The following is a 57,671-nucleotide window of genomic DNA, read 5'->3' as shown; positions in this document are numbered from 1 at the left end:
CCCGTGGCGGTCCAATCCACCGCGGGGGCAGGGTCGTCCGCGTGCAGGGTCGGGGCGATGTGGCCGTTGGCGCCGCACAGCAGCACCTTGATCAAGCCGAGCATGCCCGCGGCGGCTTGGGCGTGGCCGAGGTTGGTCTTCACCGAGCCGAGCCGCGGCCCACGCTCCGGGTCGACGCCGTAGGTGTTGCGCAGCGCGGTCAGCTCGACCGGGTCGCCCACTGGCGTACCGGTGCCGTGCCCCTCCACAAGCCCGACCAAGCTCGGATCGATGCCCGCCGCGTCGATCGTCTTGCGCACCAACGCTTCCTGTGCCTGCGCGCTCGGGACCGCGATCGGCGCGCCCTTGCCGTTGTGGTTGGCCCTGGTGGCGAGCACTCTCGCGTAGACACGGTGACCGAGCTCGCGGGCCCTGGATTCGCGTTCCAGCACGACGACTCCCGCGCCCTCACCCCACAGGGTGCCGGTCGCGCCGGCGGAGTAGGCGCGCAGGTGGCCGTCGACGGCCAGCGCGTTGTTCTTGGCGAACTCGTAGAACGCGCCGGGCGAGCCCATCACGCACACGGCGCCCGCGACGGCCCAGTCGCACTCGCCGGACCGAATCGCGGCGGCCGCCTGGTGCACGGCAATCAGCGACGACGCGCACGCGGTGTCGACGACGATCGAAGGCCCGGCCAAGCCGAGGCTGTGCGAGATGCGTCCGGCAACCGCGCCGAGCGCGGTGCCGACGGCGCGGTACCCGCTGTACTCGTTGGCGTCGGCCACCCTCGGGCCGTATTCGGTGAACGAAGCGCCCATGAAACAGCCCACCTCGGCACCCGCGAGGGCGCCGGGGTTGATCCCTGCGTGCTCGAGCGCGCGCCAGGCCACCCGCAGCGCGACCCGCTGCTGCGGATCCATCGCGACCGCCTCGCGCGGCGTGATGCCGAAGAACTGCGGATCGAATTCCGTTGCGCCGGTCAGGAATCCGCCGGCATCGGGCACGGATCCCCAGCCTTCGGCGCGCTCGAGGGCGAACATTTCCCGCAGTGGCCATTCCCGGTCGCGCGGGAAAGGTCCTATCAATTCCCGTGATTCGGCGAGCGCCGACCAGAAATCCTCCAGATTGTCGATGCCCCCCGGCGCCTCCACCGCCATACCGGCGATGACAATGTGGTCCTCATCCCCCAAAAAAGAGCGTGCCATGCCAAACCTCACGTGCGAATCGCGATCTATCTCGCGGAAAGAACTTCGGACGTCAGCAATTCAGCGATGCCGTCCACGTGGTCGTTCAGGTAGAAATGTCCGCCGTCGAAAAGGCTGACGACGATGTCCTGCTCGCTGTGCGCCGCCCACTCCTGCAGGTGCCGCGCGGTAACGTGCTCGTCGTCGGAACCGCCCATGACGTGCAGCCTGGCGCGCAACTTGACCTCGGGGCCGCACACGTAGCGGTCGAAGGCGGCGTAGTCCGCCTTGAGCGCGGGCAGCGTCATACGCATGATCTCGCGGCTGGCGAGCACGTCCGCGCCGGTGCCGTTGAGCGCGGCGAGGTGATCGAGCAGCTGCTCGTCCTCGGTCGGATGCTGCGGCATATCAACGACGCGGAACGGCGCGACCGCGCCCGAGGCGCCGAACAGACCGACCTCGACGCCTGCCGCCTCGGCCTGGCGGACGAATTCGAAGCCGACCATCGAGCCCATGCTGTGTCCGAAGACCGTGACTGGGCCGCCGCGGTGGTATTCCGACTCCAGGAACGCAGCGAGCGCACCGGCCGCAACCTCGGGCAGGGTCTCCGGCATCGGCTCGGCGGCCCGGTCCTGACGGCCGGGGTACTGGAAGACGACGACGTCGAAATTCTCGCTGAGCGCCTTGGAGAAGGTGCGGTAGGCGGAGGCGCCGCTACCTGCGTGCGGGAACATCAGCAATGTCGGGCTCGGGTCAGAGCTCGGCTTGTGGAACTTGCGAATCCACCCAAGGGTTTTCGACATTACACGGCTCCTGCATCACGGTATCGCTGCGCCAGGCGCCCGGCGGCGCCGTCGATCTGGCGACGGCCGGGCAACACTGACTCAGCGACGTTAGCATAGGGTAACCTTACCGATGTAAGCCTAGGGTAACCTTACGGCGCACTGTTCCCTAGACCACCGAACGGAGCCGCACTCCGATGAACCAGACCGGGTCACCGTATGTCCTTGCGCGCGAGTTGACCGACGTCCCGGACGAGGTGCGAAGCGGTCCAGCGCCGGTGACGCCGAGCTTCGCGGCGCCGTTCAGCTTTCGCCCCGCCGACCCGGACAGCGACGATCCGGAAATGCTCGCCGAATGGATGAGCAGGCCGCATCTGCTCGAAACCTGGGAACAGGCGTGGCCCGCCGAGCGTCGCCGTGCCGATTGGCAAGCACAGCTGGCGGGAACGTACTCCAGGCCATACATTCTCGGCTTCGACTTCAGTGCCATCGAGCGTCCCGAACTCGGCCACCGCGACGTGGCGTACATCGAGCTGTACCGCCCGGCGAAGGACGAGATCGCGCGGTTCTACGAAGCCGAACCGCACGACATGGGCATTCATATCGCGACGGCAGACCTGAACGTGGTCGGCCGCGGCGTGATGTCCACCTGGCTCGGCCATCTCCCGACCGCGATCTTCGCGGCAGATCCACTGTGCCGCCGCATCATGGGCGATCCAGATCACCGCAACGTGTCGCTCCATCGAGCCATCCACAAGACCGGCTGGCAGGATCTTGGCGTCTTCGACGTACGGCCGGGTCGGCGCATCACCCTCGTCACCTGGGCTCGCACACCCGAAGACGTGCCCGCGATCCGGCAGTAGCCCGGCTTGCGCCCGGCGAGTCCGACTCGCCCGCCGGGCGACTTTGGTCAGCGGCGCGCCTGCGCGCGCGCCGAGGCCGTAGGCCGCTTTTCCTGGCGCGTCCTAGCCGAACCCAGCACGCGGTCCGAAAGTTCGCCCAGGCAACTGAGATTCGGGAACCCCGGCCCCTGCGCCAGCGCGGCGAGGTTGGGCAGGTACAGCTTCGCGTCGAGACCCGAGACCGCCAGGTCGTAGCCGATGGACGATTCGATCCTGGACTGGGTCAGCTGTCCGCCGACCGCGAGCTCGAGCAGGTCGGCGGCGTTGGCGTCGAACATCTCGAGAAACCACAGCGGCTGCCCGCCGGTCGCGTCGATCACCAGATCGAAGTTGTGCACCTGGTCGGGCCGCATCTCGTTGCGCAGGGTGAGCGCGACACCCTCGCCCTGATCGGCGACCCGCACGACGCGGCCCTGCATGTGGTGCACCCGATTGTCGGCGAGCAGGCTCTCCTGAACTCGCACCGAGAACACGCCGCGGTCGGTGCGGCGGATGACGTCCCTGCGCTCCTCGGTGCTCAGCGAGCCCCACTTGATCGGGTCACTGAAAAGCGAGTTCTCGAAATAACTTTCGCCGCGGGTGTAGATCGTGGCCATCGGCGAGATCACCGAGATGGACAGCATGCCGTGGCGCACCAGTTCGTCCAGCGCGGAGCCCGCGGTCTCGCCGCCGCCGATGACGGCGGCGCGGGAGGAGACCGGGAGCTTACGCTTGCCCGCGAGGTCCCAGAATTCCGAGACGCTGAGCACCTTCGGATGTTTGGCGAGCGCCTTCTCGCTGCGGCCAGGACCGGTGATCATCAGTGCGTCGGCGTCGATTTCGGTGGGCATGCCGTCGGCATCGACCGCGGTGATCAGCCACCCGTCGGCCGCCGCGGCGATGGACCGCACGGTGCCGAGGATGAGCTCGAAATCGGTTCGCGCCGCGACCCACTGCAGGTACTTGGCCCAGACATGGTGCTGGGGGCTCGGGCGGCCCCGGTCGATCCACTCGGCGTAAGTGCCCTGGTCGATCAGGAAGGAGGTCCAGCTGAACGCGGTCATGGCCTCGTTGATCGCGCGATTGTGGCCGCGCGCCCAGGTGGAGCGATAAGGGAAGCCCACGTCCTTCTCGGGACTGGTGCCGAGCCGGTGCTGGCCGTCGGTCCAGCCGCCGCTCGGCAGCCAATTGCCGCCCACCGTCTGCGCTTCCACCACGACGACCCGTGGCGCGGGCAGCCCCAGTGTCCGCAGCACGTGCGCCTTGGCGGCGACGGCCATCGCCTTCGGACCCGCGCCGATCACCACAAGTGTTTCCACCGGTTCTCCCACTCTCGCATCGCGCGCATCCGTGTTCGCGCCCACATCGACCGAACCCCCGACTTCATGTTTGCATAGCCTTACCTTACAGTGAACGGCAGTGTCGCTTCCCGCAACGGGGAACACACCGAGAACGATGGGAAGGACCTCATGATCAGCACCCGAAAGAAGCTGGGCGCCGTCGCCTTTGCGGCCGCCGCCCTGGTCGGCGCGTTCGGCACCGTCACCACCACCGCGATCGCCGAGGCCGCGCCGATCACCGTCCCGCTGCGCAAGAGCGTGCCGAGCACCGGCGAACTGCGCGCCAAGATGGCGGTGCTGTTCAACACGGGCGCCCCGCGCGCCGCGCGCGCCGCCGAACTGGAGAACGGCGAGGCGGGCCTGCCCGCCTTCGACACCGCCGCCGCGCTCATCGCCATCGCCCCGCCGAGCTGGCGCTGGGACATCGTTGGCCCGGTGTCGGTCAACGGCAACACCCTGTCCGCGGTGCTGTACACGGAGACCGACGGCTACGAGCCGTGGACCTTCGATATGACCTGGAAGCAGATCGACGGCACCTGGAAGCTGAGCTACGAATCCGTCTGCACCATGGGCAACTTCGTCGGCCAGGGCTGCTGACCGAGTTCACGCACGATTCGGCCCCCGCCGCGGCGGGGGCCGACGTCGTCTCGGCGTACACACCGTCACCGCGACGGAATACGTCACCGACAAATACATTCGGCTCGGCTTCGACGCAGGCGGCCTGCTCGCCGACCATCCGGTCCACCCCACCCAGTGGATCCGCCTCTGGATTCCCGACGCCGAGACCGGCAAGTTGCACCACCGCGGCTACACGCTGGTCGACCTCGATCCCCAAGGCGACAGGTTCGCCATCGAATTCGCCTTGCACGACGGGCCCGCCGCGCGCTGGGCCGCCAGCGCTGCGGTCGGCGACGGCCTGGACGCGACGGCGCTCGGCTCCAGTTTCGAACTCCCCGAAGCGGCTCCGGGCGAATACCTGGTGTTCGGCGACACCGCCTCGCTGCCCGCGATCAACTCGCTGCTCGACGCGATCGGCGATGTGCCCGCGCGAGTCTGGCTGGAATGGCAGTACGAATCCGACCAGAACCTGCCGGTCCGCAACAAGCCGCACCACCAGGTCACCTGGCTGCAACGCGTCGACGACGGCCGGTTGCTGCGCGAACAGGCCCAGTCGATCTCCTGCGCCGCCGACGCTTTCGCGTGGGTCGCCTGCGACGGCCACACCACCCGCTCGATCGTCAAGACGCTCAAGACCTCCCACAACCTGCCCAAGACCGCGATCAAGTCGCAGGCGTACTGGAAGTAGGCGTACCTCCGCCTTCGCTCCAGCCATGCGCGGGCTATCGACGGACTGCGTCCGGCAGCGTGAAATCGTGCGTACTCCGCCTTCGCTACCCCCTTCGGTCATCCTCGCGGACGATCCACTCGCGACCTGCTGCCGACGCGCGATGGTTCAGTCGCCCGGCAGGCTGGTGCTCGAATTCGTTGTCCGAGCGGAAGCGAGGCGGGTATGTCGCCGATCGATGCGGTGATCGCCGTGGCCGCGATCGTGTGCGCGGTAGCGGTGATGTGCACCGCGCGAATCGGGCGTACTCCTGCGCTCGGGCTTCTCGGCGCCGTGGCGCTCGTCGCGGTGGTCCAGTGGCTGCGCGAAGGGTTCTACTGGCAGTTCTTTCCGACGTATCTCCTGCTGATGGCCACCGCGTGGTTCGTGGCGGCCAGACCGAGCGGGCGGGTCGGCGGGATCGCCGCGCGCGTGGGAGTCGGAATGCTCGTCGTCGCAGCCGCTTTCGCGTGGATGCTGCCGCCGGTACCCACGCTGCCCGTGCCGACCGGGCCGTATCCGGTCGGGACCGAAACGTTCCGCTGGGTCGATCCGGACCGGCCGGAAACCGCGACGGACGACCCGGTCGACCATCGCAACGTCATCGCGCAGGCCTGGTATCCGGCGGCCGAACCAACCGGAAGCGGCTCACGCTACCTCGACGGACTCGGCCAACTGCCGGAGCGGGTCAGCCTGATCCCCAGCTTTCTCATGCGCGGCTACGACCGCATCGATACGCACGCCGACTACCGCGCGCCCCTGGCCCGAGACCGCGACCGCTGGCCGGTGGTGCTGTTCTCACCGGGATACGGTGCGCCGCGCGCCTTCTACACCGGGCTGATCACCGAGCTGGCCAGCCGGGGGTTCGTGGTCCTCGCCGTCGATCACCCCTACGAAGCGGCGGTGGTCGAGCTCGCCGACGGACGTCTCGTGACGCCGGAAGACTTCCCGTCCGACGAGGCCGCCGGAGAGCGGTACATGACCGAGCAGCAGGCGATTCGGGCAGGCGATCTGCGGTTCGTCCTCGATCAGCTGGAACGGCCGGGCGCACTCGGCCCTCGCCTCTCCGGCCATCTCGACACCGAGCACATCGCCGCCATCGGACATTCGTTCGGCGGTGCGAGCGCCGTGGCCGCGGCCGCCGACGACGACCGCATCCGCGCGTCCGCGAACATCGACGGAACCATGTACGGCGATCTTCCCAATCGCACGCTGCACCAACCCTTTCTTCTGCTGGAGAGCGAACACGACGAGACAGGACACTCCGTGCAGTTCCTGGAGCGCAACGCCGCGCTGCTGGGCAGGCTCGCCGCGGGCGGCTTCCGTTTCGAGATCATCGACGCCAACCACTACAGCTTCACCGACGCGCCACTGTTCCTGTCTGGGCCGGGCCGGTTCGTCGCGTCGCAGATGATCGGCGGATCACGCGGACCGGCGCCGACGCAGCGCGCGACCGCGGACATCGTGGCGGCGTTTCTGAGCGAACCGCTGGGCGGGGCGCACGCGGATGTGGTGGCGGCAGCCGGGGTGCACCGTGATATCCGGGGCGGAGCCGTCGGGCGCTGAGCCACGTATTCGCAGTCAGCGGCGGGCTATTCGTTCGGTGTGGCGATGCGCGAGCTACGGTCCAGCCGCGTGCGGCGACCATCGGGCGTACCCCACCGTCGCCGCGATAATGCGCAAGCCGAGCACGGGTACGCGCGCAAGCCTGGATAGGCTAACCTTAGCCGTATGGGACGAGGGGCTAACGGCGTCATGTTGAAGATGTGGCGCGCCGACGACTACCGACTGCGCGTGACGTCGACCGAGGCGATCACCGACAAATTCCAGCGGATCGGGTTCACCGCGGGCGGTTTGCTGACCGACCACCCGGTGCATCCGACGCAGTTCATCCGGCTGTGGATCCCGGACGCGGAGACCGACAAGCTGCACCACCGCGCTTACACGACCGTCGATCAGGATCCCGCGAACGATCACTTCCACATCGAGTTCGCGGTGCACAGCGGCCCGGCCAGCCAGTGGGCGCAGCGGGCGAAGGTCGGCGACGAGATCGAGGCGTCGGTGCTCGGGTCGAAGTTCGAGCTGCCCGCGACGACGCCGAGCGAATACCTGGTGTTCGGCGACACCGCCTCGCTGCCGGCGATCAACTCGCTGCTCGACGCGATCGGCGACGCGCCCGCCCGAGTCTGGCTGGAATGGCAATACGAATCCGACCAGACGCTGCCGGTCCGCAACAAGCCGCACCACCAGGTCACCTGGCTACAGCGCGTCGACGACGGCCGCCTACTGCGCGAACAGGCCCAATCGATCTCCTGCGCCGCCAACGCTTTCGCGTGGGTCGCCTGCGACGGCCACACCACCCGCTCGATCGTCAAGACGCTCAAGCAGACCCACGATCTGCCGAAGTCACAGCTGAAGTACCAGGCGTACTGGAAGTAAGCGTTCCTCGCATACGCCGCGGCTCCGACCGGGGCTAGGGCGGACGCAGCGCCACCTGCGCGTACCTCCGAATACGCCTGCCGTGCGCGAACCGAGGATGGAAGCCGAACGGGCCGCCGTGGATTACTCCGCGGCGGCCCGTTCTCGTTGTCGCCGAGTCAGACTGCGGCCGGTTCCAGCCGCCAGCCCGACGCGCGGCTGCGCTCGTTCCAGAAGTCGGCGTAGCGACCGCCCTGCGCCAGCAGCTCCGCGTGCGTGCCACGTTCCACGATGCGACCTCCGTCGACGAACAGGATCTGGTCCGCGTGCGCGATGGTGGCCAGGCGGTCGCCACCACGATGACGGTCTTGGCAGGCGAACGCGCAGGTTGCGGGCGGGAGGCCCGGCTTACCGTCGTCCGACGCCGCGTCGAAAGTTGCTTGGTTTCGCCCATTACCGATTGCCACGCCGATCCGGGGAACTCTCCGCGCCCCAGGCCCATCGCGCGATGCAGATCCATCTCTGCAATGCTCCGTCGAACTGTGCCGGGTGCGCCGCCGAGCGCGGCAGACGCTGGTCGGGGCGCGGCGCATGGTGCTCGACGAACGCGCCGAGCCCTGATCGCGCGGTATTCGGACACATCCGCGCCGACCGGAATCGGTGTCCGCTCGGCGGCGTTGACCAGAGCATGACTACAACGGCATCCGATCGCCCCGCCGCGCCCGTCGTCGACACCGGCACCGAATTCGGTGCCAAGGTCGCCGAACGTCTCGGCCGCGAGGGCGTCCTCTGGCTCACCACCGTCGGCCCCTCCGGGACGCCGCAGCCGAACCCCGTGTGGTTCCAGTGGCGCGACGGTGAGTTCCTGCTGTTCAGCCAGCCGAACAAGTCCAAGCTGCGCAATATCGCCCACAACCCGCGCGTTTCGCTGAACCTCAACAGCAACGAACACGGCGGTGACGTGGTGGTGTTGACGGGGACGGCTCGGATCGTCGAGGAAAGGCCGTCCGACGACGAAATCGCCTCGTACACGGCGAAATACACCAACGGTCTGGCGGACATCAACATGTCGGCGGACGAGTTCTACGCGGAATACTCTGTGCCCATTCGGATTACGCCGGACCGGTTGCGCGGCTTCTGATTCGGTCGGGAGCATCGAGCCGTTGCGGGCGGCAAGCAATCGGGGCCCATCTCACGGGTGCCAGGCGCTCGCAGAAGAGCCCGGCGCTCGCCGACAGGCGCGATACTCGCCCACCCGTTTCGGCGCCCACCCGTTTCGGCGCCCACCCGTTTCGGCGCCCACCCGTTTCGGCGCCCACCCGTTTCGGCGCCCACCCGTTTCGGCGCCCGACTGCCGCGATGCGGCGTCGCGAGAACTCCTGCCTCCCGAGTTCAGCCGGTTGACCTGGGGCGATTAGAGTCGTCAGCGATGAGAAGAAGGCAGCAGCCGCCGCTGCCCAAGCGGTACGGCTTGGATCCGGCCCGGCTGAGACTGCCGGAAGCGGGCGAGTGGGCGACGATTCGCGACCACCTGGTCGAGCGACTTCCCCGGGTCGCGCCGGCACGGATCGATGAACTTTTGCGTGCGGGCGGGATCGTCGATCTCGAAGGGCCCATCGCGCCGGACGCGCCGTACGTCCCCGGCGGGGCGGTGTGGTTCCACCGCGATCTGCCGGACGAGACCGACGTGCCGTTCGAAATGACCGTCGTCCACCGCGACGAGAACCTGCTGGTGGTGGACAAACCGCACTTCCTCGCCACCATTCCGCGCGGGCAGCACATCCGGCAGACCGCGCTGGTCCGGCTGCGTGAGGAATTGGATCTGCCCGAGCTGGTGCCCGCGCACCGACTCGATCGGGTGACCGCCGGACTGCTGCTGTTCATCGTCGATCCGGCCCGGCGCGGGGCGTATCAGACCATGTTCCACAAGCGCGCGGTGCGCAAAGAGTACGAGGCGATCGCCCCATATCGGGCCGACCTGGACCTGCCGCGGACGGTGCGCAGCCGCATAGTCAAGGAGAAGCAGGTGCTCGCCGCCCAGGAAGTCGAGGGCGAACCCAACGCGGAAACCGTCGTCGAGCTGCTCGAGCACCGCGACGGGCTCGGCCGCTATCGGCTGCGACCGCTGACCGGCCGGACTCACCAGCTGCGCCTGCACATGAACGGTCTCGGCGTGCCGATCCTCGGCGACGACTTCTATCCGATCCTCACCGACAAGCCGGTGCACGATTTCACCCGGCCGCTGCAACTGCTGGCCGCCTCGCTCGAGTTCACCGATCCGGTCACCGGCGAGCCGCGCCGATTCGAGACGACGAGGACCCTTCAGGCGTGGACCGACCACGCCGCCTGGGCGAGCTGAGGAAAGCGGGCCGACCGGCGGAACAGGGGGTGCCGGCCGGCCCGAGCGCCCGCGATGGTGGCTCCGCCCATCGCGGGCGCGGCTCTCAAGACCCCATCCAGGCCAAGGGTCCGGCGCCGCAGGTGGCGCTGCCGGTGAGGGTGGGCTCGGCCACGTTCACCTTGATCTCGTAGGCCAAGCCTTGCAGCGCGGCCAGGGTGTGGGTGCCCGACTTCTTCGGCTTCCACTGGACGGTCGCGACGCCGTTCACGGGCTTCACCGGGCTGCCCGGGATGACCAACGCGTTGTCGTAGAACCAGACCTCGAACCAGTGGTTCACCTTCGCGGTGAGCTGATAGGTGCAGCCCGCCTGGGGGCTGCCCGTCGAGACGCTGAGGTCGTCGACCGTCGCGGACGCGTAGGGCGCGGTCAGTACCACCGCGCAACCCGCCGCGGCCAGCGTCGTCATGGCGACGCCGAGCCGACGACCGATCCGCATCTGGGTTCTAGTCATTCGGAAACTCCTCTTCGAGACGCACACGGGTGCGAATGTGCGGACTGTATCGACCGTCCAGTTCCCTACGGGCGAGTTTGGCGAAAAAACTGAAACATGTTTCATTCAGATTGACCACAGGTTAGCCTCCCGCGAAGGCGCCGACTGCGAAACCGACACTGTGATCAGGCGCTCAGGGCGAACCACGCGGCCCGGACCCTAGACTGGGCCGGGTGCGTCAAACGGACCTCGAGGAAGCGGCCCCGGCCCGCGGCAAACTGCATGCCTATATCGATGTAGCGGTCGTGATCGTCGTCCTCGCGGGCACCAATCTGATCGCGCACTTCACCACCGCGTGGGCCAGCATCGTCACCGTCCCCATCGCCGCGATCGTCCTGCTCGTCATGGTTCGCAGGCGCGGACTCGGCTGGGCCGAACTCGGCCTCTCCCCGAGGCACTGGCGGCGCGGATCGCTCTACGCACTGGCCGCCGTCGGCATCGTGCTCACGGCCGTGGCCATCGGCGCATTGCTGCCGGCGACGCGCCCGTTCTTCCTCGCCGACCGATACGCCACCATCTCCGGCGCGCTCATCGCGTCGATGATCGTCATCCCATTGCAGACCGTCATCCCCGAGGAACTCGCTTTCCGCGGCGTGCTGCACGGAACCCTGGATCGCGTCTACGGCGCACGCGGCGTCTTCGCGACGGGGTCACTGCTCTTCGGCCTCTGGCACATCGCCTCGTCCTTCGGCCTGACGACCAGCAACCGCGGTCTCACCGGGTTCCTCGGTGGCGGCCTGGCGGGACAGATCGCCGGCATCCTGCTCGCGGTCGCCGCGACCGCCGCCGCGGGCGTCGTCTTCACCTGGCTGCGCCGCCGCAGCGGCAGCCTCCTCGCCCCCATCGCCCTGCACTGGTCGGTGAACGGCGCGGGCGCGCTCGCCGCCGCCCTCGTCTGGCACACGACGCTCGCCTAGCGATCGTCCGCGACGCTTGGCGCGTCAAGCATCCTTCCCAGTCCCCGGCCGCGGTTCTAAGTTCGAGTAGTGCCCCTCGGACATCTCGGCATCAACGTCACGGACCTCGCCTCGGCGCGCGCGTACTACGACGAACTGATGCCGCTCGTCGGCTACGAGCCATTCCTGCTGGACGACACCGAGTTCGCTTACCGGCCCGCCGGCGGCAAAGTCGGAACCTATCTGTTCTTCTATCCGGCCGAACAGCCGGGATATTCGCGTGCGAAACCGGGACTGCAACACCTCGCCTTCATAGCGCGCACGCGCGGCGACGTCGACGCGGTGCATTCGTGGGCAGCCACGCGCGGCGACGAGATAGTCCATCCGCCACGTGAATTCCCGGAGTATCCGCCGCCCTATTACGCGACCTTCTGGATTGGCTACGACGGCGTGCTGCTGGAAACCGTGTGTCATAAGGACGTTTGACCTTCGCCCGAACGGCCCGCACTACCTGGGCCGACGAGGGGCGCCATCGAGCACCGCCGCCGTTCGCATTGACCCTGGCGTGCCGTCGGTTTAGTCTCATCGCGTTCACACATATGTTCGAGCACACTTGTCGACGCCGAGCAATCGGCCCGATATCGGCTCCAGGGAAGGCTCGCGATGCCCGACGAACCCTCGACCGGCAATTCCGAGATAGCGGCACTGGCACAACGGGTCGCGACGGCGCGCGGGAAACTGCCGTTGCAGCACGACACCGCATTGGTCGAGGTGCTTTCCGAGGCAGAGATCGCCGCGGAACGCGAACTCGCGGAATGGATCCGGGCCCAGCGGCGCGGTCAGCGGCGGCGCGCCGTCGAGGACGAGCTGGCCGCCGAGAAGCTCGACCGGCGCACCACGGCCGCCCTCCGCCGCGCCGAGGAAGCCGACGCGCGCTGGCACCGCCGAGCGCTGGCGGCCCGGCGCCGCGTCGCCAACCAGGACGCGCGGCTGGCCCAGCTCTACCGTCGCGCCGAATGGTCCTCGCGGGCGCTGATCGGCGTCGTGATTCTCGGCATGGTGTGGGCCGGGGTGAACGTGCAGCACAACCTCGTCCCGAGCGGCGATATGTCGGATCCGCTGTACTGGCTCAGCTACGGCATCGAGGCGATGATCTCGATCCCGATCATCACCATCATGGTGGTCGCGACGACCGCGGCCCGCTGGGGCCGGGAACTCCCGCGCGGCAAGGTGATCCTCTTCGAGGCGGCCCTGCTCGGCACCACCATCGCGCTGAACACCGGACCGCACTTGACCGCGGGCGATCTCGGGCGAGCGGCCGAATACGCGATCGCGCCCGCGATGGTCGGCGTGGTGATCTGGTTGCACGCGTGGGTCGCGGCGCGGTACGCGCAGCTCATCGACAGTGTGCCGATCGTCGACGACACCGCGGTGCCGAAGTTGCGCGGGGCGTACACGGACACGAGGCAGTGGGACACCGCCGGACTGGTGGTGGATTCGGCCGATGGACCGAGCGCGATCGCGGCGTCGGACACCCAAGCCACTTCCGGATCCCGGACGAGCGACGCAGAATCGCGACCGATCGAGAAAACTCAGCCAACTTCTGTGGCGTCCTCCGGCGCGTACAAGCAGCCGCTCGGCGGTTCCGCCGCCGAAGCCACTTCCGCAGGAAGTTCCACTTCTGCGGACGCTTCCGCTTCCGAGGAAAGCACCTCCACCTCCGAGCACACCTCCGCTTCCGAAGACGCAAGCACTTCCACTTCCGAAGACACAGCCGCTTCCACCGACGACGAATCCGGACCGGACGCGGCTACGGCTCGAGGCTCGATGGCCGGACTGTCGTACTTGGTTCCGCTCTCGTTGCTCACCGGCGGGCTCGCCGAGGAGGACGACGCCCCGCGGACGCCGCGACGCAACGGATCGTCCAACGGCCGCTCGGCCCAAACGCCCAACGACACCGCCGCCCAGCCGGTTCACATCGCGCAGACCAGGCTCCGGCCGGTCAACGGCAACGGCCGCACGACGCCGTCCATGTGGGCGGGATCCCATGCTTTGCAGACGATTTCGTATCCGCAATCCGAGGAAGCCGAAGCGTCGGAACCCGTGAACACCACGGGTGCCGTCGATTTCGCCGAGTTTCAGGCGATCCGCGGCGGCAAGCCGACGGCTGCGCCCGACCAGCAAGCAGCGCAGGCAGAAGACGAGCCCGCCGTCGATGCCACCGGCTTCGAATCGGCGCGGAGCCGAACAGTCCAGCGGGACAACGGCTCCGATGCGAACGACGCACCGCGCGAGCGCACCGAGGCAACCGCCGAACAGCTCACCTTGGAGCCCGAACCGGAACCGCAGCGTCCGCGCAGCACCGAGATCGTCCTCGCCACCCAGCGCGCCATCGCCGAGGAGGATGCCGACGACGATCTCGGCCAGGAGCCGGACAGCGCCGAGGACGAGGTCCGTCTGGTCGCGCGGAACATCGCCGAACAGGGCCTGTCCAAGCTGCCGGTCGAGCAGATCGCCGACATCCTCACCCTCGCCGACCAGTCCTGGTCCAGCGCGGGCATCGCCAAGGAAGTGGGTGTTTCCGGCTCCGCCGTCGCCCGCGTCATCGACTCCGCGCACAAGGTCCGCCGCCCGTACGCGACCAGCAACTGAATCGTCAGAAGGTCGACTTCCGAATTCCGGTCGAACCGCGCGACCATCGCGAATGGCTCGATCAGCTCCGCTGCGGTTTCGAAGCCCTCGGCTGTGCCGCTTCCATCCGTAACTTGCGATCACCGTCCGACGCGCAACCGGATTTACCGAATGCCGAAAGGGCTGTTCGTCGAACAACTTTCGACGAACAGCCCTTCGAATCATGTTTCAGCTCTGCCGGTTCCCAGCGGTAAATCGATCAGGAACAGCTTCCACTTACGTGGCGTCGACGGACGTCATGTACTACGCGACAGGCACGTAATCCACTTCGCCGACACCACTTTCGGCTGACTTCGGAGCGCGATCACCGTGCCCCGGCCACCAAGCGCGATGGCCGAGGAGGGCGGTGATCGCCGGGGTGAAGAACATCGCCATGACGAAGGCGGCGATGCCGATTCCGACCGAGATCGCGAAGCCCATCTGGGAAAGCACGCTGTTGCCCGCCAGCATCATCGACGCGAAGGTGCCCGCGAGGATCACACCCGCAGCGGCGACCGTCGGCCCGGTGTGCCGGACGCTCAGCGCAGCCGCCTCGCGCGGGTCGCGACCTTCCCTGGTCTCCTCCCGCAACCGGGCGATCATCAGGATGTTGTAGTCGGTGCCGAGCGCGACGACGAACAGGTACATGATCACCGGCAGCGTGAAGATCAGGCCGGAATCGCCCTGGATGTGCTGGAAGACCAGCACCGTCGCACCGAGGGTCGCGGCGAAGCCTAGAAAGACCGAGGCCATCAGGTACCAGGGCGCGACCAGGCTGCGCAGCAGCAGGGCGAGCACGAGCATGATCAGGACGGCCGCCACCGGGAAGACGATCGAGTAGTCGCGGTTCATCGCGTCCTGGAAGTCCACGAACACCGCGGTGATGCCGCCGACCGCCGCCGTCGAGCCCGCGGGCGCCGCGTCGTGCGCCGCCGCGCGCAACGGTCCGCGGACCGTGTCGAGCGCCGCGTCGGATTCCGGCGCGTCGGCGAGGGTCACCTGGAAGTTCGCGATCGTCCCGTCGGCCGAAACCATCGGTTCGCCGACCGCCCCGACGCCGGGCACCCGGGCCAGCGCCCCGCGGTATCCCTGCAACTCATCGGGCGTCAACGGCCCATCCGGCGCGTGCAGCAGCACGTCCGACGGCTGGGTCGCGCCCGCGGGCATGCCCTTCAGCAATTCCTTGTTGTAGACAACGGATTCGGACGCGTCGGAGGTCGAGCCCGAGCCGAGGTCGAAGGTGGGGTTGAACCCGATGGCGAAAACGCTCAACGCCACCAGCACACCGCCGGAGACGACGGCGAACAGACCGGGCCGCCGCCCCATCGCCGCGCCGACCGCGGTGAACCGCGCGCCCTTCGGCTCCACCCGCCACGCCTTGGACGGCCAGAACACCTTGGTCCCGAGCAGCGAGACGATCGCGGGCACCAGGGTGAGACCGGCCACCAGCGCCACCGCGACCGCGATCGCCAGCGCGGGGCCGAGCGCGCGGAACATGCCGAGACTGGAGAGCGTCAGCGCCGTGAAGGCGATGATCACCGCACCCGCCGCCGAGGTGATGGCCTCGCCGACCCGGGTGACGGCGCTGACCATCGCGGTCTTGGCATCCTCACCCGCGCGCAGCCGTTCCCGGTAACGGAACATCAGGAACAGGATGTAGTCGGTGCCGACGCCGAACAGAACGACCACCAGGATGGAGTTGACCGAGGCGTCCATCTCCAGGTCGAAAGCCTTGGCCGCCACGGCGATCAGGCTGCCGACCATGCTGGAGACGCCGCCGATCACGAGCACGGGAAGCAGCGCGATCACCGGACTGCGGAAGATGATCAGGAGCAACGCCAGGATCAGCACGATGGTCGCCGCGCCGACGATGGCCAGGCCTCGCTCGCCGGACTCGGCCTGATCGAGCGTCTGTGCGGCGGCTCCGGTGATGCCCGCCTTCAGATCGGTGTCGCGCACCTGCTCTTTCAGGTTGTCGCGCAGGCTCTTCACCGCGTCGCCCTGAGTCTTGTCAGAGGCGCTGGTGACCTTGGTCATCTGCACCGCGATGACCTGGATCAGCCGATTCTCCGAGGGCGGCGTCGCCTGAATTCCGGAGACGCCCTTGATGTTCTTCCCACCGAGTGCCTTCGCCGCGGCGGCTACGGCGGCCGAGTCGTTCTCGGTGAGCGCGGCGCCGTCCTCGCGGGCGAAGACGATCAACGCTGCGGGCGGCGAATTCTGCGGAAAGGCCTTCTCCTGCAACTCCATCGCCTTGATCGACTCGTAATGCGAAGGCAGGAAGCGGGATTGGTCGGTGGTCGAGGTGAATTCCGGGGCGGAAGCCACCACCGCGATGGCGGCGAGCAGCCACACGCCGATCACCTTCCACGGATGGTGGACGACGAGACGCCCGAGTCGGCCGAACATGGAAATCCTTTCGCAGGCCGGATCGGCTCAGTTGTCGAGGTCTTGGGAAGGGCCGAGCTGCTGATCGTTGGTCACGAGGTCCCTCTTTTCATTCATGAATGCGCATAAAGACATGCGTCAGCTAGCGGCGGGCCCCTCATTCGGTCCGTCGTAGCCGGGCGTTGTGCGGTTGTGGATGACGTTGTGCGTGTTCATTCGTCCGCACTCGGTCTCGACACACTATAAGTAGATGTATACGTATAGCGCAAGACCGGCGTAGTCAGCCCCGATACACGAGCGAGCGGAGTGCAACGGTGGCTAACCGGTGGCGGCTAGGTCAGCCGTGCGCGGTGCAGAAGGTATGCGGTGAGCGGCTCGTAGAGGTGGGGACTGAGACCGTCGTCGAGTGGGACGGTGACCGCGATCTTGCCTTCGTCGAGACCGGCGAAGAGCGCGGGATCGTTGGAATCCGCGAAGCCGACGGTTTCGATACCCGCTTCCCCCGCCGCGCCTGCCCAGCCGTGATCGGCGACGACCAGGTGCGGGAGTTCGCCGTCGAGGCTCGCGAGCACGGCACGCATCGGCTCCGGATCGTGCGTGTGCCGCCACCGCCCGTCGGTGCCGACCAGCGCGGCGACGCCAGAGGCATAAGCGATTTCGCGGTACGGTGCGGACTCCCAGAGCCGGGATGCGTACGACCAGCCCGCCGCGGGCGTTACCACGGTGCATCCGGCGGCGCGCAGCGCATCCTCGATCGCGCGGTATACGTGGAGCAAAGTATCCGGATGTCCGGTGGCCAGCAGTACCGTCGCGCGCTCGGCCGCCGCGGCGCCGATGCGCTCCCCCATCGCGTCGAGCGCGTCTAGCGTGCGATCCGGATCGATGGTGTCGACGCCGTGGGTATGTTCCGGATTCGGATCGACGCCGCACAGCCGCGCCATCATCGCCAACGTCTCGTCGAACGACCAATCCCGCAGCCGCAAACCGAACTGATACCGCGGATCCTTGGCCACCATCCGCCGGTAATGCCGCAGATTCCCCTCCCGCGGCGTCGCCACTTCCCCGGCGATTCCGCTACGTACCAGCTGCTCCCGCAGTTTCGCCCGCGACACCGACTCCGATCCCATCGCACCCCTCCGAACTGGCTCGGCCGCCCGTCCGGCGCGGTCCGGCATCCGCCTGCCGAATATCGCCGCTCGACGCAACGGCCGATCACCGAGTACGTTACCCGCGACGATCCATCTTCAGGAGGGTTGCATTCGCGCGCTGTCATTCAACCGGTGAACCCGCCCGTCCCAGAGGTGCACAGCGCTAGTTCGCGTTCGCTACCAGCTCACCGTGCTCCAAGTAGCGCGTGCGCCCGGCACTTTTGGCGACGTGCGCATGGAGTATGCGACGAGCCAGCCGTGGAACGACGTGGTCGTCGAGCACATCGAGCCCGACCCAGCGCCATTCGTCCAACTCCTCGGCCTGAAGCTCGATCGCCTTTTCATCGACGCCCAACTTCCCGCCGTCGAACACGTACAGGATCTTGTCGCCTTCTCCCGGGTACGGAGCCCAATCGTGGACAAGCAACCGACCGGGAACCCAATCGATCCCCAACTCTTCACGCACCTCTCGACGGCACGCCGCCGCGGGCGACTCCCCGTCCCCGACGAACCCACCCGGCAGATCCCACCCATCGCCATAGGTCTTGTGCACCAGGAATATTCGCTCACCGCGCACGAACAGCGCGCCTGCCGCAAGTCGCGGGCGCGCCAGCCCGTCCTCGAATTGCCTCACCCATTACCCCACTTTTGGCCTCGTCACCCGATCCTGCCGCGGCTACTCTTCCAACGGGTTGCCGAGATCGAAGGTCTCTTCGTCGGTAAGCAGCGGTGCGTCCCACCGACGGTGGCGCAGGATGTCGGCGCGCAGCGCTGCGCGGGTGATATCGCTCTTCGATCGGCCCTCCACGACGGCCTGCGCGTCGAGGGCGGCTTCTTCGGCTTCCGGCAGTCGCATGGTTAATGCCATACCACTGTGTACCAAGTAATAGGCCGACGGCGCACGGCGACCATCTCCCGCATACGGCGAAGGCCCGCTTCCCGAATGGGAAGCGGGCCTTCGAGATTCAAGCCGCGGAGCGGGGAATTACTTCGCCTTCTCCAGGACCTCGACCAGACGCCAGCGCTTGGTGGCCGACAGCGGGCGGGTCTCCATCAGCTGAACGCGATCGCCGATGCCGGCGATCTCGTTCTCGTCGTGGGCCTTGACCTTCGAGGTGGTACGGATGATCTTGCCGTAGAGCGGGTGCTTCACCCGGTCCTCCAGCTCGACCACGATCGTCTTGTTCATCTTGTCCGAGACGACGTAGCCGATCCGCACCTTACGACGGTTGCGCTGCACAGTGTTCTCGCTCATGCCGCATCTCCCTTACCTGCGGGTCCGGTGGCCAGACCGAGCTCACGCTCACGCATGACCGTGTAGATGCGCGCGATCTCGTGACGAACGACGCGCAGACGACGGTTGTTGTCCAGCTGACCCGTCGCCATCTGGAAGCGCAGGTTGAACAGCTCTTCCTTCGACTCACGCAGGCGGGAGACGAGTTCCTCTTCGGTGAGCTCGCGGAGCTCTGCGGCCGGTGTACCGGTTGCCATCAGAACTGCTCCTCCCTGGTCACGATCCTGCACTTCATCGGGAGCTTGTGCATCGCGCGGCGCAGCGCCTCGCGAGCGATCTCCTCGTTCGGGTACGACATTTCGAACATCACGCGGCCGGGCTTGACGTTCGCGACCCACCACTCCGGCGAACCCTTACCGGAACCCATTCGGGTCTCGGCGGGCTTCTTGGTCAGCGGGCGATCCGGGTAGATGTTGATCCAGATCTTGCCGCCACGGCGGATGTGGCGAGTCATCGCGATACGCGCCGACTCGATCTGCCGGTTGGTGACGTAGGCAGGCTCGAGCGCCTGGATACCGAAGTCACCGAAGGCCACCGACGTGCCGCCCTTGGCCATACCCGAACGGCTCGGGTGGTGCTGCTTGCGGTGCTTGACCTTGCGAGGCATCAGCATGCGTCAGCCCTCCTGCTTCTCTGCCGGGGCGTCCGCAACCGCGGTGGCGGAACGCCCGGCCTCAGTGCCGGTCGCGGTGGTGCCGGCGGAGCCGGAACGACGCGGGCGGCTCGGCCGCTCCCGGCGCGGACGATCGCGATCGCCTGCCGGCGCGCTCGCGGCGGTCAGCTCACGCTTGCCACCGACGATGTCGCCCTTGTAGATCCAGACCTTCACGCCGATGCGACCGAAGGTGGTCTTGGCCTCGTAGAGGCCGTAGTCGATGTCGGCGCGCAGCGTGTGCAGCGGCACCCGACCCTCACGGTAGAACTCCGAGCGCGACATTTCGGCGCCGCCGAGGCGGCCCGAGCACTGCACACGGATGCCCTTGACGTTCGGCGAACGCATGGCCGACTGGATGGCCTTGCGCATCGCGCGACGGAACGCCACACGGTTGGACAGCTGCTCGGCCACACCCTGGGCAACCAGCTGCGCGTCCGACTCGGGGTTCTTGACCTCGAGGATGTTCAGCTGAACCTGCTTGCCGGTGAGCTTCTCCAGCTCGGCGCGGATGCGGTCGGCTTCCGCGCCGCGGCGGCCGATCACGATGCCGGGACGCGCGGTGTGGATGTCCACCCGAACGCGGTCACGGGTGCGCTCGATCTCGACCTTCGAGATGCCCGCCCGCTCCATGCCGTTGGCCAGCAGCCGACGGATGGCGACGTCTTCCTTCACGTAGTCCGCGTACTGCTTGTCCGCGTACCAACGCGACTTCCAGTCGGTGGTGATACCGAGGCGGAAGCCATGGGGGTTGATCTTCTGTCCCATTTACTTTGCCCCTCCCTTCCGGCGGCTGCGAGCAGCACCGGCGGTGGGCACGCTCTCGACCTCGATGGTGATGTGGCTGGTGCGCTTGCGGATCCGGAACGCGCGGCCCTGGGCGCGCGGCTGGAAACGCTTCATGGTGGCGCCCTCGTCGACGTAGGCCGTCGAGATGACCAGCGTGGCCGGGTTGAGGCCGAGGTTGTTCTCGGCGTTGGCCGCGGCGCTGGCGACGACCTTGGCGACCGGCTCGCTCGCGGCCTGCGGCGCGAACTTCAGGATCGCGAGAGCGTCCTCGACCCGCTTGCCGCGGACCAGGTCCACGACACGACGAGCCTTCATCGGGGTGACGCGCACGTGCTTGGCGGTCGCCCGGGCAGTGGGGTTCTGAGTCTCAGTCGTCATCGCCGCTTGCTCTTCCGGTCTTCCTTGACGTGGCTCTTGAACGTCCTGGTCGGCGCGAACTCACCGAGCTTGTGCCCGACCATGGACTCCGAGACGAACACCGGGACGTGCTTGCGGCCGTCGTGCACCGCAAAGGTGTGCCCGATGAAATCCGGGATGATGGTCGAACGACGCGACCAGGTCTTGATGACCTGCTTCGTGCCCTTCTCGTTCTGCACGTCCACCTTCGCGAGGAGGTGGTCGTCGACGAACGGGCCCTTCTTGAGGCTGCGTGGCATTTCTTACCTCCTCCTTCAGCGCTTCTTGCCGGTCTTGCGACGGCGGACGATGAGCTTGTCGCTCGGACGGTTGGGCTTGCGGGTGCGGCCTTCCGGCTGACCCCACGGCGAGACCGGGTGGCGACCACCGGAGGTCTTGCCCTCACCACCACCGTGCGGGTGGTCGACGGGGTTCATGACGACACCACGGACCGTGGGGCGACGGCCCTTCCAGCGCATACGGCCTGCCTTGCCCCAGTTGATGTTCGACTGCTCGGCGTTGCCGACCTCGCCGACGGTGGCGCGGCAGCGCACGTCGACGCGGCGGATTTCGCCGGAGGGCATACGCAGCGTGGCGTAGGGGCCTTCCTTACCGAGCAGCTGGATGCTCATGCCCGCGGAACGGGCCAGCTTGGCGCCGCCGCCAGGACGCAGCTCCACCGCGTGGATGGTGGTACCGGTCGGGATGTTGCGCAGCGGCAGGTTGTTGCCCGGCTTGATGTCGGCCGTCGGGCCGGACTCGATCGGGGTGCCCTGCTGGATACCCTTCGGCGCGATGATGTAGCGCTTCTCGCCGTCCACGTAGTGCAGCAGCGCGATGTTGGCGGTCCGGTTCGGGTCGTACTCGATGTGCGCGACCTTGGCCGGGATGCCGTCCTTGTCCAGGCGACGGAAGTCGATCAGACGGTAGGCCCGCTTGTGCCCGCCACCGCGGTGGCGAGTGGTGATGCGGCCGTGCGCGTTACGACCACCGGTCTTGGTCAGCGGACGCAGCAGCGACTTCTCCGGGGTGGACCGAGTGATCTCGGCGAAGTCGGAGACGGACGACCCGCGCCTACCGGGGGTAGTCGGCTTGTACTTGCGAATTGCCATGAGTTCTTCTCTGCTTTCTGGATTCCCGCTCGCTTACGCGACCGGGCCTCCGAAGATCTCGATGGGCTTGCTGTCGGCCGAGATGGTCACGAGCGCACGCTTGGTGTTCTTGCGCTTGCCGTAACCGAAGCGGGTCCGCTTGCGCTTGCCCTGACGGTTGGCGGTGTTGACGCTGGTGACCTTCACACCGAAGACCTTCTCGACGGCGATCTTGATCTGCGTCTTGTTGGAGTCCGGGTGCACCAGGAAGGTGTAGGTGCCTTCCTCGATCAGTCCGTAGGACTTCTCCGAGATGACCGGCGCCAGCAGGATGTCGCGGGGGTCGGCGATGGTGGTCACTTGCTCTCCTCCTGTGCCGCCTCGGCGGGACCGTGAACGAAGGCGTTCAGGGCCTCGACGCTGAACACCACGTCGTCGCTGTTGAGGACGTCGTAGGTGTTGAGCTGGTCCGGGGCGATCGGCTGCACGTTCTGCAGGTTCGCCACGCTCTTCCACGCGGCGATGTCCTCGCGGCCGACGACGACCAGGAACTTCTTGCGGTCCGACAGCTCGGCCAGGAAGCTCTTGGCGGTCTTGGTCGACGGGGTCTGACCCGAGACCAGTTCGGTGATCACGTGGATGCGCTCGTTGCGGGCCCGGTCCGACAGGGCGCCACGCAGGGCGGCGGCCTTCATCTTCTTCGGGGTGCGCTGGCTGTAGTCGCGCGGCTGCGGGCCGTGCACGGTGCCACCGCCCGCGAACTGCGGCGCGCGGGTCGAGCCCTGGCGGGCGCGACCGGTGCCCTTCTGGCGGTACGGCTTCTTGCCACCACCGGAGACATCGCCGCGAGTCTTGGTCGCGTGGGTGCCCTGGCGGGCCGCGGCCAGCTGCGCGACGACCACCTGGTGCATCAGCGCGATGTTGGCGGTCACGTCGAAGATCTCCGCGGGGAGATCGACGGTGCCGTTGGTCTTGCCACCGATCTCCTTGACCGGCAGCGTCAGGTTGGCCTTCTTCTCGAGGCTGGTCATGCGTGCGCACCACCCTTCACGGCGCTCTTGACGATCACGACGCCGCCCTTGCGACCCGGGATCGCACCCTTGATCAGGAGCAGGCCGTTCTCGGCGTCCACCTTGTGAACCGACAGGTTCTGGGTGGTGACGCGGTCGTTACCCATCCGACCCGACATGCGCATGCCCTTGAACACGCGGCCGGGGGTGGCGCAGCCACCGATGGAACCCGGGCGGCGGTGCACGGCCTGCGCACCGTGCGAGGCACCCTGACCACGGAAGCCGTGGCGCTTCATGGTGCCCGCGAAGCCCTTGCCCTTGCTGGTGCCGGTGACGTCGACGTAGCTGCCCTCTTCGAACACCTCGGCGCTGATCTCCTGGCCGACCTCGAAGGTGGAAGCGTCCGCGACCCGGATCTCGGCGACGTGGCGGCGCGGGGTGACGTTCGCCTTGGCGAACTGGCCGGAGACCGGCTTGTTCACCTTGCGGGGGTCGATGGCGCCGAAGGCGACCTGAACGGCGCTGTAGCCGTCGCGCTCCACCGTGCGGATCTGGGTGACCACGTTCGGGCCCGCCTTGACGACGGTGACCGGAACGACGCGGTTGTTCTCGTCGAACACCTGGGTCATGCCGAGCTTGGTGCCCAGGATGCCGGCCGCGGGCCGGTTCTTGTTGTCAGTCATGTCTCGAGTCCCCGTCACTGAATGTTGACGTCGACGCTGGCCGGCAGGTCGATGCGCATCAGCGCGTCGACCGTCTTCGGCGTCGGGTCGAGGATGTCGATGAGGCGCTTGTGCGTACGCATCTCGAAGTGTTCGCGCGAGTCCTTGTACTTGTGCGGCGAACGGATGACGCAGTACACGTTCTTCTCGGTCGGCAACGGCACCGGGCCGACGACACGGGCCCCGGTACGGGTCACCGTCTCCACGATCTTGCGCGCAGACGCATCGATCGCCTCGTGGTCATAGGCCTTGAGCCTGATGCGGATCTTTTGTCCCGCCACGCTAAGTGTCCTTTTCTCCGCTTTCCTTCGTGATCCGGAAGCCGGGCTTCCGTACCACCCTCATTTGCACAGCCCGAACACACGAAGACGTCTCAGCCCCGAGTGGATCAGGCCCGGAGGAGGCAGCCTGCGTAACCACGCAGGGCTTCCAGTCGGGCAAAATCCGACGCAGTGGAGACCACGACCGGGCACGCCCGATCTCGCCGCTGTTCATCTGTCATGGTTCTTCCGGTCCACGCGGTCGGGCGTGTCGCCCATCCGCTCATTCCTCGGCCCGGATCCAAAACTTCATCTCAGGCTCGGAACAACGTCCCGGACGTACTCACACCGGAAACCGGCGAAGTACACAAGTGGGTACTGCTCGCCTCGCCGATCACGACCCGTCTCATTGGAAACAGGCACGACCCCGTGCAAGGCAACCCGAACAGTATGCCCGAGACCCCCGAGGCACTTCAAATCGCCCCCACCGTCATGTCGATCACCCCCGCGCGGAGCCGAGACGTCGCAGGCTGTTCGCATCCCTAGCAGGGATTACGGCCTCGACGACGCGCGCGAAGGCGGTGCGAGCAACCCTTGCCGCAGCGAACTTACTTTTGAGTAAGATAGCGACATGACGAAAGAGACCGCAACGCTGCGCGGGTGGAAGAAGCTGCCGGACAACCGGCTGGGACATGCGCTGTTCTCGCTGGGGATGGTGGCCCGCGTGCCGTATTTCGGCACGGTGCTCCCGAGCGTCGCGCGGCTGGAACCGGGGCTGTGCGAGGTGACGTCGCCGAAGTGGTTCGGCATCCACAACCATCTGGGCACCTTCCACGCCATCGCGGCCTGCAACCTGGCCGAGGTGGCGATGGGCATGCTCAACGAGGCCACGGTGCCGACGACGCACCGCTGGATCCCGAAGGCGATGAACGTGCGGTACCTGGCCAAGGCCGAGACGGGGTTGCGCGCGGTGGCGAAGCTGCCGGAGATACCGGACTTCGCGCAGGTCACCGAGGGCCGGGATCTGGTCGTGCCGGTGTCGATCTACGACAAGCACGGTATCGAGGTCGTGCATGCGGATATCACGACTTGGGTCACGCCGAAGTAGCCGACTCGCCGGTATCGGGCGGTGCCGTTTCCCTTCGATGCGCGCGGGGTTGCCGACGTGGAGTTCATTACTCGCGACCCCGTGGCTGGTTGCACCGTCGTCCCGGCAGCGGATTGAATGCGGATATGAGTGACGGTGCGGTCCGGGCGGCCGATGTGTGCGTCGTCGGGCTCGGCCCGACCGGACGGGCGCTGGCCCATCGGGCGATGCGGGCGGGATTGCGGGTGATCGCGATCGACCCGCGACCGCAGCGGCTGTGGCCGCCCACCTACTCCTGCTGGGTCGACGAGCTGCCGGAATGGTTGCCGCCCGGCGCGATCGGATCGCGCATCGAAGCGCCGACGGTGTGGACCACGACCGAGCACCGCATTCGCCGTCCCTACTGCGTGCTGTCCAAGCAGGGCCTCTACGACGCGCTGCCCCTCGACGACGCACAGGTGATCGCCGGGCGCGCCACTCGCGTCGACACGCACGAGGTCGAACTGACCGACGGCACGGTGTTGCGCGCCGCGGCGGTGTTCGACACCCGCGGCCTGCCCGCGCTCGGGCAGCGCAGGGCGGCCAGCGCGCACGGCATCTTCGTCGACGAGGCGACCGCCGCGCCGATGATCGGCGCGGGCGAGGGGCTGCTGCTGGACTGGCGGCCGGAGAACGGCGCCGGCTCCGGCGAGCCGCCGTCGTTCCTCTACGCCGTCCCGATCGGGGACGGCACGGTGATCTTCGAGGAGACCAGCCTCGGGCTCCGCGGCGGCATGCCGCAACACGAGCTGCGCAAGCGGACGCTGAATCGGCTTGCGGCCCATGGCATTCGGCTCACCGGCGCGGAACCGAGCGAGGCCGCCCACTATCCGCTTGATCAGCCGCCGCCGAAGCGGGGCGTCGCGCGGGCGGTTCCGTTCGGATCGCGCGGCGGCATGATGCACCCCTGCACCGGCTACAGCGTGGCCGATTCGCTCGCGCGGGTCGACACGGCGGTCGACGCGTTGCGCACCGGCCGCGACCCGGTCGACGCGCTGTGGCCGAGGCGCGCGCGGCTGGTCTATTGGATGCGCATGCGCGGGCTGTGGGGCCTCGGCAGGCTGACCACCGAGCAGTCGATCGCGATGTTCGACGCGTTCTTCACCGAATCCGAACGCGGCCAGCGCGCGCTGCTGTCCGCGCACGACGACTACGCCGCGCTGGGCGCGGTGCTGTTCAACACTGTCGCGCACACCTGGCCGTTCCGCTGGCGCTACGACCTGGTCGGCTGGACGAACCGCAACCGGTGGGTCGGTTACGAGTTCACCCGGCCACGCGAACCGATGACCACCGAGATCGAGTAGCCGCGGGGATCCGGCAGACGGCCGAGCCCTCGATCCACGCGTCACGGTCGCGCAAACAGGACGGCGGGCCGACGATCCACGTCGACCCGCCGAACTATTCGCCGATCAGGCGGTTTCGGCCGCCCTGCGGTAACCGCGAACCGCGGGCAAGGCGAACACGACGACCAGACCGACCGTCCACGCGATCGTCTTCAGCAGCGGCTCCGCGACCGGCCCGCCCGCGGAGAGCCCGCGCATGGCGTCGATGGCGGTGCTCATCGGTTGGTTGCCGACCACGTCTTGCAGCCAGGTGGGGTAGGCGAACACCGGGACGAATCCGGTGTTGAAGAACATCAGCAGCGTGTTCACGATCGTGATCAGGCTGACCAGCAGCACACCCTCGGTGAGCGTCGCGAGCGCCGTGCACAGCACCGCGAACCCGACGCCGAACAGCACCGGGATGCCGATCAGCGCAATCGCCGCCAGCGGTCCCTGGTTGAAGCGGAAGCCGAGCGCCATGCCGACCAGGATCACGAACAACGTCGTGATCAGCACGCGCACCGCCTCGGCGAGCAACCGTCCCGACAGACTCGCCGCGCGGTTCATCGGCATGGTCCAGAACCTGCTCAGCAGGCCGGTGGCCTTCTCGACCTTGAAGCCGAGCGCACTCACCACCGCGCCTGACATGGCCGCCACCAAGGTGATCAGCGGGACCTGGCCGTAGATGGCGTCCATGCCGGTGTTCCTGGTGATCGTCGTGCCGAGCACCACGTCGAACATGAGCAGGGTGAGCGCCGGATAGATCAGCGTCTGAATGGTGGTCGCGGGATCGCGCATCCAGCCGATCAGCAGTCGCTTGCACTGCAACAGGCTGTGCTGCGCCCAGGTGCCGATCGCGTTCTCCGAACGCGCGGCCACGGCAGGCAGCGGCGCGAAGCCCGCGCTCTGCTCCTCGGTCGCCGTCTCCGTCGTCTGCGTCACGTTCATGACCGCCTCACACTCGCCCACACCGCGAACGGCGTGAACACCACCGTCAACCCGATCAGCCACGCCAACGGCACCCACAGCACGCCCCAGCTCACCCCGTCGCCCGCCATGTCGCGCAGCGCGAAGGAGAACTGCGAGATGGGCTGGTTGCGCACGAAGGGCTGGATCCACTCCGGGAAGCTGCGCTCCGGCACGAACCCGCAGGACAGCATGCCGAAGATCAGCGTCGGCAGGGTGAGCGCCTGACTGAGCTGCTCCGGGCTCTTGGTGAGGCTGCCGAGACCGTCCGCGCCGATGGCGAGCACGGTGCCGATGGCCAGCGAGAACCCGCAGAACAGCACGGCCTGGCCGAAGCCCGCGCTGAACTCGAAACCGATCATGTACCCGAAGAGCAGCGCGCCGGTCAGCGAGGTGACCGAACGGACCAAGCCGGCGCAGATCCGCGAGGTGAACGGGACCAGCGTGCCGATCGGCATGGTCTGCAGGCGGGTGCTCAGGCCGGTCATCGCCTCGAACGCGGCGAGCTGCGCGTTGGACAGCATGGTGAACGCCATGGTCTGCAACACGATGATCGGCATGACGAACTGCGCGTAGTCGATGCCCTGGAGCTTCATCACGAAGCGCAGCGGCAGATAGAAACCGAGGGTGAACACCAGCGGCGTGACGAAAGCGACGATCAGCTCGCCCTTGGTGGCCATGGTCTTCACCACGCGACCGGTCAGCGCCCGCCACTGCGCGAACGAGGACGGCTGGGCGACGGGTAGCTCGGCGAAGAGTTCGGCCGCCTCGGGGGTGGCCGGTTCGGTGGCGCTCGCGGTCACGAATGACCGCCCGAGTGGCCGGTGAGGGAAAGGAAGACGTCGTCGAGCGATGGCCTGCGCAACGCGATGTCGGCGAGCGCGACGCCCGCGCTGTCGAGCCTGCGCAGCGCCTCGGACAGGGTGGTAGCGCCGTTGGGGGCCGGGAACGAGAGCCGGTCGCTGCCGTCGAGTTCGGCGGTCACGGCGGCGGGCACCAGATCGCCGAGCGCGTACGCGGCGGTCAGCACCTTCTTCGGGTCGAGCGGGACCACCTCGCAGTAGCTGCCGCCGGTCTTCTCCTTGAGTTCCTCCGCGGTGCCTTCGGCGATCACCGTGCCCCTGTCGATCACGATGATGTTGTCGCTGAGCACGTCGGCTTCCTCGAGGTACTGCGTGGTCAACAGCACCGTGATGCCCTGCTCCTTGAGCACGTTCACCAGATCCCAGACGCCCTGGCGGCTGCGCGGATCCAGACCGGTGGTCGGTTCGTCGAGGAACACCACCTCGGGGCGCACGACGAGACCACAGGCGATGTCCACGCGGCGGCGCATGCCGCCGGAGTAGTGGCGCACCGCGCGCTTGCCCGCGCTCACCAGATCGAATTCCTCGAGCAGGGTGTCGGCGCGCTTGCGGGCGGCCGACTTGCCCAAGCCCATCAGCCTGCCGAACAGTTCGAGGTTCTCGCGGCCGGAGAGGTTCTCGTCCAGCGCGGCGTACTGGCCGGTCATCATGATCGAGCGCCGCACGCCCGCCGGGTCCTCGCAGACGTCGTGGCCCGCGACGACCGCTGTGCCGGAATCCGGGCGCAGCAGCGTGGAGAGGATCTTGACCGTGGTGGTCTTTCCAGCGCCGTTGGGTCCGAGGATGCCGAGCACACTCGCCTTTTCGACGGTGAAGCTGATCCCTTGCAGTGCGTGCACGTCGCCGAACGACTTGCGGACGTCCTGGACGCGGACCGCTGGAACGCGCTCGGTCAATTCTGGCTCGCGCGCCGGCGATTCTGCTTGGTTCAAGCTCGGCATCAACTCTCCACTATCGGGCCGGTGCGGCGATCCGATCGCCGGACGCACTCGAGTACGTCGGGGTGGTGATCCCTGCCGCTGGGCGTGATGTTACCGGCATCTCGCGTCCTGGACCGACGACCAGTCCATACCCAGTCGCGAGACCGAATATGTGTGGGATTCCTCACATTACAAGCCGCTCCGCAGTACGGCGCAGTATCGATCCTGGTCGAGGCATGGCAAGGGCAGTGGACTGGCGGCGGCGCAGCCTTGTCGGCCGGGGACGCCGACCATAGTCTGCTAGACGGGGGCATACACGCACTCACTCGTCTGTGGCGGGACCGCGCTGGGAGCCGGTCCGTCAGGGGTCGGCTCGATTCGGGTGGGGGCACGGCGGGTCGAGACTGCGAAGAGGTAACCATGGCCGAGTCCGCGCAGCCACGCTTGGCGGCGCATCCGGGAGGATCGGGCCGATCGAACGTGCTGATATCCCATGATCCACGCACCGGAGAGGTGGTCGGAAATTACGCCGTGATGGGGGCGGGCGAGCTCAATCGCACCGTCCGCGCCGCGCGCGCCGCCGAAAGATGGTGGGCCAATTTGGGTTTCGGCGCTCGCAAGCGCTGGCTGCTCGACTGGAAGCGCAGCATCGCAAGGCGGGCAAGCGAATTGGTGGAGCTGGTCTCCGAGGAGACCGGAAAACCGGAGGCGGACGCCGCGATCGAGGTGATGCTCGCGGTCGAGAATCTGGATTGGGCCGCGCGCAACGCCTCTCGCGCGCTGCGGCGGCGCAGGCTCGGTTCCAGCTGGCTGAGCCGCAACCAGCAGGCCTCGGTGGGCTATCTACCGCTCGGCGTCGTCGGCGTGCTCGGGCCGTGGAACAACCCGGTCTTCACGCCGATGGGTTCGATCGCCTACGCCATGGCGGCGGGCAACGCGGTGGTGTTCAAGCCGCACGAGCTGACCACCGGCGTCGGGGTGTGGCTGGCCGAGAGCTGGGCCGAGCTGGCGCCCAGTCAGCCGGTGCTCCAAGTGGTGACCGGCGACGGCGGCACGGCGGCCGCGCTGTGCCGGGCCAAGCTGGACAAGATCGCCTACTCGGGGTCGGAAGCTGGTGCGCGAGAGGTGATCTCGCTGTGCGCCCAGACCATGACGCCCGTGGTGGTCGAGCGCGGCGGCAAGGGCGCGATGGTGGTGCACGTCGACGCGAAACTCGACGAGGCGGCCGAGGCGGCGGTGTTCGGCGCGATGGCCAACGCGGGCCAGAACCCTTCCGGCGTGCAGCGGGCCTACGTCGCGGATTCGGTGTACGACAACTTCCTCGACCTGGTGGCCGTGGACGCGAGGCGGCTGCGCCCCGGCGCGGACAAGCGCGCCTCCTACGGGCCGATGATTCTGGAAGCCCAGGTCGACGTGGTGCGCAAGCAGGTGCGCGACGCGATCGCCAGGGGCGGGCGCGCGGTGGTCGGCGGACTCGACTCGATTCGCGAGCCCTACGTCGAGCCGATCGTGCTCGCCGAGGTGCCCGAGGAGAGCATCGCGATCACCGGCGAGGCGATCGGGCCGGTGCTGATCGTCAACCGGGTGGCGAACATCGAGGAGGCGGCCAAGCGCATCAACGCCACCGGGAACGGGGTCGCGGTCTCGGTGTTCACCAGGGACGTGCACAGCGTGGAGTCCTTCGCCGAGACGCTGCGCGCCGGCGTGGTGACGATCAACTCGACCACCGCCCATCTCGGCATTCCCGCGCTGCCCGTCGGCGGCGTCGGCGAATACGGCCAGGGCCACAGTCACGGCGAGCACGGGCTGCGCGAGTTCAGCAGGACGCTCGCCGTGGCGCGCAAGCGCTACACCGCGCCGATGAACCTGGCCACCTTCGACCGGCACCCCCGCCATCTCCGCACGGCCAAGGCGATGTTCCGACTACGCCACGGACGGCCGGGCTGAGCCGAGCAGCACCGCTTCCATCAGCGCCGTCACGCGGGCCAGCTGGGCCGGCCTCGCGTCGAAGCGGATGAGCCTGCCGATATCGATGACCTGGCCGATGGCGGCGTGCACGCGGAAGCGGGCCTCGACCGGGTCGCCATCGAGCAGGTTCGCCCATTCCAGGACGTTCTGGCGCTGGATGGCGCGCAGCTTGTGCTGCTCGGCCTGCGGCAGGTTGCTGAACTCGGCGTAGTAGACCGGCATGATCTCCGGGGTGGCGAAGCTCAGCTTGGCGTAGCGCGCTGCGATCAGGCGTGCCGCGTCCGGCCGGTTCGTCGCCTCCGCGAGCGCGTCGGTCATGGCGACAGAAACCCGGTCGCCGGTCCGATGGAAAGCCGCGGCGAGGAGATCGGACTTGCTGCTGAAGTACCGGTAGACGCTGGAGGCGTTGATCCCGACGGCGGCGCCGATCTCCTCGATGCTGGCCTCGTGATAGCCCTGGCGCCCGAAGATGCGGATGGCCTCGGCGAGCAGCTGTTCGCGCTTCGAGGTGACCGGAAGGCCGCGCGCAGCCGGCCCCTGCTCCGGCTGCGCGGGAGCGGGCGGCAGCTCGGCGCGCAGCACCGACCAGCACATCTCGCGCAACAGCGGAAGCAGCCGGGCGCCGGACAGCGCCGTGCGGTGCGCGGAGATGCTGGCCACCACGCTGAGCACCGAGGCGGCGAGCACCCGCAGGTCCTCCTCGGGCGCGTCCGGGCGCAGCCCGGCGATGGGCGCGGCGATGGTGGCGTTTAGATCGTCGTAGATCTTGCGGATCCGGATGCGATCTTCGCGTTCCAGGTAGCGGCGTTCCCAGCGGTAGAGCCCGGCCTCACGGCGGATGTCGATGGTGTGTTCGGCGAGCGCCTTGATCAGGCGCTCGAGCCGCGCTTCGGGATCGAGCCCGGGATCGTCGGCGTTGCGCGCGACATTCAGCAGGTGGCGCGCGCCCTCCTCGGCGGCGGCGACGAGCAGCGCGTACTTGTTCGCGAAGTGCCGGTACAGCGCAGGCCCGGAAATGCCCACGTCGGCGGCGATTTCATCGACGCCGACCGGGTAGTACCCGCGCTCGCTGAAGGCGCGCGCGGCGGCCCGGATGATCTGCGCCTTGCGGTCCTTGGGGCGGCGGCGCACCCCGGTGTTCTCCTGGCCCGTCCTACCCCCGCTCGGTTCGGGCCGCGCGGGCGCGAGGTCTACCTCGCCGTGTTCCGCGACCATGCACTCTCCGTTCTGGGACGGCGCCGCCTGGTTGACAGCGCCGGACAAGTCCACATAAGTTAACCACAATTCGCAAAGTTAACCACTATTCATGGTCCGGCGTCCGCCGAATCGCAGACCAGGAGCGAAAAATGAGCAATACCGATTCCGCACCCGCGGCGGCCACCGTCGGCTTCACCGCGGTGCAGGACGGCAAGGTACTGCGTATCACCATCACCAAACCCAAGCGCAAGAACGCCATCGATTACGACACGATGGTCGCGCTGGGCGACACGTTCCTCGCGACGGCCGAGAACCGATCGGTGCGCGCGATCGTGCTGACCGGCGAGGGCGGCGACTTCTGCACCGGCGCGGATCTGGCCGCATCCCCCGCCGAGGCGCAGCGCGGCATCACCGCCGATCTGGTGATGGACGCGGCCAACCGGCTGGTGAAAGCCATCGTGGACGCGCCGGTTCCGGTCGTGGCACGGATCAGGGGCGCTGCCGCGGGCGTCGGCGTCGGCATCGCGCTGGCCGCCGACCTGGTGTACGCGAGCGAGGACTCCTATCTGCTGCTGGCGTTCATCAACATCGGCCTGATGCCCGACGGCGGCGCGGCCGCGCTGGTCGCCGCGGCGGCCGGACGTCCACTGGCCGCGGAGATGGCGCTGCTGGGCGAGCGGCTGCCCGCGCCCGCCGCGAAGAGCGCCGGACTGTTCACCGCCGTGCTGCCCGACGACGAGCTCGACGCGGCGGCGGAGGCCGCGGTCGCCAAGATCGCCGCGGGTCCGCGCCGCGCGCTCGAGCTCACCAAGAAGGCGCTCAACCAGGCCACCCTGACCGCGCTCGACGCGGCGCTCGCGGCCGAGAAGTCCGGCCAGAGCGAGCTGCTCGGCTCCGCCGACTTCCGCGAGGGCGCCACCGCGATGCTGACCAAGCGCAAGCCGGTCTTCGCGGACTGAGTCCTCTTCGGCGGCGCGGCCGATGCCGCGCCGCCGGAGAAATCCCAGACACGACGACGTGCGCGGGATCGGTCGTTCGCGGGTCGCCAACCGGTAGCTCGGGCCCGCGAACACCACCCGATCCGCCACAGTGTGATCCCGGGCACAAACCGCGCGGCCCGGGCGACTATGTTGATCGGCTATGGCTTACCTGGTTACCGGAGCAACTGGGTTCATCGGTCGTTTCCTGATCCCACAGCTGCTCGAGCGCGATGCGGACATCCACGTGCTGGTCCGGCCCGGTCAGGAATCGGCCGATCGGTTCGCCTGCTGCGCCAGGGAATGGGACTCGGGCGACCGCGTGCGCCCGGTCCGCGGCGATCTCGGCGCGCCGAATCTCGGCATCGACAGCAACTGGCTGGCACAGCATCGCGGCGCCATCGACCACGTGTTCCATCTAGCCGCGAGCTATGACCTGACCGAGCACGGCGCGGGCACCCGCAATGTCGTGGACGCCGCGCAGACGCTGGAAGCCGGTCTGCTGCATCACATGTCGACCGTCGAGGTGGCCGGTTCGTACGAGGGCGTGTTCACCGAGGACATGTTCGACCACGGACAGACGCTGACAACTCCCTTGCAGCAGGCCAAGTTCGAGGCCGAACGCATCGTCCGCGACTCCGAACTCGACTGGCGGATCTATCGCCCGTCCATCGTCATCGGCCATTCCAGGACCGGCGAGATCGACCGCATCGACGGTCCTTACTACTTCTTCCGGCTGCTGCGGATGGCCGCGCAGCTGCCGCGCATCCTCCCGGTGCTGGTGCCCAAACTCGGTGAAACCAACATGGTTCCGGTGGATTTCGTGGCACGTGCGCTCGACCACATCGCCCATCAGGCAGGCCCGGCGTCGAGCACCTACCACCTCGTCGATCCGCGCCGGATGAGCGCGGTGGAGGCGCTGAATCTGTTCGCCGACGAGGCGGGCTCGCCGCATCTGGTGGAGGTGATGCCCAAGCGCGCCATGAACATGGTGCTGCGGGTGCCCGGGGCCAATTGGATGCTGCCGCGCGTCGGCGTCCCGATGGACGTGCTCGAGCACAGCGAGTTCACCTGCCGGTTCGACGCGGTCCGCGCGAGCGCCGCGCTCGCGGGCACCGATATCAAGGTGCCGCCACTGGCCGCGTACGCCCCGTTGATCTGGAAGTACTGGATCGAGAACTGGGTGTGAGCCGCGCGGCTACGCGCCCGTCACGGTCAAATAGATCAGCGCGATATTGAGCAGGCTGATGATCAGCGCGACGAGCCAGGCCAGCGCGGTCGTCACCCGGTGGTTGGCGTCGGCCCCCATCAGCTCGCGGTCGCTGGTGAAGCGCACCAACGGGATCAGCGCGAACGGAATGCCGAAGGACAGCACCACCTGCGAGACGATCAACGCGCGGGTCGGGTCGATGCCGGCGGCCAGGATCACGATCGCCGGGACCAGGGTGATCGACCGGCGCAGCAGCAGCGGAATCGTGCGGCGCAGCAGACCCTGCATGATCATCGCGCCCGCGTACGCGCCGACCGAGGTGGAGGCCAATCCGGAGGCGAGCAGGCCGACGGCGAGCAGCAGCGCCGCGACAGGGCCGAGCGCGTCGCCGACCGCGGCATGCGCGCTCTCGATGGAGTCGACTTCCTTGCCGCGCAGCGTATTCGCGGCCATCAGCAGCATGGCCAGGTTGACCGTGCCCGCGAGCAGCATCGCCAGGACGACGTCCAGCCGCGTCGCCCGCAGCAGGCGGACCCGGACCGGTCCTGGCGCCGGGTGGCCGTGGCGGTCCCTGGCCAGGCCGGAGTGCAGGTACACCGCGTGCGGCATCACGGTCGCGCCGATCATGGCGGCGGCGAGCAGCACGCTCTCGGCGCCGTCGAAGCGCGGCGCCAGTCCGCCGAGCGTGCCGGACACCGAGGGCGGCGCGATCACGACGGAGGCGAGGAAGCCGACCGCGATGATCGCGAGCAAGCCGGTGATCACCCGCTCGAACGGGCGCTGACCGCGCCGATCCTGCACCACCAGCAGGCACATCGACACCACGCCGGTGATCAACCCGCCGACAACGAGAGGCAGCCCGAACAACAGATTCAGCGCGATCGCGCCGCCGACCACCTCGGCCAAGTCGGTCGCCATGGCGACCGTCTCCGCCTGCCCCCAGTAGGCGAGGCGCACCGGGCGGCTCGCGCGCTCGCGCACCGCCTCCGGCAGCGACATCCCGGTGACCAACCCGAGCTTGGCGGAAAGGAACTGCACCAGCCCGGCCATGACGTTCGCCATGACGATCACCCACACCAGCAGGTACCCGAACTGCGCGCCCGCGCTGATGTTGGACGCCACGTTGCCCGGGTCGACGTAGGCGATGGCGGCGACGAATGCGGGACCGAGCAACGCGACCAGCGAACGCGCCCGACCGGTCGACTGGGCCGGATCCGCCAGAGTAGTGCTCACAAACTCGATTTTACGGGTTTCCGAACTTTTCCATTGGATGGGCCTTCAAAAACGACCGCCCCGGTCACACCGAGTGTGACCGGGGCGGTCGAGGGAGATTCAGGCAGGCTCAGAGACCGAGGCCCTTGGCCAGGACCGGCCACGACCGCGGGAACTCGTCGTTCCAGTAGCCCCACGAGTGGGTGCCGTCCGGACGGAAGTTGAAGGTCGCCGGGATGCCCAGCTCGTTCAGGCGGTTCTGCAGGTTGTGCGTGCAGTAGTTGGTGCCCGCCTCGATCACGCCGCCGATCAGGATCTGGTTGGCCAGACCGTAGGCGCCGGGCAACGCGTACTCGCCGTTCAGCGTGTCGTACTGGCCGGGAAGACCGGTGCCGGTGGAGATGTAGAGCTCGAGACCGCGCAGGCCCTCGGCGTTCACGTACGGGTCGTTCTTGACCCACTGCTCCGAGCCGAGCGGGCCCCACATGTTCTCGGTGTCGCCGCCGCCCCAGGTCTCGACCGTGAGCTTCACGAACTCCGAGCCCACCGGGTCACTGGTCTGCGCGCAGCCGCTGTAGGCCGCGGCCGCCTTGTACAGGCCGGGCTTGGCGATCGGCAGCGCGAGCACGGTGGTGCCCGAGGTGGACAGACCCGCGATGGCGTTCACGCCGTTGGTGCCGAGCGCGCCGTCGACCAGCGGAGGCAGCTCCTCGGTGAAGAACGTCGTCCACTTGTTGCGACCGAGCGTCGGGTCGTCCTTGATCCAGTCGGTGTAGTAGCTCCACTTGCCACCGATCGGCTGGATCACGTTGACGTTCTTGTCCTTCACGAACTCCAGCGCTTCCGAGCGGGCCACCCACGAGGCGTCGTCCTCGCCGCCGCCCGCGCCGTTGAGCAGGTACAGGGTCGGCCGCGGCACCGACGCGTCGGCCGGACGCTGCACGTCGATGACGACGTTCTCGTCCATCGCGGCCGAGTACACGTGCAGCCGGATGTTGCGGGAGTCCTTGACCTCCGCCTTGACGATCTTCGAACCGTCGGAGGAGGTCGGGTCGGCCAGCAGCGCCTTGGAGTCGATGATCGGGTCAGCTGTAGCCGAGGATGCGCCGAGTCCGGATACGAGTCCCGCGAACACCGTAGCGGTCGCGATCATCGCCGCGGCACGCGTGCCACGACGCCGGGTGTGTCGACGTATCAATTTCGCACCTTCACTTCGTATCGGGATCACGGACGGGTTCCCCCTGGCCGCCGGACATCCGCGCGGCCGGCGCCAAGCCAGACCCTACGGCCTATGAAGTCGTCGGGCCAGGGGCGATTGTTACCTTGCCGTTTCCTCATCATGCCCGACCAGCCGAATTGTGATCCTCACCGGCCTCTGGGAGCCGTGACGAAAGTCTCGGCCCGATCTCGGCGAGCGCCTCCGGCGAGGTCATCTGGTCGTGCGTGGCCTGAATCGGGTGATCGGCGACAACGCCGTCGACGAACGGTTGCCACTTGTTCGCCGAGGTCTCCGGGTCGATGCCGTGCACCAGGTTCTCGCCGAGGATCCGCGCGCTGAAGTACTCCAGCCTGCCCCGGAACACGCCGGGCCGGTGCCGGGCGATCAGTTCCGCCGAGCGCACCGCGCTGCGATAGATGCGGCGCAGCCGTTCCGGCGTCAGCACGGCCAGCTCCGGCGGGATGGTCGCGTGCAGCGCGGCGAGCGAAGCGTCGCTGAGATCGTGCACGTCGCCGTCACCGAGCAGGTCGTCGGCGCCGATCCCGATCTCGGCGAGCGCACCGCGCAGCGCCGTGCGGAAGTCCGCGACGCCGATGTCGTGGTGGCTGTCCAGCATGGCGAGCAGCGCCACCCGCTCCCCCGCCGCCTGCAGCCGGACCGCGACCGCGTGCGCCAGGATGCCGCCGAGCGACCAGCCGAGCAGGTGGTACGGGCCCTGCGGCTGGACCGAGCGGATCTCGGCCAGGCAGCGCGCCGCCATCGCGTCCAGCGACTCGGGCAGGTAGTCGTCCTCGGAGAGCGCGGGCGACTGGAGTCCGATGATCGGACGCGACCGGTCCACGTGCGGCACCAGACCCGCGTAACTCCACGACAATCCGGCCATCGGATAGAAGCAGAACAGCGGCTCGGCCGTTCCCGTGCCACGGATCGGCAGCAGCGGGCCGAGCGCGGCGGCCGAATCGGCGGCGTAGTCGACGCCGTTCTCCTGCGCGGTGCTGATCTTGGCGGCCAGCGCGGCGACGGTGGAGTCGGTGAAGAACCACTGCACCCGCACCTCGGCGCCGGTGAGCGCGCGCAGCCTGCCGACAACGCGGGTCGCGACGAGCGAGTTGCCGCCGAGATCGAAGAAATCGTCGTCGGCGCCGACGGTGTCGACGCCGAGCACCTCGGCGAAGACCGCGGCCACGGCCTGCTCCATCGGCGTCACCGGTGCGCGGTAGTCGCGAGCGGCGAGCTCGGGCTCCGGCAGCGCCCTGCGGTCCAGCTTGCCGCTCGCGTTGAGCGGCATCACCGTGAGGGGCACGATCGCCGAGGGGACCATGTACGCGGGCAGCGCGGCGCGCGCGTGCGCGAGCAGGTCGTCGACGTCCACCGCGGAACCTGGCACCGGAACGACGTAGGCCACCAGCCGGTCGCCCGTGGCCTGCCGCACCAGCGAGACCGCGACGTGGCGCACCTCGTCGTGATCGGCGAGCACGGCCTCGATCTCGCCCAGCTCGACGCGCTGGCCGCGCAGCTTGACCTGGAAGTCGCTGCGGCCGAGGTATTCCAGCGCCGCGCCGTAGCCATCGGCACGCCAGCGCACCACGTCACCGGTGCGGTACAGCCGTCGGCCGCCCTCGTACGCGACGAAGCGTTCCGCGGTGAGCGCGGGGGCGCCGTGGTAGCCGCGGGCCAATTGCACGCCGGCGACGTACAGTTCGCCCGCCGCGCCGAGCGGCACCGGGCGCAGCTGGCGGTCGAGCACGAGCACCTTGGTGTTGGCCACCGGCGTGCCGATCGGCACCGCGGAACCGCGGTCGACCCGGCCGGGGTGCGCGGTGACAACCGTCGCCTCGGCGGGGCCGTACCAGTTCACCAGCTCGGCCGAAGGCAGCGCGGCGGCGAAGGCCTCGGCCGTTTCCGCCGAGAGCGCCTCACCGGCCGCGAAAACGCGACGCAGCGCCGGGTACTCGGTGTGCTCGTCCGTGCCGTCGAGGAAGGCGTCCAGCATGGACGGCACGAAATGCACCGTGCTTACGCCGTATTCGGCGATGACGCGCGCCAGGTAGGCCGGGTCGCGATGACCGTCGGGCTCGGCGATCAGCACGGCGGCGCCGGTCTGCAAGGGCCAGAACAACTCCCACGTCGAGATGTCGAAGGTGATCGGCGTCTTGTGCAGCACCACGTCGGAGCCGTCGTGCGGGTACGTCCGCTGGGCCCAGCGGAACTGGTTGGCCATCTGCCGGTGCGTGATCGCCACGCCCTTCGGGCGGCCGGTCGAACCGGAGGTGTAGATGACGTAGGCGACGTTGTCGGCCCGCACATCCGCCGCCAATGGCACGCCGGCGGACGCGGAGAAGTCCAGCGTGTCCACCGCGACCACCGGAACGCCGGTGGCGGTGCCGAATCCGGTACGCGCCGTGGTCAATACGCACACCGGTGCGGCGCCGGCCAGCACGTACTCGCTGCGCTCGACCGGATGATCCGGATCGACCGGCACGTACGCGCCGCCGGCGCGCAGCACGGCGTAGATCGCGACGACCAGATCGACGCTGCGCCGCATCGCCACGGCCACGAGCGACTCCGGGCCGACGCCGCGCGCGGCCAGCTCCCGCGCGAGCCGCCGCGACCTGGCGTCGAGCTCGGCGTAGCTGAGCCGGGCGTTGCCGAAGATCAGCGCCGTCGCGTGCGGGGTGCGCGCGACCTGTGCGTCGAACAGCGAGAGCAGCGTCGAATCATCGAGCAGCGCGGGCACTTCGGTGGCGTTGCGGGCGGCGAGCGCGGTGCGCTCCTGAGCCAGCAACGCGTCGAGTTCGCCGATCCTGGCGCGCGGCTCGGCGACGAACGCGCCGATCAGCATGGCGAGCCGGTCGGCGAGCGTGCGCGCCGCGGCCTCGTCGAACAGATCGCGCAGGTACTTGATCTCGACGTGCAGCTGCTCGCCGAGCGCCACGATGACCGACACCGGGTAGTGCGTGCCGTCGGCGACATGCACGCCGCTGACGCTCATGCCGTCGATCGCGCTGGCCCGCCGCAGTCCCTCCCGGTCCACCGGGTAGGACTCGAACACCACCAGCGAGTCGAACAACCCGTCCACCCCGATGGCGTCCTGGATCTCGCTCAAGCCGAGGTAGTGGTAGTCCAGCAGCGCGGCCTGCTCGCCCTGCAACGTGCGCAGCAGCTCGGCCACCGTCTGCGCCGCGCCGAGGCGCACCCGCACCGGAATGGCGTTGAGGAACAGGCCGACCATGGTCTCCACGCCGTCCAGCTCGGCGGGCCTACCGGAGACGGTCGCGCCGAAGACCACGTCGTCGCGGTCGGTGAGGCGTCCGATGAGCAGCGCCCACGCGGCCTGCACCACGGTGTTCACCGTGACGCCCGCGCGCGCCGCGGCGCCGGTCAGCGCCGCGGTCTGGTCCGGCGAGAAGACGAAGTCGACCTCGCCGATCCCCGCGGAGATCTCACGGTTGGCGGTGTTCGCGAGCGGTGTCGGCTCGGTGATGCCCGCGAGCGCCGAGCGCCACGCCTGCCGCGCCGCGTCCTGATCCTGCGCGACCAGCCACTCGAGGTAGTCGCGGTACGGCCGGATCTTCGGCAGATGACGGGAGCGGACGCCGAGCGCGTAGACGGTCAGCAGCTCGCGCATCAGCAGCGGCACCGACCAGCCGTCCAGCAGGATGTGGTGGCTGGTGACGATCAGGTGGAACCGATCGGTCGCCGTGCGCAGCAGCGTGAAACGCAGCAGCGGCGCGGTCCGCATGTCGAAGTGCTGCGCCATGTCGGCGGCCTTGATCCGCTCGGCCTCGCTCGCGGCGACGGCCGGATCGAGGTGGTCGAGCGCGATCTGACGCCACGGCGCCGCGACCGAATCCGGCACCACCTGCACCGCGCGTCCGTCGCCGGTGTCGGCGAAGGCGACACGCAGGTTCGCGTGCCGATCCAGCAGCGCCTGTGCCGCGGCGTGCAAACGCGCCGCGTCCACCGTGCCGTCCAGATCCAGCACGAACTGCAGCATGTACGCGTCGATCGAGGCGTCGGCGAGCTGCGCGTGGAAGAGCATGCCCGACTGCAACGGCGTCATCGGCCAGACGTCGGCCAGTTCCGGGTACGCGCCGCCGAACCGGTCCAGATCGGACTGGGTGAGCCGCACCAGCGGGAAGTCCGACGGCGTGTAGCCGCCGGCGCCGGGACGAAGGGCGTGTTCGGCGAGCCCGCCGAGGGCCCGGACCCAGTGCTCGGCGAAGGTTTTCACGTCGTCGGCGCCGCAGGCGGCCACGGCGAAGTCGAACCTGGCGCGCAGTCCTTCGCGAGTGGTCTCCACCACGATGTCGAGCAGCAGGTCATCGGCCGCGGCGTCGGTGTGCATCTTCGCCGGGCGCAGGTCGCGGTAGCGCAGCCGGATCAGGCCCGCTCCAGGCAGTTCCGCCGCGCTGTTCAGGTAGCGCAGCAGGCCGTAGCCGACGCCGCCGGAAGGCACCGCGCGACGCAGCTCCTTGATCTGGCCCAGCGCGGCGCCCGCAGCCGGGCCGCCGACCAGCGCGTCGGCGATGTCGACGCCGGAGAGCCGCAGCGGCAGCGGGTAGTCGGTGGTGAAACCGCCGACCAGGTCCGAATGCGCTCGGTCGCGTGCGTCCGCGGTGAGCCGGACCACCGAACCCGCCGCGCGCGCGAAGTTCTCCTTCTCGGCCGTGCGCAGCGCGATGGCCAGCGCGGTGAGCAGCACCTCTTCGACGGTGGCGTGGTAGGCCTGCGCCATCGTGGTCACCGCGGCGGCGCCTTCGGAGGTGATGGTCAGCGACACCCGCGAGCGGACCGAAAGATCGGCTCCCGCAGGCGGTTCCGTGATCGCATCGGCCAATGCCCGCTGCCACCAGTCCAGTTCGGCCACGGTCGCCGGGTCCTCGGCCTTCGCGGCCAGGGATCGCAGCACCGTGCCCAGACCGGACTCGGTCGCGTCGGGCGCCGCGTGGCGGTGCCGCGACCAGCCCGCGGTGAGCTGATCGATGACCGTGCGCCAGGAGAGATCGTCAACCACAAGGCCGTTGGCGACGACGACCAGCTGCGCGGCCGTGTCAGGACCCATCCGGACGAACCGGATGTTGCGACCCTGCGTCGGGTCCAGCGCCGCGGCGGCGGCCTGCACCACGTCGTCCAGCGCGACGGCGGCGGCCGCGGTGTCCTCCAGCAGATAGAACGGCTGGTCGGTCGGCATCGGCGCGGCGGGCAGGTCGAACGCCGCGGGGACGCCGTCGGCCGCGGGGCGCAGCCGCACCCACAGCATCGGGTTCTGTTGCAGCACCGCGTCGATCGCGGCGCGCACCATCGGCACCGGGCGATCGGCGGGCACGTCGAGCACGATCGCGCGCACCTCGACGCCGTCTCGCCTGACCGCGAGCAGTCGAGCGGCCTCCGGCGTGAGCGGCAGCTCGCCGGTCTGCTGCTCCGCGGCCGCCGATGCCGAGGTGGCGATCGCGGCGAGCGCCGCCACCGTGCGCGCCTCGAAGACGTGGCGCGGGGTGAACAGCACGCCCCTGGCGCGCGCCCGTGCCACCACCTGGATGGACACGATGCTGTCGCCGCCGAGCGCGAAGAAGTCGTCGTCCGCGCCGACGCGGTCGATGCCGAGCACCTCGCCGATGACCGAGGCGACGACCTCTTCCTCCGCCGTGCGCGGCGCGCGGTATTCGCGGGTCGGCAGCACCGGCTCGGGCAGCGCCGACCGGTCCACCTTGCCGACCGACGTGAGCGGCAGCTCGTCGAGCACGACGACGGCCGCGGGCACCATGTACTCCGGCAACTGCCCGCCGAGCTGCGCGACGAGCGCGTCGGGGTCGAGCCGCGCGCCCTTCACCGGCACCACATAGGAGACGAGAGTCATCGCCCGCGTACCGGATTCGCGGCCGACGGTGATCGCGAAGTCGACGCCGGGCTGCGCGGTGAGCGCCGCGTCGATCTCGCCGAGTTCGATGCGGAAACCGCGGACCTTCACCTGGAAGTCGGTGCGGCCACGGTACTCCAGCTCGCCGTCGGCGTTCCAGACCACCAGGTCGCCGGTGCGGTACATACGCGCACCCGGCTCGCCGGAGACCGCCGCGGCGATCGGGTCGGCGACGAAGCGGTCGGCGGTGAGACCGGGGCGAGCGAAGTAGCCACGCGCCAATTGGGCTCCAGCGAGGTACAGCTCGCCTGGCACGCCGACCGGGACGGGACGCAGCATGGCGTCGAGCACGTAGACGCGGCTGTTCCACTCCGGCACGCCGATCGGGACGGAGCCCGCGTCGGCATCGGTGACCGGGTGGTTGGTGATCGACACCGCCGCCTCGGTCGGGCCGTACAGGTTGAACAGCTCGGTGCCGCCGGCGCGGACCCGCTGGGCCAGCGCGGCGGGCAGCGCCTCGCCGATCGCGAGCACCCGGCGCAGCGATTCCGGAAGCCGCCCTTCGGATTCGGTGAGCAGCGCGTCCAGCATCGACGGAACCACGTGCAACGTGGTCACACCGGTCGCACGCATCAACCCGTTCAGGTACGCCGGATCACGGTGACCATCGGCGGTCGCCACCACAAGGCGGCCGCCGCTCACCGCGGCCGACCAGAACTCCCACACCGACAGGTCGAAGGTCGCGGCCGTCTTCAGCAGCACCACGTTCTCGCTGTCGAGATCGAACTCCGCCGTCTTCCACAGCAACTGGTTCACGATCGCCCCGTGCGGCACCGCCACACCCTTGGGCTGACCCGTCGAACCCGACGTGAAGATCACATACGCCGTATTCGCCGCGACCAGAACACCATTGCGCTCACGCGCCGAGATCGGCGCAGGCGAGTAGGCGGTCAGGTCGAGCGTGTCGAGCGACACCGCCTCCGCGGCGGCGCTGGTGAAGCCGTCGACCGCGGTGGTCAGCACGCAGCGCGGCGCGGCGGTGTTCAGGATGTAGTCCACCCGCTCGGCAGGCTGTGCCGGGTCGATCGGTACATACGCCGCGCCCGCCTTGGCGACCGCGTACATCGCGATCACCAGGTCCGCCGACCGGCGAATCGCCAACGCCACCCGATCCTCCGGACGCACACCGCGACCGATCAGGTACCGCGCCAACCGGTTCACCCGAGCATCCAGCTCGGCATAGGTCAGCTCGAGCAGACCCGCGGCGGTATCGGCGACGAGCGCGGGAGCCTGTGGCCAACCGGCCACGGTCGCGTCGAGCAGCGACACCAGGGTCGCCCTTGCGTCCACCGAGCGTGCGGTGTCGTTCCAGGACCGCAGGATTCGTTCGTTCTCCTCGGCGGAGAGCAGATCGATCTCGCCCACCGACACGGCGGCGTCGGCGATCACGGCGTCGAGCACCCGCTCGAACCGGTCCGCGAAGCCACGCACGGTGCCCTCGTCGAACAGGTCGGTGGCGTAGCTGAAGTCGGCCACCAGCTCGGCGGGGGTGCCGTCGGGCGCGTAGCGGTCGGTCACCGTCAGCTGCAGATCGGTCTTGGCCAGCCTGGCGTCGAAATCGACCGCGCCGACCGTCAATCCGGGCAGCTCGAAGGTGGTCTCGGCGAGGTTCTGGAACGACAGGCCGATCTGGAACAGCGGATTGCGCGCGGTCGACCGCGCGGGGTTGAGCACCTCGACCAGACGCTCGAACGGCACGTCCGCGTTGGCGAACGCCTCCAGGTCGCGTTCGCGCACCTCGGTGAGCAGATCGGCGAACCGCTCACCGGGGCGCACCCTGGTGCGGAACACCACGGTGTTGACGAACATGCCGATCAGATCGTCGAGTTCGCGTTCGCCGCGGCCCGCGAGCGGGGTGCCGACGGCGATGTCGTCGGTGCCGGAGAGCCGGGCGAGCAGCACCGCGAGCGCCGCGTGCACGACCATGAACAGCGAGGCGTGGTTGGCTCGCGCCAGCTCCTGCAGCGCGGCGTGCCGGTCCGCCGAGATCACCGTGCGCAGCGCGGCGCCGCGGAAGGACTGCACCGGGGGGCGCGGGCGGTCGGCGGGCAGCTCCAGCTGGTCGGGCAGCCCGGCCAGCGCCGCACGCCAATAGGAGATCTGCTGGGCGGCAATGGATTCCGGGTCGTCCTCGGAGCCGAGCACCGCGTCGTGCCACAGCGCGTAGTCGGCGTACTGCAACGGCAGCGGCTCGAACACCGGGACCGCGCCGGCTGCCCTTGCCGCGTACGCCGTCATGACGTCGCGAGCCAGCGGGTTCATCGAGGCGCCGTCGGCCGCGACGTGGTGCACCACGATCGCGAGCACGTGCTCGGTGGGCGCCAGCCGGAACAGCGTCACGGCGAACGGGACCTCGGCCGTCACATCGAACGTGGTCAGCGCAAAATCGACCACCGCGGACTGCAACTCGCCCTCGGGGATGTCCACCGGGACCAGTTCGGGTAGCTCGGACGCCGGATGGATCAGCTGGCGGGGCGCCTCGTCCGAGCCCGGGTAGGTGGTGCGAAGCACCTCGTGCCTGGCGACCACGTCGGCGATCGCCTGGCCGAGCGCGTCGACGTCGAGCGCGCCGATGAGCCGCACCGCGAGCGGGATGTTGTCGACGGCCGACGCGGCGGTGTCGAACTGGTTGAGGAACCAGTAGCGCCGCTGCGCGGGCGAGAGCGGAATGGTCTCCGGCCGCGGACCTGCGATCAGCGCGGGCCGCGCCGGGGCCGCCGTGTTCTGCGCCAACCGCGCGGCCAGGCCCGCCACGGTGGAGGCGTTGAACAGTTCGCGCACCTCGAGACGACCGCCGAGCGCGCTACCGAGGCGAGCCATCACCTGGGTGGCGATCAGCGAATTTCCGCCGAGCGCGAAGAAGTCGTCGTCCGCGCCGATCGGCTCCTGCGAGCCGAGCGCCTCGCCGAACAATTCGGCGATGAGCTCTTCGAGCGGGCCGCTGGGCGCGCGGAACTCCTTGACCTGCAAGTGCGGTGCCGGCAGCGCGCGCCGGTCCAGCTTGCCCGCCGGGGTCAGCGGGATCTCGTCGAGCACGGTGATGGCGGTCGGCACCATGTGGCGCGGCAACGTCTCCTCGGCGAACGCGGTCAGCGTCGCGACGTCGACCTGCGCGCCGGGAGCGGCGTGCACGTAGGAAGCGAGAATCGTGGCGCCGCTGTCGAGTTCGTGGCCGACGGTCACCGCGAAGTCCACGCTCTCGTGCGCGGCGAGCACCGCGTCGATCTCTCCGAGCTCGATGCGGAAACCACGCACCTTGACCTGGAAATCGTTGCGGCCCAGGTACTCCAGCTCACCCTTCGGAGTCCAGCGCACCAGGTCGCCGGTGCGGTACATCCGCGAGCCGTCCGCGGTGAACGGGTCGGCGACGAAGCGGCTCGCCGTCAGGCCGGACTGGCCGCCGTAACCGCGCGCCAGCTGCGCACCGGAGACGTACAGCTCACCGGCCACCCCGGTCGGGACGGGACGCATCCGATGGTCGAGCACGTACGCGGCGACGCCGCGGATCGGCGCGCCGATGGTCACCGGCAGGTCCGGCGTCATCGAGGCGGTCACGTTGGTCATGACCGTGGCCTCGGTCGGACCGTATGCGTTGAAGAACTGCCGCATGCCGTGGCCGACGGGAATCACCCAGCGCCGCACCAACTCCGGCGGGCAGGCCTCGCCGCCGGTGATGAGCACGCGCAGTTCGTCCAGACCGGTCGCGTCCATGGACGCCAGCGCAGCGGGCGTCACGAAGGCGTGCGTCACCCGCTCGCGCCGCAACAGCTCCGCCAGGCCCGCGCCGCCGTAGACGTCAGGCGAGGCGACCACCATCGCGGCGGCGCCGCCCACGGCGAGCAGCAGCTCGAGCACCGAGGCGTCGAAGGACGGGGACGCGAAGTGCAGCGTCCGCGAAGCGGAGGTCACCCGATAGCGTTCCCGCTGTTCGTCGCAGAAGCCCGAGAGACCGGCGTGGGTGACCACGACGCCCTTCGGGGTGCCGGTCGAGCCGGACGTGTAGATGACGTAGGCCGGATGCGCGGGCCGCAGCGGCCGCACCCGGTCGGCGTCGGTGATCGGCTTGGCCGAGTACACCGCGAGCCCGCTGACGAACTCGATGTCGTCGAGCAGCAGCCATTCGACCAGGCCGGGCAGCGCGCGTTGGGCGTCGGAGACCGTCAGGCCGAGCACCGCGCCCGAGTCCTTGACCATGTGGCCGATGCGTTCGGCCGGGTAGTTGGTGTCCACCGGCACGAACGCGGCGCCGGTCTTGGCCACGGCCCATACCGCGAGCACCGATTCCACCGAGCGCGGAATGCCGACCGCCACCACGTCGTCCGGGCCGATGCCACGGTCGATGAGCAGCCGCGCCAGCAGCGTCGAGCGCAGATCGAGTTCGGCGTAGGAGAGGCTGCCGTACCGCTCGGCGGCGTCGGCCACCACGACCGCGGTGCCGTTCGGGTTGGTCTGCACGGCGTTGCGCAGCAGCTGCGGCAGCGTGATGTCGCGCGACACCGGAATGCGGTTGGGGCGCAGCCGTTCCCGCTCGACGGGCTCGAGCAGGTCGATCGCGCCGACGCGCTGGTGCGGGTCGGCGGCGACCGCGCCGGCCACCATCGCCAGGCGACGCGCGAACGAGCGCACGGTCGCCTCGTCGAAGATGTCGGTGGCGTAGGTGAAGACGGCCGCGAGCTCGGCGGGCGAGCCGTCCTCGCGGTGGCGCGGTTCGACGTTCAGGAGCAGGTCGAACTTCGCCGCGATGGACTCCGAGTCCAGCACGCCGACGGTCAGGCCGGGCAGCTCCAGGGTCGGACGCTCCAGGTTCTGGAAGGCCAGAACCGCTTGGAACAGCGGGTTGTTCGTGCTGGCGCGGCCGGGCGCGACGGTCTCGACCACGCGCTCGAACGGGATGTCCGCGTTGGCGAACGCCGTCAGGTCGGTCTCCCGCGCCGCATGGACCAGCTCGGCGAAGGTGGCGTCCGGGTCGACGGTCGTGCGCAGCGTCAGCGTGTTGACGAACATGCCGACCAGGTCGTCCAGCGCGCGTTCGCCGCGGCCTGCGATCGGGGTGCCGATGGCGACGTCGGCATCGCCGGTGAGGCGCGCGAGCAGCACGGCGAGCACCGCGTGCAGCACCATGAACAACGACGAGTTCTGTTCCCGCGCAAGGCGAGCCAGCTCGCCGTGCACCTCGGCGGGCAACCGGAAGCCGACCGAGGCGCCGCGCATCGACGGCACGGGCGGGTGCGGCCGGTCCTGCGGCAGCGCCGCCGCGCCGGTGAGACCCGCCAGCTGTTCGGCCCAGTACGCCAGCTGCCGCGCGGCGACGGAATCCGCGTCGTCCACGACGCCGACGACCTCGCGCTGCCAGAGCGCGTAGTCGGCGTACTGCACGGTCAGTGGGGCCCAGCCGGGCGCCTCGCCCTCGGTGCGGGCGATGTAGGCGGTCATCAGGTCGCGGGCCAGCGGCGCCAGTGAAGCGCCGTCGGCGGCGATGTGGTGGGCAACGAGGACGAGCAGGTGCTTGTCCGCGACGCCGCCGTTGAGCAGCGCGATGCGCACCGGAGGCTGTGCGGTGACGTCGAAGCCACCCGACATCAGCTCGACGACTCGGCCCATGATGTCGGTCGGCTGTTCCACCGCGAGCCCGCCGGGCAGCGCGTCGGCTACGGTCAGGATCTCCTGGTACGGCAGCTCGCCGACGGCCGCCGCCGGGTAGCGGGTGCGCAGCGCCTCGTGCCGCTCCAGCACGTCGAGCACGGCCTGCTGGAGCGCGGCCACGTCGAGCCTGCCCGCGAGCGTGATGGCGAACGGGATGTTGTAGGCGGCCGATTCCGGATCGATCTGGTTGAGCACCCAGATGCGCTGCTGGGCCAGCGAGAGCGGCACCAGCTCGGGACGGACGGCGGGCACCAGCGGCGGACGGGCGTCACCGGACTCGCCCGGCACGACCCGCGCGGCCAGCGCGGCCACGGTCGGGGCCTCGAAGATCTCGCGGACCTCGATGTTCGCGTCCAGCGCCGCGTTCAGCCTGGCCACCACCCTCGTGGCGAGCAGCGAGTTGCCGCCGAGGGCGAAGAAATCGTCGTCGAGACCGACCTCGTTCGCGCCGAGCAGCGCCGCGAACACCTCGGCGACGGTCTGCTCGATGGGCGTGCTCGGCGCGCGGAACTCCGCGCCGCCGCCGAACACGGGCGCGGGCAGCATCTTGCGATCCAGCTTGCCGCTGGGGTTCAGCGGGAAGGCGTCGAGCACGACGAGCGCCGCGGGCACCATGTAGCCGGGCAGGACCGCCCCGACCTCTTTGCGCACTGCCTCGGCATCGAGCGACGAATCTGGTTCGGGCACAACGTAACCCACCAGCTGATCGCCCGCGTGCGCATCCGAACGCAACACCACGACCGACTGCGCGACACCCGGCTGCGCCAGCAACGCCGCCTCGATCTCACCCAGCTCGATACGCAGACCACGCAACTTCACCTGGAAGTCCGTGCGGCCCAGATACTCCAGCTCACCCTGCTTGCTCCAGGCGACCAAGTCACCCGTGCGATACATCCGCGAACCAGACGGGCCGTAGGGGTTGGCCACGAAACGGTCGGACGTCAGGTCGCTGCGACCCAAGTACCCCAACGCGAGCTGATCACCCGCCAGATACAACTCACCCGCGATACCGGGAGCGACCGGGTGCAACCGCGAATCCAACACATAGAGCTGGGTGTTCCACACCGGACGACCGATCGGCACCGACACCTCATCGGCATCGACGACCTCGTGATAGGTCACGTCGACCGCCGCCTCGGTCGGGCCGTACAGATTGTGCAGACGCGCACCGGTCAACTCACGCAACCGCTGCGCGGTCGGCGCGGGCAACGCCTCACCCGAGGCGAAAACCTGACGCAGCGCGGGCGCCGCGGCGCCGTCGCCCAGCGTCGAGACGAACACCGAGAGCATCGACGGCACGAAATGAGCCGTGGTGACCTGCTGTTCGGCCATGACCGTGGCCAGGTACACCGGATCGCGATGGCCGTCCGGCTTCGCCACGACCAGGCGCGCGCCGACCTGCAACGGCCAGAAGAACTCCCACACCGACACGTCGAACGTCGCGGGCGTCTTCTGCAACACCACGTCGTCCGCGCCGAGCGGGTATTCGTGCTGCATCCACAGCAGCCGGTTGACGATCGCGCCGTGCGTGACGGCCACACCCTTGGGGCGGCCGGTGGAGCCGGACGTGAAGATCACGTAGGCGGTGTCGCCCGGCCGAATCGGCCGCGCCCGTTCGAAATCCGAGACCGGCGCGGACTCGAAGCCCTCCAGGTCGAGCGTGTCCATCGCGAGAACCGGCGCGGCGGCCGTGGCGAAATCGTCGCGCTCGGTGGTGAGCACGAGAACGGGCCTGGCCGTTTCCAGGACGTAGTCCACCCGCTCGGCGGGCTGGTCCGGGTCGAGCGGGACGTAGCCCGCGCCGGCCTCCAGCACCGCGTACATCGCGACGACCAACTCGGTCGAACGCCGGATCGCCAGCGCCACAAGAGAACCGGGTCCGACGCCGTCGGCGAGCAGTCGCCGGGCCATCCGGTGCACCCGCGCGCCGAACTCCGCGTAGGTCAGTCGTTCGTCCTCGAACACCAGCGCCGTCGCGTACGACGTCGCGGCGCGCTGGCGCTCGAACAGCGAGACCAGCGTGGCGGCGGGCACCGGCTGCGTGGTGTCGTTCCAGCCGGTGAGCACCGCGGCACGCTCGTCGGCGGTGAGCAGATCGATGTCGCCGATGACCGCGGTGGGATCGCCTGCGATCGCGGCCAGGATCAGCCCGAAGCGGTCGGCGAGCCCGCGGATCGTCGCGGGATCGAAAAGGTCGGTGGCGTAGGTAATCTCGGCCGAGATCCCCGCGGGCGCCCCGGTGGGGTCGAGCTGCTCGGCCAGCGAAAGCTGGAGGTCGAACTTGGCCAGCGGCACCGCCATGTCCACGCCGGACACCGTCAGGCCGGGCAGCTCCAGCTCGGTCCGCGCCAAGTTCTGGAAGGTCAGCATCACCTGGAACAGCGGATGACGCGCAGCGGAGCGCACCGGATCGAGCAGCTCGACCAGCCGCTCGAACGGCAGGTCGGCGTGGCCGAAGGCGGCCAGGTCGCCGTGGCGGACCGCGTCGAGCAGCTGGTCGACGGACGCCGCCGGGTCGACGTCGTTGCGCAGCACGAGCGTGTTGACGAACATGCCGATCAGATCGTCCAGCGCGGCGTCACCGCGGCCTGCGACCGGCGTGCCGATGACGATGTCCCTGGTGCCCGAGAGGCGGGCGAGCAGCACCGCCAACGCGGTGTGCACAACCATGAACAGCGTCGAATGGTGACGCTGGGCCACCTCGCCGAGCGCGGCGTGCACGTCGGCGTCGACCCCGAAGCGCAGCACGTCGCCGCGGTAGGAGGCGACCGAGGGGCGCGGGCGGTCGGCGGGCAGCTCCAATTGCTCGGGCAGCCCGGCCAATTCCGCGCGCCAGAAGTCGATCTGCTGCGCGAGTACCGATTCCGGGTCGTCCTCGCTGCCGAGCACTTCGCGCTGCCACAGCGTGTAGTCGGCGTACTGCACCGCGAGCGGGGCCAGCTGCGGCGCGCGTCCCGCGGCGCGGTCCGCGTAGGCGGTCATCAGGTCGCGCGTCAGCGGGCCCATCGAGAATCCGTCACCGGCGATGTGGTGGACCACGCACACCAGCACGTGCTCGGTCTGGCTCAACGCCAGCAGGCGCAAGCGGATCGGGGCGGCCGCGGTCACGTCGAAGCCCTCGGTCACGGCGGCCGCGACCAGGTCGAACACCTCCGCCTCGGTGGCGGGCTCGGCGACCAGTTCCGGCAGCGCGCGCGGATCGTCGGCGGGCAGCACCAGCTGGTATCCGGCGCCGTCGTATTCGGGGTAGACGGTGCGCAGCACCTCGTGCCGCTGCACCAGGTCACGCACCGCGGCGCCGAGCGCGGTCACGTCGAGCGCGCCGGAGAGCCGGACGGCGACGGGAATGTTGTTGACCCCGCTGGCCGGATCGAAGCGGTTCAGGAACCACATGCGCTGCTGCGCGAACGACAGCGGAATCCGCTCTGGACGCGGCTGCGGCTCCAGCGCGCGGCCGAGCGCCGACCCCGCGTGCTGCTCCAGCTGCGCGGCCAGACCGGCCACCGTCGAGGCGTCGAAGAGCAGCTGCATCGGCACCCGCGCGCCGAGCGCCGTGCCGATCCGCGCGATGGCCTGCGCGGCGAGCAGCGAGTTGCCGCCGAGATCGAAGAAGTCGTCGTCCGCGCCGACGCGGGCCTCCGGGTCGTCAGGCAGCAGCAGGGCCGCGTACACCTCGGCGACGATCTCCTCGATCCTGGTCTCGGGCGCGCGGTACTCCTTGACCTCGAAAACGGGCTCGGGCAGCGCGTTGCGATCCAGCTTGCCGACCGGCGTCAGCGGGATCTCGTCGAGCACCATGATCACCGCGGGCACCATGTAGGCGGCCAGCGACTGGCCGACGAACGCCGAGAGCGCGTCGGTGTCGATGGTCGCGCCGGGCCGCGGCAGCACGTACGACACCAGCGCCGTCGCGCCCGAGGGCAGCGACCGGCCGAGCGTCGCGGCGAAGTCGACGTCCGGGTGCGAGGTCAGCGCGTTGTCGATCTCGCCGAGCTCGATGCGCAGGCCGCGGATCTTCACCTGGAAGTCCGAGCGGCCCAGGTACTCGATGGTGCCGTCGGTCTCGCTGCGGCGCACCAGGTCACCGGTGCGGTACAGCCGGGCGCCCAGCTGTCCGGTCTCCGTGCCGAACGGGCTTGCGACGAAGCGCTCCGCGGTGAGGCCGGGGCGGTTCAGATAACCCTGGGCCAGCGCGGGACCGGAAAGGTATAGCTCGCCGACGACGCCGGCGGGCACCGGACGCAGCCGGGTGTCCAGCACGAACGCGCCGACGCCCGGGATGGCCGAGCCGATGGTGATCGGCTCGTCGGGGACCATCGGTGCGGTGCTGGTGGCGAGGATGGTGGCCTCGGTCGGGCCGTAGCCGTTGTAGAACTCGCGGGTCCCGTCGGCCCAGCGCGCGACCAGTTCCGGGCCGAACTTCTCGCCCGCGACCACCACGACGCGCAGGTCGTCGAGTCCGGCGGCGTCCACCGATTCCAGCGCGCCCGGCGTGATCAGCATGTGCGTGACGGCCTCGCGGCGCAGCAGATCCGCGAGCTCGTAACCGCCGAACACCTTCGGCGGCGCGATCACCAGGGTCGCGCCCGCCGAGAAGGTCAGCAGCAGTTCCAGCACCGACACGTCGAAGTTCGGCGAGCAGACGTGCAGCACGCGCGAATCGCCGTCGATCCCGTAGTGATCGCGCTCGGCGGCGACCAGACCGGCGAGGCCGGAGTGGGTGACGACGACGCCCTTGGGGCGGCCGGTCGAACCGGAGGTATAGATGACGTAAGCCGGGTGTTGCTCGTTGAGGGCGCGCACGCGATCGGCGTAGGTGATCGGCCACTCTTCCCTGGCCAGGATGCGCTCGGCTACCACGGGATCGTCCAGCTCGATCCAGTAGACATCGGTGCCGAGTGCACGCCGGTGCGCCTTGGTGGTCAGGCCGAGCACGGCTCCGGAGTCGGAGGCGATGTGCGCGATCCGGTCCGGTGGATAGCTCGGATCAACCGGAACGTAGGCGGCGCCGGTCTTGGCGATCGCCCACACCGAGATGACCGACGCGACGGACCGCGCGATACCGATGGCCACCACGTCGCCGGGGCCGATGCCCCGCTCGATCAGTTCCCTTGCCAGCCGCGAGGAGTCCTCGTCCAGCTGACGGTAGGTCAGCTCGATTGCGGTCTCGGGGTTGTTGGCGGGGTCGAAACGCACCGCCACCTCATCGGCCGCGGACTCCACCGCGGCAGTGAGGAGTTGCCCGAAGAGTGGACTACCTGGCCTGCGGCGACGACTACCACGTGTAGAACGGCGGGCAGTTTCCATTCGAGCGTATTCACCTCTCGTCGAGCTAGCGCCGCACGAGCGAACGCAGATCAGTCCCCCGCCCCATCTGAACTGCCATGGGTCGGCGCGGTCCGAGCAATCACATCAGTGTAGGCGGGCGACCGCAACAGGCCGACCGGTCTGATCGACTCGGTTATGAACCCAATCGCGGCCGCCGCGCCGCGGCGTTACATTCCCGCAGAGGCTACCGTCAGCCACATTACCGCCGGGTACGGAGTCACTCCTTTCCTTCGAGCAGGGCCGCGAGCAGCGGTCCCAGTTCGGCGAGCGGTTCGTGGGTGGTCATCGCCCGGTGCGTCGACGCGATCGGATGCACCTCGATCACGCCCGAAACGTGCGGCTCCCACGCGGGCGCACCGCCGTGGCCCCGGCCATTCGGGTCCGGAATCGTGGCGCGGAAGTAATCGACACGCCCGTCGAACACGCCGGGCTCGGCGGCCGTCGCGATCTCCACCGTGCGCAGCGCGCCGCGATAGATGCCGCCGATGCGCTCGGCGGTGAGCACCGCCGAGTCCCAAGTGAGCGCCTCGCCCAGCGTCGCCAGCGCCGTCTCGTCGAGTTCGGCGAGGTCCTGTTCGGCGGGCAACGCGATGCCGAGCGCCTCGAAGCCATTCCCGATCTCGGCGTGGAAGTCGGCGATGTCCACGTCGCGGGCGCTGTCCAGGATCGCGAGCAGGTCCACCCGGTCGCGCCCGGCTTGCAGTTCGATCGCCACCGAGTGCGCGAGCACGCCGCCGACCGACCAGCCGAGCAGCCGGTACGGTCCCTCCGGCTGGACCGCCTTGATCTCCGTGACGTAGCGGCGCACGATCTCCGCCGCGGTGACCGGACGGTAATCGGGCTCGGTCAGCGCGGGCGACTGGAGTCCGTAGATCGGCTGGTCGGCGGGCAGGAACCGGGCCAGGCCCGCGTAGGTCCACGACATGCCCGACATCGGCGGCAGGCAGAACACCGGCGGACGGTACCGCCCGCCCGGATCGGCAGCAGCACGCGCAGCGCGCTCTCGGCGTTCGCGTCGTAGTCGTGCCCCGCCTCGAGCGCCGCGGCGACCTGCGCCGCGATCCCGGCGACGGTGGGATCGGTGAAGAAGGACGCCATTGTCAGCTCAGCGCCGGTGCGCATCCGCAGCCGCTCGACCACCTGGGTGGCCAGCAGCGAGGTGCCGCCGAGCGAGAAGAAGTCGTCGTCCAAGCCGATCCGCCGCGCGCCGAGCACCTGCTCGAACACGGTGGCGACCGCCTCCTCCAGCGGCGTCGACGGCGCGCGGAAGACGGCCTGCTCGAACACCGGCTCCGGCAGCGCGCGCCGGTCCAGTTTTCCGACGGGCGTCAACGGCACCTCGTCCAGCACCACGACAGCCGCGGGCACCATGTATCCGGGCAGGCTGCGCGCCGCGAGCTCGGTGAGCGCCGCCGGGTCGATCCGGCGACCGGCCGCGGCGAGTACGTAGGACACGAGGCGGTTGTCCCGGCTGGCGTTTCCCGGCCGAGGGTGATGGCGAACTCGACGTCCTCGTGGCGGCCGAGCACCGCGTCGATCTCGCCGAGTTCGATGCGCAGCCCGCGGATCTTCACCTGGAAGTCCGAGCGCCCCGCGAAATCCAGCTGCCAGTCCACCGCGCCGACCGCGGCGTTGCCCGCCCGCTCCCCCGGTTCGGCGAACCAGCGCACTACGTCGCCCGTGCGGTACATCCGGTCGCCGGAGGCGCCCCACGGATTCGGCACGAACCGTTCCGCCGTGAGGCCCGGCCTGCCGTGGTAACCGCGCGCCAACGCCGCACCGGCGAGCGGAGGATTCGTCCAGGTCACGATAGGTCAGCTCGCGGTCGTCCTCGGGTGCGCCGGTAGCGTTGTAGCGCACCGCGATCGAATCGGACGCCGACTCCACCGCCGCGGTCAGCAGCTGACCGAACAGCGGGCTGCTCGCCCCCCGGCGACTGCTGCCACGGACCGAGCGGCGGGCTCCATCTATCGAGTAACTTCACGCAACCATCGGTCTCGCGGCGGAAGTGGTGCGAGTACCCGAATACCGCTAAAAAATTAGCGTTTCGGCTCACAGCCAGCCGCGGCGGGTGGCTTGCACGCCCGCCTGGAATCGGGTGCTCGCGCCGAGTCGCTCCAGCAGCCGCGCGGTCCGGCGCACCACCGTGCGGCGGGACATGCCGAGCCTGCGGGCGATCGTGTCGTCGGTGGCGCCGAGGCCCATGAGCGTGAGGATGGCCTTGTCGCGGTCGTCGAGTTCGTCGGCGGCGGGGTTCACCGAGATCGGCGCGGCAAGCGACCACAGCACGTCGAAGGTGCGCACCAGCAGCCGCAGCGCGGGAGATGCGGTGAAGCGCAAGCCCATCGGATCGGGGCGGCGTTCGTCGGCGTGCAGCACCAGGTTGGCGCGCTCGTCGTCGACGATGATCAGCTTGAACGGCGGCTCGGGCAGCGTCCGCGCCTGCGCGCCGCTGGCGTTGGTGGACAGCGCGTGACGTAGTCGTTCCGCGTCCTGGTAGATCGTGTCCTGATAGAGGGTCTGATAGCGGATGCCATCGCCGATCCTGGCCCGCTTCAACAGGTATTGCCGGTTCTCGCGCTCGATATCGCTGAGGTAAGGGCCGCGCTCGATGATCTTGACCGAGTTGCGCGCCGAGGTCTGCATCTCCTCGAAATCGGCCAGCATCTCCAGGCGTTCGAAGACCGGGACGATCGATCCGTTGCCGCGCGGCGACCGTCGCACCGAGCGGAAGGTCTCACTGAGCCGGGCGGCGGCGGCGTGCATCTGGTTGATCTCGTGCTGGCGGCGCCGAGCCTCGGCCTCGGACAACGATTCCGGGGCATGCGCGTCCCAGATCGGTTCGCCCTCGACATCCTCGAGCCGGACGGCGGCCTGCAACGCGCACAGGATCTCCAGCGTGGCGGCGGCCTCTTCCGGCGTCACGTCGAGATAGCGCGCGATATCGGCCAGGCCGGATCGGGGATGGTGCACCAGCACGGCGTAGGCGCGCCCGTGCGGTGATCCTGGCTCGAAGATATCGCCCAGCTCGGTCACGGCCCGAGCCTAACTGGCGCGGCGGGACGCGGATCGTATGCGGAGGTAGGCCTAACCGGCTCTGCCGGAAGGCAATCCGTCGCGTGAAGGGGGAACTTCAAGCCGGCAGCGGGTCAGTGCGCGGACGGGCCCCAGTGCATCGGGACGCCCTTGGACGCGAGGTACGGCATCGGGTCGATCTTGGCGCCGTTCTGGTCCCAGATCTCCAGGTGCAGGTGCGGGCCGGTGGACTGCCCGCGGTTGCCGACGGAGGCGATCACGTCGCCCGCGCGGACCCGCTGGCCCTCGCTCACGAACATGTCGTTGACGTGGCCGTAGACCGCAGTGGTGCCGTCGTCCTGCAGCACACGCACCCACAGGCCGAAGCCGGACGCGGGGCCCGCCTCGATCACGGTGCCGTTGCTGACGGAGTGGATCGGCGCGCCGAGCTGGTCGGCGAAGTCGAGGCCGTAGTGGAATTCGCCCCAGCGGCTGCCGAATCCGGAGCTGATCGCGCCCGCGACCGGACGCACCGCGGGTGCGGGGGCGACCTGCTGGTGCACGCCCTTCAGGATGTCCTCGACCTGAGCCAGCGGGCCCGCGATCTCGGGCGGCAGGTTGTTGAAGCCGAAGGGGGCTGCGCCGGGCGCGGCCACGGGGGCGGCCTCCG

The 57,671-nt window shown here is 69.0% G+C and carries 43 protein-coding genes and 3 pseudogenes (1 of these 46 running past the window's edge); 15 read left to right on the top strand and 31 right to left on the bottom strand.

Translation table 11 applies throughout. From position 1 onward, the window contains the following. Both NX1_RS09860 and NX1_RS09855 read right to left on the bottom strand, forming a co-directional pair. A protein-coding gene (locus NX1_RS09860; protein ID WP_068056919.1) for a beta-ketoacyl [acyl carrier protein] synthase domain-containing protein crosses the window boundary here: on the bottom strand, positions 1 to 1,184 show its 5' portion. 139 nt of this gene lie to the left of the window's left edge; 1,184 of the gene's 1,323 nt are visible here — the first part of the coding sequence; its start codon is at positions 1,182 to 1,184; its stop codon lies beyond the left edge, outside the window. A gap of 26 nt (positions 1,185 to 1,210) precedes the next feature. Continuing rightward, complete coding sequence (locus tag NX1_RS09855) at positions 1,211 to 1,966, bottom strand: thioesterase II family protein (RefSeq protein ID WP_068056917.1); 756 nt, start codon at positions 1,964 to 1,966, stop codon at positions 1,211 to 1,213. 176 nt (positions 1,967 to 2,142) lie between these two features. Here NX1_RS09855 and NX1_RS09850 point away from each other — a divergent pair, with 176 nt between their 5' ends. Further along, positions 2,143 to 2,808, top strand: a complete 666-nt coding sequence (locus NX1_RS09850; protein WP_068056915.1) for a GNAT family N-acetyltransferase — start codon at positions 2,143 to 2,145, stop codon at positions 2,806 to 2,808. Between the two features lie 47 nt (positions 2,809 to 2,855). On the opposite strand, the gene NX1_RS09845 is transcribed toward NX1_RS09850, so the two are convergent. Continuing rightward, the gene (locus NX1_RS09845) at positions 2,856 to 4,145 is read right to left on the bottom strand and encodes a SidA/IucD/PvdA family monooxygenase (protein ID WP_068057129.1); all 1,290 of its coding nucleotides are present in this window, start codon (positions 4,143 to 4,145) and stop codon (positions 2,856 to 2,858) included. A 150-nt stretch (positions 4,146 to 4,295) separates the two neighbouring features. On the opposite strand from NX1_RS09845, the gene NX1_RS09840 reads away from it, so the two are divergent. From NX1_RS09840 to NX1_RS09825, 4 genes and pseudogenes are all read left to right on the top strand, one after another. Then, positions 4,296 to 4,763, top strand: coding sequence for an MTB12 C-terminal domain-containing protein (locus NX1_RS09840; RefSeq protein WP_068057127.1), 468 nt, complete (start codon positions 4,296 to 4,298; stop codon positions 4,761 to 4,763). A gap of 61 nt (positions 4,764 to 4,824) precedes the next feature. After that, positions 4,825 to 5,472: pseudogene (locus NX1_RS09835) on the top strand (siderophore-interacting protein); the annotation flags it as partial. A 204-nt stretch (positions 5,473 to 5,676) separates the two neighbouring features. Then, positions 5,677 to 7,056, top strand: a complete 1,380-nt coding sequence (locus NX1_RS09830) for an alpha/beta hydrolase family protein (protein ID WP_068056913.1) — start codon at positions 5,677 to 5,679, stop codon at positions 7,054 to 7,056. A gap of 165 nt (positions 7,057 to 7,221) precedes the next feature. Further along, on the top strand, positions 7,222 to 7,929 hold the full coding sequence (locus NX1_RS09825; protein ID WP_068056911.1) for a siderophore-interacting protein: 708 nt from the start codon (positions 7,222 to 7,224) through the stop codon (positions 7,927 to 7,929). A gap of 158 nt (positions 7,930 to 8,087) precedes the next feature. Here NX1_RS09825 and NX1_RS09820 read toward each other — a convergent pair. Continuing rightward, positions 8,088 to 8,278: pseudogene (locus NX1_RS09820) on the bottom strand (ABC transporter ATP-binding protein); the annotation flags it as partial. Positions 8,279 to 8,596: 318 nt separating this feature from the next. On the opposite strand from NX1_RS09820, the gene NX1_RS09815 reads away from it, so the two are divergent. Beyond that, positions 8,597 to 9,049 carry a TIGR03667 family PPOX class F420-dependent oxidoreductase gene (locus NX1_RS09815; RefSeq protein WP_068056907.1) on the top strand — a complete coding sequence of 151 codons (453 nt, stop codon included), beginning with the start codon at positions 8,597 to 8,599 and terminating at the stop codon, positions 9,047 to 9,049. A gap of 288 nt (positions 9,050 to 9,337) precedes the next feature. Further along, positions 9,338 to 10,267: an RluA family pseudouridine synthase gene (locus NX1_RS09810; RefSeq protein ID WP_068056906.1), complete on the top strand. Its 930-nt coding sequence runs from the start codon at positions 9,338 to 9,340 to the stop codon at positions 10,265 to 10,267. Between the two features lie 85 nt (positions 10,268 to 10,352). Here the strand turns inward: NX1_RS09810 and NX1_RS09805 are convergent, their stop codons facing one another. Next, positions 10,353 to 10,760 (bottom strand): hypothetical protein, encoded by a 408-nt coding sequence (locus tag NX1_RS09805; RefSeq protein ID WP_068056904.1) that lies wholly within the window; start codon positions 10,758 to 10,760, stop codon positions 10,353 to 10,355. 212 nt (positions 10,761 to 10,972) lie between these two features. Between NX1_RS09805 and NX1_RS09800 the strand changes: the two genes are divergently transcribed. The 3 genes from NX1_RS09800 to NX1_RS09790 all read left to right on the top strand — a co-directional run bounded on the left by NX1_RS09800 (position 10,973) and on the right by NX1_RS09790 (position 14,347). After that, a complete protein-coding gene (locus tag NX1_RS09800; RefSeq protein WP_084501288.1) occupies positions 10,973 to 11,716 on the top strand; it encodes a CPBP family intramembrane glutamic endopeptidase in 744 nt (247 codons plus the stop codon). A gap of 69 nt (positions 11,717 to 11,785) precedes the next feature. After that, positions 11,786 to 12,181, top strand: a complete 396-nt coding sequence (locus tag NX1_RS09795; RefSeq protein WP_068056900.1) for a VOC family protein — start codon at positions 11,786 to 11,788, stop codon at positions 12,179 to 12,181. A gap of 177 nt (positions 12,182 to 12,358) precedes the next feature. Beyond that, positions 12,359 to 14,347 (top strand): hypothetical protein, encoded by a 1,989-nt coding sequence (locus NX1_RS09790; protein ID WP_068056847.1) that lies wholly within the window; start codon positions 12,359 to 12,361, stop codon positions 14,345 to 14,347. 282 nt (positions 14,348 to 14,629) lie between these two features. On the opposite strand, the gene NX1_RS09785 is transcribed toward NX1_RS09790, so the two are convergent. From NX1_RS09785 to rpsJ, 15 genes are all read right to left on the bottom strand, one after another. Next, on the bottom strand, positions 14,630 to 16,774 hold the full coding sequence (locus NX1_RS09785) for an MMPL family transporter (RefSeq protein ID WP_068056843.1): 2,145 nt from the start codon (positions 16,772 to 16,774) through the stop codon (positions 14,630 to 14,632). A gap of 311 nt (positions 16,775 to 17,085) precedes the next feature. Further along, positions 17,086 to 17,880 carry a phosphatase gene (locus NX1_RS09780; protein ID WP_068056841.1) on the bottom strand — a complete coding sequence of 265 codons (795 nt, stop codon included), beginning with the start codon at positions 17,878 to 17,880 and terminating at the stop codon, positions 17,086 to 17,088. A 184-nt stretch (positions 17,881 to 18,064) separates the two neighbouring features. After that, positions 18,065 to 18,535, bottom strand: coding sequence for an NUDIX domain-containing protein (locus tag NX1_RS09775; RefSeq protein ID WP_068056839.1), 471 nt, complete (start codon positions 18,533 to 18,535; stop codon positions 18,065 to 18,067). 42 nt (positions 18,536 to 18,577) lie between these two features. Continuing rightward, on the bottom strand, positions 18,578 to 18,757 hold the full coding sequence (locus NX1_RS09770) for a hypothetical protein (RefSeq protein ID WP_068056837.1): 180 nt from the start codon (positions 18,755 to 18,757) through the stop codon (positions 18,578 to 18,580). Positions 18,758 to 18,886: 129 nt separating this feature from the next. Beyond that, positions 18,887 to 19,156, bottom strand: a complete 270-nt coding sequence (gene rpsQ / locus NX1_RS09765) for a 30S ribosomal protein S17 (RefSeq protein ID WP_067785331.1) — start codon at positions 19,154 to 19,156, stop codon at positions 18,887 to 18,889. Further along, positions 19,153 to 19,392 carry a 50S ribosomal protein L29 gene (rpmC, locus tag NX1_RS09760; protein ID WP_011207272.1) on the bottom strand — a complete coding sequence of 80 codons (240 nt, stop codon included), beginning with the start codon at positions 19,390 to 19,392 and terminating at the stop codon, positions 19,153 to 19,155. Before rpmC ends, rpsQ begins: the two co-directional genes overlap by 4 nt. After that, positions 19,392 to 19,808, bottom strand: a complete 417-nt coding sequence (gene rplP / locus NX1_RS09755; RefSeq protein WP_067785334.1) for a 50S ribosomal protein L16 — start codon at positions 19,806 to 19,808, stop codon at positions 19,392 to 19,394. Before rplP ends, rpmC begins: the two co-directional genes overlap by 1 nt. Before the next feature lie 3 nt (positions 19,809 to 19,811). Then, the gene (gene rpsC, locus NX1_RS09750) at positions 19,812 to 20,615 is read right to left on the bottom strand and encodes a 30S ribosomal protein S3 (protein ID WP_068056835.1); all 804 of its coding nucleotides are present in this window, start codon (positions 20,613 to 20,615) and stop codon (positions 19,812 to 19,814) included. Beyond that, positions 20,616 to 21,014, bottom strand: a complete 399-nt coding sequence (gene rplV, locus NX1_RS09745; protein ID WP_062983231.1) for a 50S ribosomal protein L22 — start codon at positions 21,012 to 21,014, stop codon at positions 20,616 to 20,618. Beyond that, positions 21,011 to 21,292: a 30S ribosomal protein S19 gene (gene rpsS, locus NX1_RS09740; RefSeq protein WP_067785343.1), complete on the bottom strand. Its 282-nt coding sequence runs from the start codon at positions 21,290 to 21,292 to the stop codon at positions 21,011 to 21,013. Before rpsS ends, rplV begins: the two co-directional genes overlap by 4 nt. A gap of 15 nt (positions 21,293 to 21,307) precedes the next feature. Then, positions 21,308 to 22,144: a 50S ribosomal protein L2 gene (gene rplB, locus NX1_RS09735; RefSeq protein ID WP_067785345.1), complete on the bottom strand. Its 837-nt coding sequence runs from the start codon at positions 22,142 to 22,144 to the stop codon at positions 21,308 to 21,310. 33 nt (positions 22,145 to 22,177) lie between these two features. Beyond that, the gene (gene rplW / locus NX1_RS09730; RefSeq protein ID WP_011207266.1) at positions 22,178 to 22,483 is read right to left on the bottom strand and encodes a 50S ribosomal protein L23; all 306 of its coding nucleotides are present in this window, start codon (positions 22,481 to 22,483) and stop codon (positions 22,178 to 22,180) included. After that, positions 22,480 to 23,154 carry a 50S ribosomal protein L4 gene (rplD, locus tag NX1_RS09725; protein ID WP_068056833.1) on the bottom strand — a complete coding sequence of 225 codons (675 nt, stop codon included), beginning with the start codon at positions 23,152 to 23,154 and terminating at the stop codon, positions 22,480 to 22,482. Before rplD ends, rplW begins: the two co-directional genes overlap by 4 nt. Beyond that, entirely contained in the window at positions 23,151 to 23,816 is a 666-nt protein-coding gene (gene rplC / locus NX1_RS09720) for a 50S ribosomal protein L3 (RefSeq protein WP_068056831.1), read from the bottom strand. The genes rplD and rplC overlap by 4 nt, the downstream gene beginning before the upstream one ends. A gap of 14 nt (positions 23,817 to 23,830) precedes the next feature. Then, entirely contained in the window at positions 23,831 to 24,136 is a 306-nt protein-coding gene (gene rpsJ / locus NX1_RS09715) for a 30S ribosomal protein S10 (RefSeq protein ID WP_003938093.1), read from the bottom strand. Positions 24,137 to 24,746: 610 nt separating this feature from the next. Here rpsJ and NX1_RS09710 point away from each other — a divergent pair. Both NX1_RS09710 and NX1_RS09705 read left to right on the top strand, forming a co-directional pair. Continuing rightward, positions 24,747 to 25,223 carry a hotdog fold domain-containing protein gene (locus NX1_RS09710; RefSeq protein WP_068056829.1) on the top strand — a complete coding sequence of 159 codons (477 nt, stop codon included), beginning with the start codon at positions 24,747 to 24,749 and terminating at the stop codon, positions 25,221 to 25,223. 125 nt (positions 25,224 to 25,348) lie between these two features. Then, positions 25,349 to 26,545, top strand: coding sequence for a lycopene cyclase family protein (locus tag NX1_RS09705; RefSeq protein WP_068056827.1), 1,197 nt, complete (start codon positions 25,349 to 25,351; stop codon positions 26,543 to 26,545). Positions 26,546 to 26,650: 105 nt separating this feature from the next. On the opposite strand, the gene NX1_RS09700 is transcribed toward NX1_RS09705, so the two are convergent. Genes NX1_RS09700 through NX1_RS09690 form a run of 3 tightly spaced genes read right to left on the bottom strand, consistent with a single transcriptional unit; the run spans position 26,651 to position 29,333 of the window. Further along, positions 26,651 to 27,511, bottom strand: a complete 861-nt coding sequence (locus NX1_RS09700) for an ABC transporter permease (protein WP_068057125.1) — start codon at positions 27,509 to 27,511, stop codon at positions 26,651 to 26,653. Then, positions 27,508 to 28,332 carry an ABC transporter permease gene (locus tag NX1_RS09695; protein ID WP_068056826.1) on the bottom strand — a complete coding sequence of 275 codons (825 nt, stop codon included), beginning with the start codon at positions 28,330 to 28,332 and terminating at the stop codon, positions 27,508 to 27,510. The genes NX1_RS09700 and NX1_RS09695 overlap by 4 nt, the downstream gene beginning before the upstream one ends. Continuing rightward, positions 28,329 to 29,333: an ATP-binding cassette domain-containing protein gene (locus NX1_RS09690; RefSeq protein ID WP_084501287.1), complete on the bottom strand. Its 1,005-nt coding sequence runs from the start codon at positions 29,331 to 29,333 to the stop codon at positions 28,329 to 28,331. The genes NX1_RS09695 and NX1_RS09690 overlap by 4 nt, the downstream gene beginning before the upstream one ends. A 399-nt stretch (positions 29,334 to 29,732) precedes the next feature. Between NX1_RS09690 and NX1_RS09685 the strand changes: the two genes are divergently transcribed. Further along, entirely contained in the window at positions 29,733 to 31,259 is a 1,527-nt protein-coding gene (locus NX1_RS09685; RefSeq protein ID WP_084501286.1) for an aldehyde dehydrogenase family protein, read from the top strand. Here the strand turns inward: NX1_RS09685 and NX1_RS09680 are convergent. Next, the gene (locus tag NX1_RS09680; RefSeq protein WP_084501303.1) at positions 31,236 to 32,495 is read right to left on the bottom strand and encodes a TetR/AcrR family transcriptional regulator; all 1,260 of its coding nucleotides are present in this window, start codon (positions 32,493 to 32,495) and stop codon (positions 31,236 to 31,238) included. The two genes, NX1_RS09685 and NX1_RS09680, sit on opposite strands and share 24 nt — an antisense overlap. Positions 32,496 to 32,626: 131 nt before the next feature. On the opposite strand from NX1_RS09680, the gene NX1_RS09675 reads away from it, so the two are divergent. Next, on the top strand, positions 32,627 to 33,436 hold the full coding sequence (locus NX1_RS09675) for an enoyl-CoA hydratase-related protein (protein WP_068056825.1): 810 nt from the start codon (positions 32,627 to 32,629) through the stop codon (positions 33,434 to 33,436). A 181-nt stretch (positions 33,437 to 33,617) separates the two neighbouring features. Then, on the top strand, positions 33,618 to 34,643 hold the full coding sequence (locus tag NX1_RS09670; protein ID WP_068056823.1) for an SDR family oxidoreductase: 1,026 nt from the start codon (positions 33,618 to 33,620) through the stop codon (positions 34,641 to 34,643). 9 nt (positions 34,644 to 34,652) lie between these two features. Here the strand turns inward: NX1_RS09670 and NX1_RS09665 are convergent, their stop codons facing one another. From NX1_RS09665 to NX1_RS09630, 7 genes and pseudogenes are all read right to left on the bottom strand, one after another. Further along, on the bottom strand, positions 34,653 to 35,897 hold the full coding sequence (locus NX1_RS09665) for an Nramp family divalent metal transporter (RefSeq protein ID WP_068056821.1): 1,245 nt from the start codon (positions 35,895 to 35,897) through the stop codon (positions 34,653 to 34,655). Between the two features lie 109 nt (positions 35,898 to 36,006). Next, on the bottom strand, positions 36,007 to 37,029 hold the full coding sequence (locus tag NX1_RS09660; RefSeq protein ID WP_068056819.1) for an alpha/beta hydrolase: 1,023 nt from the start codon (positions 37,027 to 37,029) through the stop codon (positions 36,007 to 36,009). Positions 37,030 to 37,213: 184 nt separating this feature from the next. Beyond that, a complete protein-coding gene (locus tag NX1_RS09655; protein WP_068056818.1) occupies positions 37,214 to 53,965 on the bottom strand; it encodes a non-ribosomal peptide synthetase in 16,752 nt (5,583 codons plus the stop codon). A gap of 238 nt (positions 53,966 to 54,203) precedes the next feature. Continuing rightward, positions 54,204 to 54,911 carry a thioesterase domain-containing protein gene (locus NX1_RS09650; protein ID WP_068056817.1) on the bottom strand — a complete coding sequence of 236 codons (708 nt, stop codon included), beginning with the start codon at positions 54,909 to 54,911 and terminating at the stop codon, positions 54,204 to 54,206. A 128-nt stretch (positions 54,912 to 55,039) separates the two neighbouring features. Beyond that, positions 55,040 to 55,773 (bottom strand): annotated as a pseudogene (locus NX1_RS38805) (phosphopantetheine-binding protein); the annotation flags it as partial. A gap of 265 nt (positions 55,774 to 56,038) precedes the next feature. Continuing rightward, positions 56,039 to 57,022, bottom strand: coding sequence for a helix-turn-helix domain-containing protein (locus NX1_RS09635; protein WP_068056811.1), 984 nt, complete (start codon positions 57,020 to 57,022; stop codon positions 56,039 to 56,041). Positions 57,023 to 57,135: 113 nt separating this feature from the next. Continuing rightward, positions 57,136 to 57,671 (bottom strand): M23 family metallopeptidase (locus NX1_RS09630; RefSeq protein ID WP_245668413.1); only part of this gene is annotated, 536 nt, incomplete at its 5' end.

The organism is Nocardia xishanensis NBRC 101358 (assembly GCF_001613365.1).
In the GTDB taxonomy this organism is placed as follows: domain Bacteria; phylum Actinomycetota; class Actinomycetes; order Mycobacteriales; family Mycobacteriaceae; genus Nocardia; species Nocardia xishanensis.
Note: the sequence above shows the minus strand (reverse complement) of the source record. Positions and strands in the feature narration are given on the sequence as shown.

Coding starts and splice junctions, on each gene's coding strand:
- NX1_RS09655 (WP_068056818.1), bottom strand. CDS start 53,965: ATGGAAACTGCCCGCCGTTCTACACGTGGTAGTCGTCGCCGCAGGCCA.
- NX1_RS09675 (WP_068056825.1), top strand. CDS start 32,627: ATGAGCAATACCGATTCCGCACCCGCGGCGGCCACCGTCGGCTTCACC.
- rplP (WP_067785334.1), bottom strand. CDS start 19,808: ATGCTGATGCCTCGCAAGGTCAAGCACCGCAAGCAGCACCACCCGAGC.
- NX1_RS09810 (WP_068056906.1), top strand. CDS start 9,338: ATGAGAAGAAGGCAGCAGCCGCCGCTGCCCAAGCGGTACGGCTTGGAT.
- NX1_RS09660 (WP_068056819.1), bottom strand. CDS start 37,029: ATGATCGCGACCGCTACGGTGTTCGCGGGACTCGTATCCGGACTCGGC.
- NX1_RS09690 (WP_084501287.1), bottom strand. CDS start 29,333: ATGCCGAGCTTGAACCAAGCAGAATCGCCGGCGCGCGAGCCAGAATTG.
- NX1_RS09855 (WP_068056917.1), bottom strand. CDS start 1,966: ATGTCGAAAACCCTTGGGTGGATTCGCAAGTTCCACAAGCCGAGCTCT.
- rplV (WP_062983231.1), bottom strand. CDS start 21,014: ATGACGACTGAGACTCAGAACCCCACTGCCCGGGCGACCGCCAAGCAC.
- rpsQ (WP_067785331.1), bottom strand. CDS start 19,156: ATGAGCGAGAACACTGTGCAGCGCAACCGTCGTAAGGTGCGGATCGGC.
- NX1_RS09710 (WP_068056829.1), top strand. CDS start 24,747: ATGACGAAAGAGACCGCAACGCTGCGCGGGTGGAAGAAGCTGCCGGAC.
- NX1_RS09785 (WP_068056843.1), bottom strand. CDS start 16,774: ATGTTCGGCCGACTCGGGCGTCTCGTCGTCCACCATCCGTGGAAGGTG.
- NX1_RS09705 (WP_068056827.1), top strand. CDS start 25,349: ATGAGTGACGGTGCGGTCCGGGCGGCCGATGTGTGCGTCGTCGGGCTC.
- NX1_RS09680 (WP_084501303.1), bottom strand. CDS start 32,495: ATGGTCGCGGAACACGGCGAGGTAGACCTCGCGCCCGCGCGGCCCGAA.
- rplC (WP_068056831.1), bottom strand. CDS start 23,816: ATGACTGACAACAAGAACCGGCCCGCGGCCGGCATCCTGGGCACCAAG.
- NX1_RS09770 (WP_068056837.1), bottom strand. CDS start 18,757: ATGCGACTGCCGGAAGCCGAAGAAGCCGCCCTCGACGCGCAGGCCGTC.
- rplD (WP_068056833.1), bottom strand. CDS start 23,154: ATGACCAGCCTCGAGAAGAAGGCCAACCTGACGCTGCCGGTCAAGGAG.
- NX1_RS09840 (WP_068057127.1), top strand. CDS start 4,296: ATGATCAGCACCCGAAAGAAGCTGGGCGCCGTCGCCTTTGCGGCCGCC.
- NX1_RS09780 (WP_068056841.1), bottom strand. CDS start 17,880: ATGGGATCGGAGTCGGTGTCGCGGGCGAAACTGCGGGAGCAGCTGGTA.
- NX1_RS09815 (WP_068056907.1), top strand. CDS start 8,597: ATGACTACAACGGCATCCGATCGCCCCGCCGCGCCCGTCGTCGACACC.
- NX1_RS09850 (WP_068056915.1), top strand. CDS start 2,143: ATGAACCAGACCGGGTCACCGTATGTCCTTGCGCGCGAGTTGACCGAC.
- rpsS (WP_067785343.1), bottom strand. CDS start 21,292: ATGCCACGCAGCCTCAAGAAGGGCCCGTTCGTCGACGACCACCTCCTC.
- NX1_RS09790 (WP_068056847.1), top strand. CDS start 12,359: ATGCCCGACGAACCCTCGACCGGCAATTCCGAGATAGCGGCACTGGCA.
- NX1_RS09670 (WP_068056823.1), top strand. CDS start 33,618: ATGGCTTACCTGGTTACCGGAGCAACTGGGTTCATCGGTCGTTTCCTG.
- rpmC (WP_011207272.1), bottom strand. CDS start 19,392: ATGGCAACCGGTACACCGGCCGCAGAGCTCCGCGAGCTCACCGAAGAG.
- rplB (WP_067785345.1), bottom strand. CDS start 22,144: ATGGCAATTCGCAAGTACAAGCCGACTACCCCCGGTAGGCGCGGGTCG.
- rpsC (WP_068056835.1), bottom strand. CDS start 20,615: ATGGGACAGAAGATCAACCCCCATGGCTTCCGCCTCGGTATCACCACC.
- NX1_RS09825 (WP_068056911.1), top strand. CDS start 7,222: ATGGGACGAGGGGCTAACGGCGTCATGTTGAAGATGTGGCGCGCCGAC.
- NX1_RS09830 (WP_068056913.1), top strand. CDS start 5,677: ATGTCGCCGATCGATGCGGTGATCGCCGTGGCCGCGATCGTGTGCGCG.
- NX1_RS09805 (WP_068056904.1), bottom strand. CDS start 10,760: ATGACTAGAACCCAGATGCGGATCGGTCGTCGGCTCGGCGTCGCCATG.
- NX1_RS09650 (WP_068056817.1), bottom strand. CDS start 54,911: ATGTCGTGGACCTACGCGGGCCTGGCCCGGTTCCTGCCCGCCGACCAG.
- NX1_RS09700 (WP_068057125.1), bottom strand. CDS start 27,511: ATGAACGTGACGCAGACGACGGAGACGGCGACCGAGGAGCAGAGCGCG.
- NX1_RS09685 (WP_084501286.1), top strand. CDS start 29,733: ATGGCCGAGTCCGCGCAGCCACGCTTGGCGGCGCATCCGGGAGGATCG.